40 protein-coding genes (2 of these 40 cut by a window edge) are annotated in these 57671 nt (G+C 55.0%); 33 read left to right on the forward strand and 7 right to left on the reverse strand.

Annotated features, from left to right (window positions below; genetic code table 11):
* The 9 genes from GSQ94_RS06850 to GSQ94_RS06890 form a co-directional block, all read left to right on the forward strand.
* A protein-coding gene (locus tag GSQ94_RS06850; RefSeq protein WP_158942822.1) for an oxidoreductase crosses the window boundary here: on the forward strand, positions 1–755 show its 3' portion. 334 nt of this gene lie to the left of the window's left edge; 755 of the gene's 1089 nt are visible here — the last part of the coding sequence; its start codon lies beyond the left edge, outside the window; the stop codon is at positions 753–755.
* Positions 756–1002: 247 nt separating this feature from the next.
* Entirely contained in the window at positions 1003–2298 is a 1296-nt protein-coding gene (locus GSQ94_RS06855) for an MFS transporter (RefSeq protein ID WP_158942824.1), read from the forward strand.
* 190 nt (positions 2299–2488) lie between these two features.
* Positions 2489–5509: a sensor histidine kinase gene (locus tag GSQ94_RS06860; protein ID WP_254063703.1), complete on the forward strand. Its 3021-nt coding sequence runs from the start codon at positions 2489–2491 to the stop codon at positions 5507–5509.
* Positions 5506–6129: a response regulator transcription factor gene (locus GSQ94_RS06865; protein WP_158942826.1), complete on the forward strand. Its 624-nt coding sequence runs from the start codon at positions 5506–5508 to the stop codon at positions 6127–6129. Before GSQ94_RS06860 ends, GSQ94_RS06865 begins: the two co-directional genes overlap by 4 nt.
* Positions 6130–6360: 231 nt before the next feature.
* The gene (locus tag GSQ94_RS06870; RefSeq protein WP_254063704.1) at positions 6361–9732 is read left to right on the forward strand and encodes a TonB-dependent receptor; all 3372 of its coding nucleotides are present in this window, start codon (positions 6361–6363) and stop codon (positions 9730–9732) included.
* A 139-nt stretch (positions 9733–9871) separates the two neighbouring features.
* A complete protein-coding gene (locus GSQ94_RS06875) occupies positions 9872–10654 on the forward strand; it encodes an RraA family protein (protein ID WP_254063705.1) in 783 nt (260 codons plus the stop codon).
* 62 nt (positions 10655–10716) lie between these two features.
* The gene (locus tag GSQ94_RS06880) at positions 10717–11190 is read left to right on the forward strand and encodes a RidA family protein (protein WP_158942830.1); all 474 of its coding nucleotides are present in this window, start codon (positions 10717–10719) and stop codon (positions 11188–11190) included.
* 66 nt (positions 11191–11256) lie between these two features.
* A complete protein-coding gene (locus GSQ94_RS06885) occupies positions 11257–12864 on the forward strand; it encodes a PLP-dependent transferase (RefSeq protein ID WP_158942832.1) in 1608 nt (535 codons plus the stop codon).
* A 106-nt stretch (positions 12865–12970) separates the two neighbouring features.
* Positions 12971–14323, forward strand: a complete 1353-nt coding sequence (locus GSQ94_RS06890) for an amidohydrolase/deacetylase family metallohydrolase (RefSeq protein WP_158942834.1) — start codon at positions 12971–12973, stop codon at positions 14321–14323.
* 38 nt (positions 14324–14361) lie between these two features.
* On the opposite strand, the gene GSQ94_RS06895 is transcribed toward GSQ94_RS06890, so the two are convergent.
* Positions 14362–14610, reverse strand: a complete 249-nt coding sequence (locus GSQ94_RS06895) for a hypothetical protein (RefSeq protein WP_158942836.1) — start codon at positions 14608–14610, stop codon at positions 14362–14364.
* 398 nt (positions 14611–15008) lie between these two features.
* On the opposite strand from GSQ94_RS06895, the gene GSQ94_RS06900 reads away from it, so the two are divergent.
* The 8 genes from GSQ94_RS06900 to GSQ94_RS06935 all read left to right on the forward strand — a co-directional run bounded on the left by GSQ94_RS06900 (position 15009) and on the right by GSQ94_RS06935 (position 30098).
* The gene (locus GSQ94_RS06900; RefSeq protein WP_158942838.1) at positions 15009–17801 is read left to right on the forward strand and encodes a malectin domain-containing carbohydrate-binding protein; all 2793 of its coding nucleotides are present in this window, start codon (positions 15009–15011) and stop codon (positions 17799–17801) included.
* A 417-nt stretch (positions 17802–18218) separates the two neighbouring features.
* On the forward strand, positions 18219–18701 hold the full coding sequence (locus GSQ94_RS06905) for a hypothetical protein (protein ID WP_158942840.1): 483 nt from the start codon (positions 18219–18221) through the stop codon (positions 18699–18701).
* A gap of 23 nt (positions 18702–18724) precedes the next feature.
* Positions 18725–23437 (forward strand): protein kinase, encoded by a 4713-nt coding sequence (locus GSQ94_RS06910; protein ID WP_254063757.1) that lies wholly within the window; start codon positions 18725–18727, stop codon positions 23435–23437.
* Between the two features lie 21 nt (positions 23438–23458).
* A complete protein-coding gene (locus tag GSQ94_RS06915; RefSeq protein WP_158942843.1) occupies positions 23459–25051 on the forward strand; it encodes a phage baseplate assembly protein V in 1593 nt (530 codons plus the stop codon).
* A gap of 233 nt (positions 25052–25284) precedes the next feature.
* Positions 25285–27780: a hypothetical protein gene (locus GSQ94_RS06920; protein WP_158942845.1), complete on the forward strand. Its 2496-nt coding sequence runs from the start codon at positions 25285–25287 to the stop codon at positions 27778–27780.
* Between the two features lie 52 nt (positions 27781–27832).
* The gene (locus GSQ94_RS06925; RefSeq protein ID WP_158942847.1) at positions 27833–28789 is read left to right on the forward strand and encodes a hypothetical protein; all 957 of its coding nucleotides are present in this window, start codon (positions 27833–27835) and stop codon (positions 28787–28789) included.
* Between the two features lie 56 nt (positions 28790–28845).
* Positions 28846–29586 (forward strand): hypothetical protein, encoded by a 741-nt coding sequence (locus GSQ94_RS06930; RefSeq protein WP_158942849.1) that lies wholly within the window; start codon positions 28846–28848, stop codon positions 29584–29586.
* Positions 29583–30098: a hypothetical protein gene (locus GSQ94_RS06935; protein ID WP_158942851.1), complete on the forward strand. Its 516-nt coding sequence runs from the start codon at positions 29583–29585 to the stop codon at positions 30096–30098. The genes GSQ94_RS06930 and GSQ94_RS06935 overlap by 4 nt, the downstream gene beginning before the upstream one ends.
* Before the next feature lie 510 nt (positions 30099–30608).
* Here GSQ94_RS06935 and GSQ94_RS06940 read toward each other — a convergent pair.
* The 4 genes from GSQ94_RS06940 to GSQ94_RS21790 form a co-directional block, all read right to left on the reverse strand.
* Positions 30609–31349 carry a metallophosphoesterase gene (locus GSQ94_RS06940; protein ID WP_158942852.1) on the reverse strand — a complete coding sequence of 247 codons (741 nt, stop codon included), beginning with the start codon at positions 31347–31349 and terminating at the stop codon, positions 30609–30611.
* A 15-nt stretch (positions 31350–31364) separates the two neighbouring features.
* Positions 31365–31886, reverse strand: coding sequence for a ubiquitin-conjugating enzyme E2 (locus tag GSQ94_RS06945; protein ID WP_158942854.1), 522 nt, complete (start codon positions 31884–31886; stop codon positions 31365–31367).
* Positions 31887–31895: 9 nt separating this feature from the next.
* Positions 31896–32156, reverse strand: a complete 261-nt coding sequence (locus GSQ94_RS06950; protein ID WP_158942856.1) for a hypothetical protein — start codon at positions 32154–32156, stop codon at positions 31896–31898.
* A 759-nt stretch (positions 32157–32915) separates the two neighbouring features.
* On the reverse strand, positions 32916–33800 hold the full coding sequence (locus GSQ94_RS21790; RefSeq protein ID WP_158942857.1) for a ThiF family adenylyltransferase: 885 nt from the start codon (positions 33798–33800) through the stop codon (positions 32916–32918).
* 150 nt (positions 33801–33950) lie between these two features.
* Here GSQ94_RS21790 and GSQ94_RS06960 point away from each other — a divergent pair, with 150 nt between their 5' ends.
* From GSQ94_RS06960 to GSQ94_RS07010, 11 genes are all read left to right on the forward strand, one after another.
* Positions 33951–34982: an FHA domain-containing protein gene (locus tag GSQ94_RS06960; protein WP_158942858.1), complete on the forward strand. Its 1032-nt coding sequence runs from the start codon at positions 33951–33953 to the stop codon at positions 34980–34982.
* Positions 34983–34987: 5 nt separating this feature from the next.
* On the forward strand, positions 34988–36433 hold the full coding sequence (locus GSQ94_RS06965; RefSeq protein WP_158942859.1) for a vWA domain-containing protein: 1446 nt from the start codon (positions 34988–34990) through the stop codon (positions 36431–36433).
* A gap of 25 nt (positions 36434–36458) precedes the next feature.
* Complete coding sequence (locus GSQ94_RS06970) at positions 36459–36959, forward strand: type VI secretion system contractile sheath small subunit (protein WP_158942860.1); 501 nt, start codon at positions 36459–36461, stop codon at positions 36957–36959.
* Positions 36959–38302, forward strand: coding sequence for a hypothetical protein (locus tag GSQ94_RS06975; RefSeq protein WP_158942861.1), 1344 nt, complete (start codon positions 36959–36961; stop codon positions 38300–38302). Before GSQ94_RS06970 ends, GSQ94_RS06975 begins: the two co-directional genes overlap by 1 nt.
* A 139-nt stretch (positions 38303–38441) precedes the next feature.
* On the forward strand, positions 38442–38900 hold the full coding sequence (locus tag GSQ94_RS06980; protein WP_158942862.1) for a hypothetical protein: 459 nt from the start codon (positions 38442–38444) through the stop codon (positions 38898–38900).
* 115 nt (positions 38901–39015) lie between these two features.
* Positions 39016–39459: a hypothetical protein gene (locus GSQ94_RS06985; protein ID WP_158942863.1), complete on the forward strand. Its 444-nt coding sequence runs from the start codon at positions 39016–39018 to the stop codon at positions 39457–39459.
* Positions 39456–41174, forward strand: coding sequence for a hypothetical protein (locus tag GSQ94_RS06990; RefSeq protein ID WP_158942864.1), 1719 nt, complete (start codon positions 39456–39458; stop codon positions 41172–41174). Before GSQ94_RS06985 ends, GSQ94_RS06990 begins: the two co-directional genes overlap by 4 nt.
* A 53-nt stretch (positions 41175–41227) precedes the next feature.
* Positions 41228–42112: a type VI secretion system baseplate subunit TssG gene (locus tag GSQ94_RS06995; RefSeq protein ID WP_158942865.1), complete on the forward strand. Its 885-nt coding sequence runs from the start codon at positions 41228–41230 to the stop codon at positions 42110–42112.
* A gap of 44 nt (positions 42113–42156) precedes the next feature.
* Positions 42157–43851: a type VI secretion system baseplate subunit TssK gene (tssK, locus tag GSQ94_RS07000; protein WP_158942866.1), complete on the forward strand. Its 1695-nt coding sequence runs from the start codon at positions 42157–42159 to the stop codon at positions 43849–43851.
* Positions 43852–44420: 569 nt separating this feature from the next.
* On the forward strand, positions 44421–46499 hold the full coding sequence (locus GSQ94_RS21695; RefSeq protein ID WP_305794714.1) for an ATP-dependent Clp protease ATP-binding subunit: 2079 nt from the start codon (positions 44421–44423) through the stop codon (positions 46497–46499).
* Positions 46468–48639: a family 16 glycoside hydrolase gene (locus GSQ94_RS07010; protein ID WP_254063707.1), complete on the forward strand. Its 2172-nt coding sequence runs from the start codon at positions 46468–46470 to the stop codon at positions 48637–48639. The genes GSQ94_RS21695 and GSQ94_RS07010 overlap by 32 nt, the downstream gene beginning before the upstream one ends.
* A gap of 43 nt (positions 48640–48682) precedes the next feature.
* On the opposite strand, the gene GSQ94_RS07015 is transcribed toward GSQ94_RS07010, so the two are convergent.
* Positions 48683–49183 (reverse strand): helix-turn-helix transcriptional regulator, encoded by a 501-nt coding sequence (locus GSQ94_RS07015; RefSeq protein ID WP_158942869.1) that lies wholly within the window; start codon positions 49181–49183, stop codon positions 48683–48685.
* Between the two features lie 1347 nt (positions 49184–50530).
* Between GSQ94_RS07015 and GSQ94_RS07020 the strand changes: the two genes are divergently transcribed.
* Together GSQ94_RS07020 and GSQ94_RS07025 are read left to right on the forward strand one after the other, a co-directional pair.
* Positions 50531–51385 (forward strand): type IV toxin-antitoxin system AbiEi family antitoxin, encoded by an 855-nt coding sequence (locus GSQ94_RS07020; RefSeq protein ID WP_158942870.1) that lies wholly within the window; start codon positions 50531–50533, stop codon positions 51383–51385.
* Entirely contained in the window at positions 51375–52313 is a 939-nt protein-coding gene (locus tag GSQ94_RS07025) for a nucleotidyl transferase AbiEii/AbiGii toxin family protein (RefSeq protein ID WP_158942871.1), read from the forward strand. The genes GSQ94_RS07020 and GSQ94_RS07025 overlap by 11 nt, the downstream gene beginning before the upstream one ends.
* Before the next feature lie 77 nt (positions 52314–52390).
* Here the strand turns inward: GSQ94_RS07025 and GSQ94_RS07030 are convergent, their stop codons facing one another.
* Complete coding sequence (locus tag GSQ94_RS07030) at positions 52391–52573, reverse strand: hypothetical protein (RefSeq protein WP_158942872.1); 183 nt, start codon at positions 52571–52573, stop codon at positions 52391–52393.
* A gap of 278 nt (positions 52574–52851) precedes the next feature.
* Here GSQ94_RS07030 and GSQ94_RS07035 point away from each other — a divergent pair, with 278 nt between their 5' ends.
* The 3 genes in view from GSQ94_RS07035 to GSQ94_RS07045 are tightly spaced (at most 1 nt apart) and all read left to right on the forward strand, a layout consistent with a single transcriptional unit that may run on beyond the window.
* Positions 52852–54111, forward strand: coding sequence for a TolC family protein (locus tag GSQ94_RS07035; protein ID WP_158942873.1), 1260 nt, complete (start codon positions 52852–52854; stop codon positions 54109–54111).
* Positions 54108–55694 (forward strand): efflux RND transporter periplasmic adaptor subunit, encoded by a 1587-nt coding sequence (locus tag GSQ94_RS07040; RefSeq protein WP_158942874.1) that lies wholly within the window; start codon positions 54108–54110, stop codon positions 55692–55694. Before GSQ94_RS07035 ends, GSQ94_RS07040 begins: the two co-directional genes overlap by 4 nt.
* Position 55695: 1 nt before the next feature.
* Positions 55696–57671 carry the 5' portion of an efflux RND transporter permease subunit gene (locus GSQ94_RS07045; protein WP_158942875.1) on the forward strand. 1180 nt of this gene lie beyond the right edge of the window, so 1976 of the gene's 3156 nt are visible here — the first part of the coding sequence; its start codon is at positions 55696–55698; its stop codon lies beyond the right edge, outside the window.

The following is a 57671-nucleotide window of genomic DNA, read 5'->3' on the forward strand; positions in this document are numbered from 1 at the left end:
TTGCGAAGGAGCACGGCAGGATGCTCTCAGTCTTTCACAACCGCCGATGGGAGAGTGAGGTGCAGGCCACGCGCGAAGTACTCTGGTCAGGCGTGCTGGGGGTGGTCTCGCACTACGAGTGTCACATGGATCGTTATCGGCCTCACGTTCGGCAGCGATGGCGAGAGGATGAAGGACCAGGTGCAGGTCTATGGTTCGACCTGGGGCCTCATCTTCTTGATCAGGCGATGTATCTCTTTGGTCTGCCGCAGTCGATCAGCGCGAGTATGGCAACTCTGCGCAAGGGCGGAAAGACCGATGACTGGGCTCATGTTCAGCTGAACTATGAGAGCATGCGGGTCATCCTTCATGCGTCGTTACTGGTCTCAGGAGGTGGCCCGCGGTCCATCGTTCATGGAACCCGGGCAAGTTGGGCGAAGTATGGCGCCGATGTTCAGGAGACGCAGTTGAAGGAAGGCATGACGCCCGGCGGTCCTGGCTTCGGCTATGATCCGGACCCAGGAGTCCTGTACGACGGCGAAACGGGCGAGCGCACGGAGATTCCGGTGCCGGTGGGAAACCAGCAGATGTACTACGCGCAGGTCAGGGACACGATATTGGGAGACCAGCAGTCTTCGATTCCGACCATCGATGCAATCGCAGTGATGGCAGCGCTGGAGACAACCTTCGATTCGGCGCAACAGGGGAGAGTGCTGCCGCTGCCGATGACCTCAAGCGAGGTTGCGCAGTGGCGTCGAGCCCATCCTGCTCTTTAGGTCATTCACGCAGAGGTTGGGCAACTGCTCGTGCCAAACTGGATTTGATTAAATCTGCCGCCGGTTTCATCCTCGCAACTCTGCAATTTATATCGCCGCTCACCCTCTGAACACCCCCGCAAACCATGTAGGTCATAAGTCCTAACGGCGAACGCTCAAAACATTGTTCAATAGGAGGTCAAGCATCTTGTCATAGTGAACTGCAAAGAGATCTGTCCCGGAACGTATCGCGGCAGGAGGAACACCGATGTATCTCGAGCGCTACACCCGAGTCAGATTTCTACTGGCCTTTTGGCTCTTCGTTCTCAGTGGCGTCGCATTTCTCGATCGCACAAACATCTCGATCGCCGGGATACAGATCAGTAGAGAGTATGGACTTGGGAATCAGCGTCTGGGTTGGATCTTCAGCGCGTTTCTCATTGGCTACGCGGGTTTTCAGCTTCCAGCTGGTTGGCTTGCGGCTCGCTTTGGCCCTCGCCGGGTTCTTACCCTCGGAGTTTTATGGTGGGGGATTGCGACAGCATTGACGGCGGTTCTGCCGTCAGGGATATCGCATGCCGTGGTTCTTTTGATCGCAATCCGCTTTGCACTCGGCGCGGGTGAAGCAGTGATCTATCCAGCGGCAAATCAATTCGTTGCCCGATGGGTTCCGGTTCACGAGCGAGGCTTCATCAACGGACTTATCTTTGCTGGTGTGGGCGCCGGCAGCGGCCTGACTCCGCCGCTACTGACGTGGCTCATCACCCATCACGGATGGCGTGCAGCCTTCTGGTTCAGTGCAATCGTGGGGTTGATCGCTGGATCGATCTGGTGGTACTACTCACGCGACACTCCGGAAGAGCACGCCGATGTCGGTCCCTTGGAGTTGAGCGAGATTCACGCCGGAATCAACGGAACCGTACAGGAGCAACGAGCCCTCAGCTCCGAGACAGTGGAGATCTCGTGGCGCGCAATCCTGCATCGCCGCGATCTTCCAGCACTGATGGTCGGCTACTTCAGCTTTGGCTATGTCGCCTGGATCTTCTTCAGCTGGTTCTTTCTTTACATGGCGCAGGTGCGGGGATTTGATCTGAAGTCCAGTGCTCGCTATTCGATGCTTCCATTCCTATCGATGACGATTTGTTGTTTGGCGGGTGGTGCAATCAGCGACAAACTGACGAATCTGTATGGGCTTCGTGTTGGTCGCGGTGTGCTGGCGGCAGTAGCTCTCTTTGCAACGGCCTGTTTTCTGGTGGTTGGATCGATGGTTCATAGCCCTCAGCTTGCAGGGGTTATCCTCGCAGGCGGGGCGGGAGCGCTCTACCTGTCACAGAGTTCGTTCTGGTCTGTTTCCATCGACATCGCAGGACGCAGCTCTGGCGTGTTTTCTAGCATAGTGAACATGGGAGGCCAAGTTGGAGGAGCCGTAACAGCGTCGCTCACCCCATGGATAGCGCAGCGGTTTGGCTGGACGACCTCTTTTGCCGTTGCTGCCATCCTGGCAGTCATTGGGGGGCTCTGCTGGCTGACGGTGCACCCAGAGCGCCCACTCGAAGCCAGCTAGTCGGCGTAGAACGGATTCTCTTGCAACATGGAGAAATATGTGTTCGCCTTGAAGAATCTAGACATTGATCAGGCGATTACATCCCGTTGGAGTGCAGCGTAATTCTTGCTCTGCCTCGGCAGCGTTGTCTCCATCCTCTGTAGCTGTGACTTCGTATGCCAGCGGGTTTCGTCGCGGCAGAAAACTGATTTTGCAGATTCTTCTTTGCCTCGCGGTATTCGCGAACGCTGCTTTGGCATCAGCTCCGTTCCGGCTCTCCGAGTATCAGAAGCAAGATTGGCAGATTGAAGACGGGCTGCCGGACAATAACGTTCGAATGATCGCGCAGCGGCCGGATGGTCTATTGTTGCTAGCGACTGGGTCAGGGCTCTCCACCTTTGACGGACAGCACTTTCACAATCTTCCAATCGTGGTTGGCGGCGTGGTTGATAACGAGGCCATCAATGCAGTGCTTCCAGAGGGCAATGACGATCTCTGGATCGGGACTGATGGCAGCGGGATACTGCACCGCACCGCATCCGGAACCGTTGCGATCAGCGAGCTCGCTGGCTTTCGCAACGAGCGCATCCGAACATTTCATCGGGACGCGCAAGGGGTACTGTGGATCGCGACTCAGAATGGGGTTGAGCGATATTTCAATAATCACCTCGAGGCGGTCTCAGGCGCTGGAATGATCTCGGGCGATATCACAACGCCCTTTGCCGAGGATGGTCACGGAGGCATGTTTTTCATTACCTCTTCAGGACTCTTCCATTGGCACGGCGGTACGGTGAAGCGATATCCCGTCACCACATCTGCCTCTGATACTGAGGTCGCAGTCTATCGCGATGCGGCACAGCACCTCTGGGTGGGGACGATGACCCATCTGGTGCAACTTGTTCCGCGCAAGTGTGCTTCATGCGACGCTGCTGAGTTCGATCCCGTCATACGTGCAACTCTTACGAGTCCAATCACAGACCTGCTCGGCGATGCTGCAGGAGATCTCTGGATGGGCACACGACACGATGGTGTGTGGCGATTCTCCGTTGATGGGCTCTCGCACTGGAACTCGCACAATGGACTACCTGACGATGCCATTCGAACGCTGTTTCTAGATGACGAGCAGAACCTTTGGGTAGGAATGCTCTCAGGAGGGCTGAGCCGTTGGCACAAAGGAGCGCTGGCGCCCTTCGGCGAACCCGAAGGTTTTCATGCATCCTACGCGGCCAGCGTTTTTTCCGACAGCCGAGGCGATCTGTGGCTGGGTTCATGGGGAAATGGACTGTTTCGTCGTCATAACGGACAGATCATTCCCGCAAATCCTCCAGGCATGCCAATCAGCGCTGCAATCCGTGCACTTGCCGAAGATAGAAAAGGACAAATCTGGATAGGGACATGGTTCAACGGTATCTACAGCTACGATGGCCACTCGTATCGTCATTACCTTCTAGGCAATGAGTCGCCAGGCAACGCTGTCAGCTCCATTCTTGCTGACAGCCATGGCGGTCTCTGGGTAGGCACCTATACCGGCGTGTTGTACTTTCCGCAAGGGCGGCCAGATCAACAAAAGCGCCAACAGTTTGTCGAGACAAAACTCATCACCTGCTTGATCGAGGATCGCGACGGCTCAGTTCTCGTGGGGACCAGCAACGGCCTCTATCGTGTACTCGACGGCACAGTATCGGAAGTTTCTGGCCTGCCCCATCCCTATGTGCTCTCGCTGGTGCTGGATAGCGGAGGATATCTCTGGGCAGGCACAAAGGCTGGCGGTATCGTCGCTATTCGGCAGGATCGCGCGATTGCCTTACCCCCCAGCGCCAACGCGCCATCCCTGCCGGTAAACACAGCAACAGAGGATCAGGACGGCCATCTGTGGCTCGGCACCTATCGAGGAATTGTCCGCCTCACGGTAGCTGAGCTGCATGCCACTATCGACGGCCGACAGCATCAGCTATCGGTCGTGACCCTGGGAAAGGCCGACGGAATGCGTTCGTCAGAGTGTGCCGGATCCTCAAAGCCTTCTTCCACACTGCAACCTGACGGAACCTTGTGGTTCGCAACGACGAAGAGCTTTGTGCATACGACAAATATTGCTGAAAAGCTCGGTGCGATAAGTCCGGCCGCAACCATCACAGGTTGGACACTATCAAATGACCCCGACGCCGCTGACTCTACTGCGAGAGCGGGCGATTCGCGGATCGAACTCGAAGCCGGCCAGCCAGACATTCTGTTTTTCTTCAATGCAAAGATGCTCTCAAATCCGTCACATGTAGAGTACCGATATCGGCTGTCAGGGTACGACGCAGAATGGACCAATACCGGCGCTCATGCTGCCCGCTATCGCCGCTTGCCACCAGGTTCATACCGATTTGAGGTGCAAGCCCGGGCTGGCGGAGAGGATTGGACCTCTGCGGTAAGTAGTATCGAAATAAAACAGAGACCGTACCTCTATCAAACGTGGTACTTTGCAGCCGGTCTGTCTCTCGCCGCCCTGGTTCTAGTGACACAATTGTTTCGCCGCAGGTTGCAGTTGATGAAGGGGAGGATGGGCATCGTGCTGGAAGAGAGGAACCGCATCTCGCGCGAGTGCCACGACACGCTGATGGCTGGGTTTGCTGCAATCTCATGGCAGTTGGAGGCGACCGCAAAGTTGTTTCGCGACAGCGATTCGAGTTCCACACCCGCTGCGCAGTCGTGCGAACTGGCCCGAAACATGGTGTCGCACTGCCAGGCGGAGGCGAGAAGAATTATCTGGGACTTGCGCGATGCAGATGAGGTCACCAATTTGCTGTCGCGAGCGTTTGGCCGCGTCCTCGAAGCAAATCCATTCGGGGAGACCATCAAGACCACTTTTGAAGTGGAGGGGGAGGAACAACCGCTTACTCCTGGCTGTGTTCATCATCTTGTATGTATCGGCCAGGAGGCGGTATCAAATGCAATTCGTCACGCAAATCCGTCCCGAATTCTTATTCTCTTGAAGTACGAAGCGGACTCACTAAGTCTGTCTATCTACGACGATGGTCGCGGTTTCCAGAACTCGGAGGCAAACGGTTCGCACCGTGGCCATTTTGGGATCCCAGTGATGGAAGAACGAGCTCGAAAGATCGGAGGAACCTTCCGATTGCAGACCTCAGCAGAGGCCGGCACAGAGGTCACAGTGAAAGTGTCCTTCAGTGCAGCTCGCCAGCCGCTAAGGCAGGAACAGCACGTTATAAGGTGGATAGGAATATGAAGCAGATCCGTGTGTTACTGATCGAAGATCATTTTCTCGCGCGTATGGCATTACACTCAGTGCTCGCCGGACACTCGCAGATCCAAGTCATAGGTGAGGCGAGTGACGGGGAGACGGGCGTTGAGCTGTACCGTAGCCTGCGTCCGGATGTAGTAGTGCTCGATCTACGGCTGCCACGACTGAGCGGCTTTGAGGTGATCGATCAGATTCGGAAGGAGTTTGCGTCCGCCCGAATTGTGGTGCTGTCGAACTATCAGGGGAGCGAAGATATATACCGCGCGGTCCGAAGTGGCGCAATGGCCTATCTCAACAAAGACGCAAGCGGAGAGCAGCTTTTCAACGCAATTCAGAATGTAGACCGAGGATTGAGATATCTTCCTCATCTTGCACTTGATCGTCTCGCGGAGCGTACGCCTGTTCTCGAACTCACCCCTCGCGAGCGTGAAGTGTTGGCGGGTATTACACGTGGACTGAGTAACCGGGAGATTGCAGAAGATCTCCACATTGCTGAGAAGACGGTGCGAATCCACGTCAGCTCATTGCTCGATAAAATGGGCGCCCGTGACCGGACTCAAGCGACGATCTACGCCTTTCAGCGTGGACTTGTCCACTTGAATTAGCTGGGGCTAGGGCATTTGTCCTAGCTAAAGACATGGCAACAGCCTAATGACAACCAGATGACTCCGTAATCAAATCCCTGTTAATCCTCAGCCTGGATTTGAGCCGTTTCCCCTGTCATGAGCGGGGCGCGGGATGCCGTAATTGCTCAGTGGGCCATTGCGGATGAAGTGATCAACTAACGGACATCTTTCGGAGGTCGTGCTGTGAACAAAGTTCTTCTATGGATTTGTTTGATATGTCTTGTTGACATATCGGGGGCATCAGCGCAGATCGCTAACAACACTGCACTGGTCGGGACGATCGTCGATGCAAGCGGAAGCTCTGTCGCCGGCGCACAGGTCACGGCCGTTGAAGAGGCAACCAAGGTCAAGTACGCGGCCACAACCAACGCTGAGGGCTACTACTCAATTACCTTCATCAAAAGCGGCGTATACGATCTCTCCGTCGAGAAGGGGGGATTCAAGAAGGAGCAGACAGTCGGTGTGCCTGTATCGGTTGACCTCGCTGTGCGCACAGACTTCAACTTGCACGTTGGATCTACTTCAGAGACCGTTACCATCACCGCCACGACCGCTCCGCTCTCTACGGACGACGCGAACCTTGGAGAGACATTTGCGACCAAACAGGTCGAGGATCTTCCCGTCCAGGGGCACAACGCGCTTGAGGTAGCCGCACTCGCTTCGAACGTGACGATCGGTTCGAAGACCAGCTACAGCGGAAACCCGCCCGGTGTCGATTTTATCGGGGCAGGTCAGCGTGAGACTCAAAACGATCTGACTCTCGATGGCGTCTCCATCATGAACAACCTTGGAAACGTCACACCTGCACGGCCCGGGACCGACATGATCTCAGAGGTGCAGATGCAGAGTGGTAACTATCCTGCACAGTACGGTGCCTATCTCGGCGTGCACATTAACCTGGTAAGCAAAGTCGGCACGAATGACTTTCATGGCGTCGTCTACGACTACATCAAGAATACGGCGTTAGACGCGCACAACTTTCTTGACTCTCCCACTCAGCCGAAGGCACCTTTGAACTACAACCAGTATGGATTCACACTTGGCGGCCCCGTCTGGATTCCAAAGCTCTACAACGGACGCAATAAGACTTTCTTTTTCGGCTCCTACGAGAAGCTTAATCAAAAAGCACAGAGCGCGGGCACCTCGACTGTAATGACGGCGGCGCAGGAGGCCGGAGACTTCTCGGCATTAGGCACTCTAAATTCTGATGGCACTTGTACGGGGATCTGTCTCAAAGATCCGTATAACAACAATGCTTACTACAAGAACAATCAAATTCCAATCAGTGAACTGTCGACTCCAGCTGCGTTGATTGCCAAAAAGTATGAGGCGTATATTCCGCTCCCGAATGCAGCAGGCATCAACAACAACCTGAACAATGCCTACTTCCCGAATAACCTGTTTATCGCGCAGACGCTGGAGCGTGTCGATGAAAATATCGGAGAGAAGGTGCGGATCTTCGTGCGCTATCACTGGCAGAACCTGACTTACGCCAATGGAAACCAGGTGCCGGTGGCCGGTGGATATGGGCCTGGGAATAGTCGAAACCTCGCTGTCGGCTATTCGCACGTCATTACCCCTCGACTCGTCAATGACTTTCACTTCGGTATCAACAAATTTCTCACAGACTCTCTCAACTACTGGTACGTGAATCACCTTCAGAGTGCAGGTACCGATCTTGGGATTCCTGGCTTCAACTTTGACACCCTAACGGGAAATCTTGGAGTTCCCAACGTTCAGCTAAGTAGTGCAAGCGGCATGAACATTGGCAACAATGGAACGAACTGGTTTCAGGACGATCGCACGCTCGATGGCTATGATCAGGTGAGCTACACTCGCGGCAGGCACAGCATCATGGCCGGTGTTGAGTTGCGCAAACTGACTCTTGGACGCGCAGCTACAAACGAATCCCTCGGCCTGTTCACGTTCAATGGCACTCTGACGGGCGACAGCCGCGCAGACTTTGCGCTGGGTCTGGCTGCAAGTGATCAGACGCCTGTAAATACCATCAAGGGTTCTGTCGCCGAGTGGCGTGACGGATTCTTTGTTCTCGATAACTGGCAAGCGACCTCCAAGTTGACCATCAACTATGGCCTGCGTTATGACTTGCCGACCGTCCCTTATAGTTTGAACGGCTATGCCCGGCTGTTGAACGCCAACGAGACCGCGTTGATTCCAGCCTCCACGGCACTCACCCCAAACACCTTCGTTCCAAATCCTGGATTTAAGCTTGCGAGCGCGACACACGACAACTGGGGCCCGCGTCTTGGAATCGCCTATCGGGCGACCGACAAGACGGTCATAAGGGGAGGGGCAGGGTTTTACTACAATGCCAATCAACTTAACAGCTTTACGTTGCTCAGCGGCAACTATCCACTGGGCGCCTTCGTCGGATACAGCACAACTGCCGCCAATCTTCTATCCTTCACAAATCCAACTCCTGGGGCGGGGAATGCTTCCCCGGTTGCCGGTACTCCCGGTACCTTTCAGAGTGCGGTTCAATACGACCCAAATAACAAGACACAACGCAGCTACCAGTGGAATGTGAGCGTAGGCCAGGAGTTGTGGAATGGAGCTGCCTTCGAGCTTCAGTATCTCGGCTCTCATTCGCTGCATCTGGATATCAGCGACTATACAAACCTTCCCTCGAACCCGATGGGCTCAAGCGTTGCGTCCTATGCCGCCAAGCCGACCCTCAATTCTCTGCGTCCAAACCCGCTCTTTGGATCGATCCGCGACCTGAATAATATCGCGTACTCTCACTACAACGGGCTGACGACCATCCTCCGGCAGAGACTCTTTCACGGAATTTCAGGGCAGGCAAGTTACACATGGTCTCACGATCTTGATATCGGTTCGGACTCGAACGGAGGCGGTACAGCCTCGCAACCATTCAATATCCGAGCCGACTACGGCAATGCCAACTGGGATATCCGCCATCGATTTGTCGGGGTATTGACCTATGATCTACCAGCCTTCAAAGGCAGCAACCGATGGGTTCAGGGAACTCTTGGAGGGTGGCAGTTGAACGACATCGTCAATCTGCAGACAGGCATGCCCTTCAACGTTGTACTCGGCTACAACAGCGCGGGCTTCGATCAAGGTACGACGAGGCCGAGTTTCGTCCATCAGGCTAGTGCTCACTGCAGTTTGCACAACTACATCACAGGAAATAAAACTTCGTGCATCGATACAACAGCCTACACACTTCCGGTAGCCCCGCAAACGCTGGGTGCCTCCGGAACTCCGGTTGCTTACAACTACGCCTTCGGAAATACCTCGAGAAATACTCTTCACGGACCCGGCTTCTCGTATGACAATCTGTCACTCTTCAAAGACTTTGGAATTCGGGAGCGTATGAAGATTCAGTTTCGTGCAGAGGCTATCAACGTGTTCAATCATCCTAGTGCAGCAAATCCAAACTCTTCGAACGGAGGCGGAAATCCAACTCTCAACGCGGCATCTCAGTCGAGTACTGCGGTGAGCTCCAGCGGATTTGGTCAGGTTATCGGCGTCCAGACTCTTCCTGGCGAATTGAGTGGAGCTCGTTCGCTGCAACTCGCAGGCAAGTTCATCTTTTAGGAGCTTGTTCCATTCAACAGCAGCCGGTATATCCACCGGCTGCTGCTCTTCTCACTTTGAAGGGAGTTTTAGACTTGGAAATAATGGATCACGCTTATCTTTCGAGGACCTATTATTTCGAAGAGGAGAACTATTGATCATGACCTCAAAGGCTGTTAGCCGGATTCGCCCGACCGTTGGCGTTGTCGTTGCAATCGTTCTTTGTTGTGCAATGCTTACATTGGCGCAGAAAGTGAGCGCCAATACACCAACAACGGCAACGGAGTATTCCTCAGATCCGGCAGCCATGATCGAGGCGTATCGTCACGTTGAAGCCGCTTCTGTCTCGGATGCGATCGAACAAATTCTGCATGAAAAGCGGTATATGTCGCATCGTATGCAGTCGGTGTTTCCAACCAAGTTCGCCGGGACCGCTCTCACCGTCAAGCTGGTCAAGCAGGAAAACCACGATCCCGCGGCGTTGAATGGGATGCTTCAAGCCATCGACTCAGGTCAACCGGGCTCTGTTTATGTCATGCAGGTGGAAGATGGAGCCGACGTCGCCGGCATGGGTGGCCTTATGGGTACGGCGATGTTTGCCAGGGGGTTCGCGGGTGCGGTCATCGATGGTGGAGTTCGCGATCTGCCTCAGCTCAAGCGCATCGGCTTTCCAGTCTATTCGACAGGACCGGTACCCTCTACTTCGGTGAGCCACTATCGCTTCGCCGGAGCGAATATTCCCGTCGTCTGCGATGGGGTTGCAGTTGCTGCCAACGATATTATTGTCGCCGACCAGGATGGAGTGGTGGTGGTGCCGAGTGAACACGCTGCTGAAATTCTTGTTCTTGCGCAAAAACTGGATAACAGCGAACACTCCATGTATCCCTTTATTGAAAAGTTTCATTCCATCACAGAGGCTGTCCGGCAGTTTGGCAGGATCTGATCGCACCCTAACGCCTCAACATTACGCAATGTTTTCAATCCGCTAAACGAAGGGAATCAGTCATGGAAAATCAGTCCAGAAGAGGTCTTCTCAAGACTGCCGCGAAGGCGGCCGCCGTAGCAACTGGAGGCGCAGCGCTGGCAGGAACGGCGATGGCTCAGGCAACCGGCAAGCCCGAGAAAAAGTCTTATCCACCCAAACCAGCCTCAGACCCGGTTCCTCTGTTCTCGAGTGCTGTCTCCTATGGCAACCTTCTCTTTCTAGCGGGAGTCGGTGCCCACTTTCAAGGGACGATTGAAGAGCACACGAAACATGTTCTCGATGAGCTCGAGAAGAATCTGATTGCAGCGGGCTCTTCCATGGAGAAAGTTCTCAAGGTCAATGTGTACTTAAACGACATCAACGACTGGGCAAAGATGAATACCGTCTACGCCGGCCGCTGGGGGAAGATTCCCCCTGTACGCACTACGGTCGCTCCAGCTGGGGGCATCCCAGGAAATTCACTCGTAGAGATAGATCTCATCGCCTACATCTGAACGCCGGCCGGCCCGTCGACGCACCTCCACCTGCACGATTCACTTAAGAAAAGGAAATGAGCTCTAATGTCTCTCTTTCGCACTGCACGATGGTCACGACGGGAAGTTCTCAAACAGTCAGGCATGCTCTCTGCTTTTAGCGCTGTGACTTCGATCTCACCCCTGGCTGCGTCGGCGCAGCAAAAAAGGTCTGCTTCACGGTCGATCGCCCACGAAGGTACGGAGACTGATAATCTCTTTACCCGAATTGGCGTTCGCCCCATCGTGAACGGTCGCGGCACCTTTACTATCATCAGCGGCTCCCGGTCTTTGCCTCAAGTGAAACAGGCGATGTACGACGCATCGTTTTATTTCGTCAACCTCGACGAGCTTATGGATGCCGTCGGAAAAGAGCTCGGGACGCTGACGGGGGCAGAGTGGGGAGTTGCTACGACCGGCTGTGAGGCCGCAATCGCGCTCGCTACCGTCGCATGTATCGCAGGAACCAATCCGGAAAAATCTCAGGCACTCCCTTACATTAAGGCCCGGGACCAGGTCATCATTCCAAAGCACTCTCGAAATCCCTACGACTTCGGCGTGCGCATGACGGGAGCAGAGATCGTCGAAGTCGACTCCGAAGAAGAACTGCGCAGCAAAATATCAGAGCGTACCGCAATGATCTACATTCTCTCCGGACCAGAGGCTGAGAAAGGCCCCTTGAGTATTCCCAATATCTGTTCGATCGCTAAGGAGAAAGCTATCCCGGTCTTCGTGGATGCTGCCGCCGAAGAGCCGCTCGTTCCTAACATTCACATTCAGCATGGAGCTTCGCTGGTCGGATACTCGGGCGGCAAGTGCATGCGCGGGCCGCAATCTTCCGGAATGCTGATCGGACAGAAAGATCTCTGTCGTGCCGCTTATTTCCAGGCAGCGCCTCATCATAACTATGGTCGTGCATTCAAATGCAGTAAGGAAGAGATTATGGGCCTGCTGGCTGCGGTGCGCCAGTGGTACAAACGCGACCACTCCGCAGAGCAGCAGGAGTGGCTCTCCTGGCTCCAACATATCGAGAGCCGGGTGAAAGAACTGCCCTCGGTCAAGACTGAGTACCTGCAGCCGGAAGATCTCTCCAACCGCTCGCCGCGCCTCCGAATACACTGGGATGCAAACGCCTTGAAGATCACGGGTACCGAACTTGTCGCGCGTCTTGATGCAGGCACGCCACGAATTCTTGTCGATAGTGGCAACGGCACTCGTCCTGCTCACATGGAGAGTTCCATCACCATCATGCCGTACATGATGGATCAAGGCGAAGAGCGGATCATCGCGAACGCCATCTACGAGGGCCTCACTAAACCTGGTCACTATGAAGATCCTGTCATTCCAGCCGGTGCCCCCGCGCCTGTAAATGGAAGATGGGATGTTGAGATTAACTATTCGCGCGGAGTCGGAGAGCAGCACTTCATTCTGGAGCAGAGCGGTGGCGATCTCACAGGTCAACAACACGGCGAGCTCTACAAAGCTGAACTGAAAGGCACGATTCACGCCAACCAGCTCGAACTACACAGCAATATGGCTGTTAGCGGAAACACAATTCCTTGGACCTTCAGCGGCTCAGTTGAGGGCAACACCATCGTCGGAACCGTCAACATGGGCGAGTATGGAGACGCAAGCTGGAAGGCCACGCGCGTCTGATCCAGACTGCTCCTGTCACTGATGATCCGTAGTATTCACACCGCCTAGACTAGCTAACTTCACGCATTCAAACTTTTCCGCGTCGTCACACACCGATTGAGGGGTCATGAGTCTGTATTCCTGGAAACACGGTATAGCGCTTTCCTGTTTGGTAATTTTCCTGACAACAATCCCCAGCCGCTTATGGGCTCAGAATACTTTGCCGGCATACGATCTGCTTCTGAGTAACGGCCACGTGCTCGATGATAAAAATCACATCGACGCCATCATGGATGTGGCTATCAAAGATGGCCACGTTGCAAAGGTCGCCGCTCACATTCCTTCAACGGATGCCCTGAAGACCATCGATGTTAAAGGGTTGTATGTTACTCCCGGACTTATCGATCTTCATGTTCATGTCTACGCTGGAACAGGCGAACGTAACTCTTATGCCGGTGATAATAGTGTCCCGCCAGATGGCTTCACTTTCCGAGTCGGCGTAACGACTGTAGTTGACGCGGGATGTTCCGGCTGGCGTAACTTCGAAGACTTCAAAGACCGCATCATCGATCGTTCGAAGACCAGGGTCTTTGCGATGCTCAACATCGTAGGCGCAGGCATGCGCGGAGGAAAGTACGAGCAGAACACCGCGGACATGGATGGCGTTGCAACTGCCGGGATGGCGCTCAAGTATCCCAACACAATCGTTGGGATCAAGACGGCACACTTTGAAGGTCCCGAGTGGATCCCGGTCGAGCAGGCCGTGATCGCTGGGACCCGTGCAAACATTCCCGTCATGGTCGACTTCGGCACCGATCGTCCAACCCGGCCGATCTACGATCTAATGACACAGAAGCTTCGACCTGGCGATATATACACTCACATGTACTCGGGTCTCCGTCACGAGCAGGACCCTGTCACTCTCGGCCCAAGCAAAGCTCTCGTAGAGGGTCGCAAGCGCGGAATCTACTTTGACGTGGGCCAGGGAGGCGGCAGCTTTAAATGGTCGCTCGCAGTTCCAATGATCAAGGATGGATTTATCCCTGATTCCATCTCGACTGATCTTCACATCACCAGCATGAACGCGGCTATGAAAGACGAGTTGAACGTCGCCGATAAGATCATGGCCGCGGGCGTGCCGCTCAAGGAAATTGTTGCAGAGATGACCTCTCATCCTGCCCGGGAGATACGTCACGAAGAGCTTGGAAATCTCTCTGAAGGATCGATTGCGGACGTCGCAGTGCTTCGCCTGGAAAAGGGCAAGTTTGGGTTTACCGACATGGTGAACTCGCGCCTGGATGGCAATCAGAAGCTCATCTGCGAACTCACCATTAAAGACGGAAAGATCGTTTACGACCTAAACGGAATCAGTGCCAACCTGTGGACAGCCAAGCTCGACCCCAACGAAAAAGAAGCCTATCGATGGAGCACCTTCGCTCCTCGCCCCCACGCTGGAGCAGGTACAGATACTGAACACTAAATATTTTGATGGTCGGATAGCTTTTCTGCATGTTCTGCCTAGAGGCATCCACGACGGTCACGTTTTGAGTCCCCCCATGGATTGCGCATGACGATGCTCTGCGTCGTTCCGGACTCGATTGCCACGGTGGTCAACAGTCCACTTTCTATCTGCACATGAGCTTTGCTATTGCCGTGGATGTAGACCGTTCCAGAGACGTTCCAGTTGCTGGACGGCCATCCTGGGGCGATACGGAGCAGACCGTCATAATCCTGAACTAAGGCCTCTTGCAGGGCGTTAGCGACCATAGCATTGAACTCATCATAGAAGAGGCATTGGTTCTCCCAGCCACTACATCTCCGAGGCCGGACGGAAAGCTTTGGAAGCTGGATAGACGCTGCTGGCGTCACAATCTGTTTGTAAAGTGTTTGAAGCTCATAATGCGATTGAGCGTCCACAGCTTGAGTCGTATGGATAATCAGGGACGATTCTCGACTTTGTAGTGCTATCTCATCGCCACTTACCCTCATGTAATGCAAAACCTTTATAAGTTACCTTCTAATGACTTAAGTTACGTATTCATAAACTTAAGTGAAGTAGCTTTACTCGACTCTGCGTAATATCTAAAACATCACAAGCCAGCTCATCAGGACGCGAAAGTACAGATGCCCCTAAAGGCTGGCAAACCAAGGACCTGGAGAAATTAATGAACACGATGAGTGACGCGGATGTCTCAACACTTGCGCTTCAGCGACGACGTTTAATGCTCGCTTTTTCTGTTGCCGCCACCCTCGGAACCATTGGCCTTCCGCACGCGATGGTCGCACAACAATTCCCAACCACGACCTTCTTGCCGATGCCTGCACCCGCCGTACTTCGAATGCATGCCGGCGGCGCTGCAAGTGGTCTCTGGGCTGCTGAAACAGGACTGAATGGATCTGGCTCGTCCCCGGTCTCAACGGGCAATGCCATCACCACGACTCTTGATCCATTTCCAGCGCCACAGACGATTTACCAAACCGCACGCAGCGGCGTATTTACATACACAATCTCTTCTCTGACCCCGGGTGCAACCTATCCGGTCAAGCTCCATTTTGCGGAGATTCAGGATACGGCCGCAGGACAGCGCGAATTCAATGTCGCTTTGAATGGGGTTCAGGTGCTCTCCAATTTCGACATCTTCGCAGCAGCAGGCGGTGAATTTATGGCGGTCGAGCGCGCATTCACAACCACGGCCTCGAGCGGCGGAACGATCGCCATACAATTCGGAAGTGGAGCCGCAGGATCGCCTTTGGTGAGCGGCGTTGAGATACTGCCTCCATTGAGCTCCGGTACCACGTTGAATACGGGAGTCTATACGGTTATTTCGAAGGCAACGAGCCTCAGCCTGGATAACAACGACTCAGTGATCTCCGGGACGAACGTGATCCAGTACACCGGAAGCGTTGGCAACACTGGCCAGCAATGGCAGATCAACAAGCTTCCGGATGGAACCTATGACTTGGTGAATCTCTCCGGCGGCCTCGCACTGGACTCCAATAACGTCACGACTCCCGGTGCAGCCGCCGCTGAACTCACTTCTGCCCCGGCTGTTCCGACACTCAACCAGCACTGGCGAATTACACCTCAGACCGGTGGTGGATACACCGTCTCAGGTGCTGCTAATGGGCTCTATCTTGACAGCGGCTCAAGTGCGAGCAACGGTGCGCTCATCACGCAGAACAGCATCTCCCAAGTCACCTCTCAAATTTGGACAATCGCTCCGGTGCAGATCGGTGCCTCCACTCCCTTTGTAACGTACGAAGGCGAATGGGGAACCTTGCAGAACGGTGCCACGGTTACCTCCCAGCTCGTTCCACAGGCTACTCAATTTGTCACCGAAGCGATCGAAGCTTCAGGGCGCGCCTATGCTCACCTGGCAGGTGCTTCTTCCTCGGTACAGTGGCAGAACCAGACCGGCAAAGCAATCACTGCGGTCAACATTCGTTACTCCATTCCGGATGCTTCGACCGGCGGTGGTATCGATGCAACATTGAATCTGTACGTCAATGGTCAGTTGCGGCAGGCCGTACCGATGAACTCTCATCAGACGTGGACCTATGAAACAGCTTCGGACTACTTCGGCGCGATAGAAACACCAGCCGCAGGCGAATCTGCCTTCATGTACTGGGATGAAGTACACGTCTTTATCTCGGGCGCCGCGGTCCAGCCGGGAGACAGCATCGCACTTGAAGTCGATACACAGAAGAACACAGCCGCATATTACGACATTGACAGCATCGATCTGGAGGCCCCTCCGGCGCCTTTGTCGCAGCCGGCAAATTCCGTCTCTATCACCGACTACGGAGCCGTGGCGAATGACAGCACTCATGACTACAGCTCGCAGATCCAGAACGCAATCAACTATGCAAGCGCTAATGGACAGATTGTTTGGATCCCGCAGGGTACGTTCCACATTGTCAACCAATTGCTCGTCAACAATGTGATCATGCAGGGTGCGGGCGCCTGGTACTCCGTTCTCTACTGGGATACCTTGGACTATCCTGACCTGCCCGGCGCGAGTGTACCCAGTACCGATCAAATTACGGGCGAGAGTTCAACGCTTGAAAACTTCGCCATGGACAGCAACTCCAATCGGGAGGTGCACAAATATGGCGTAAACCTGCACGGAGCAAACTGGAAGATCGATAGCCTCTGGGTGCAGCACGCCGGTCCAAGCCTCTGGCTCCAGGGCACGGGGGGCCTTGTGCAGAACATGCGCATCAACAATTCCTTCGCTGACGGGATCAATCTCAATAATGGCAATGGTGATGCAGCACAGGGGACGAACGTCGGCAATAACCTGACAGCGCGTAACAACTTCGTGCGTGGCACTGGGGATGACGGAGTTGCGATTAATTCCGTCGCAGTCGGTGGCACGGGTGCTTCCTTTGTTCAGATGCAAAACCCGACGGTCATTCAGAACACCTCGGTTGCACCGTGGTGGGCGAATTGCTTCGGCGTATATGGAGCAGCAAATATCTACTTCGCGAACAACTTTGGCTCTGGCGGGTCACGCCAGAACGGCATCGACGGCGGCCCCTTCTATTCCATCGGTCAGCCATTCCAAAGTGGCAAGATCCAAGGTAATATCCTGTTTCAGTCTGGAGGCAGACACGGCAGCATTACACCGAACCCAGCTATCACCGGGGGAGCTGGCGGCAACTGGGGCTGGAACAAAACGCTGGTTACCAATCAGATCATTCGCGGCAATAGCATTGTGAACGCGACCTTTGACGGGCTTCAGGTTGTCGCAATGGAGAACGGTCAGATCGACAACAATACAATCAACTCACCAGGCATGAATGGAATCAACATCCAGTCAGGTGCTCAGGGTAATGCGGTTTTCAACAATAACCAGGTCTGGAACGTCCAGAGCGGCTATTCCCCGTTCATCGATTCGGCTTCGTCAACGTTCAACGCCACGGGAAGCGGCAACACCAACTTCACGCCACAATAGAAGTTGTAGATTTGCAGAAATTGGGCGTCCCTTCGGGACGCCCCAATTCATATCAGGTGAGCACGTATGTGTTGCTTTCACTATCTCGGTCATATCCTTTTCATGCCAAATGTCGTACCTATAGTTTGAGGTACATATAATCTGCTCCTAGCCGCGCTTGAGTCTACGGAGAGTGCTGCTAGACGTGGCGAGTTGACGGAAGCGCAGGTTCTGCTGAAGCAGATGGTGCTCGACTCTGTCACGTTACCGAATACACGACGGAGCTACGCCCTGACGCTGGATGAGCTGTTCACGTCTCTGCTGATCGGTCGTTGACCCTTGGATTGCGACAGAAGTGGAAAGCCTCGATGGATGCGTTGGCACCCTCGACTATCATTCTGAAATCGGCCGCCGATGGTTTCCTTCCAGCAGGAAAGTGTGGAATTGCTTCTCGATAGAGTCGAGCGGCAGGGTCGGCTTCCGTCCAGGTCGCGTGGCGAAGCCGTCCAGGTAGTACAAGAACATCTCGTTCACCGTGCGTCATCGATGGCTATCGTTAGCCAAAGTTTTCCGACAGATCCATCATCTCCGCAACAGTTTGATGTCGAGTTGAGCGTCATCGACCTGCCAAATGGCATTGGGCTTCAAAGCCTCGCGCCTATGCGCCAGATCGAATTGAGTAGTTCTGGACCAATAGTCGATAGTTTGGATAAGAGTAGCGAGCCGCATGCGGGTAGTGTTGGTGCTGACGGCAACCCCGTGATTCTTTTCTCCGCAGAAGAAGTTTTGCGAAAGCCCTTTGTCCTGTCAACGAGCAACACCCATTCGAACAACTTGCAAAAAAGATTTGCATCTGTCCTTGACATCCGCTCTTGTCTTTTACAAGCATGGCAAAGAAAACAAAGAGCCGTTATGAGTTGAAGGAAAAGCTGGGCGAAGGTGGCATGGGCGTAGTGTGGAGAGCGTATGATTCTGCCCTCAACATTGATGTTGCGCTCAAGATGCTGCTGGATGTTCACGATGCTGCGGCTCTTGAGCTGTTCTACGAAGAATGCCGGAAGCAATCAGCGCTTGCACACCCAAATATAGTAGAGATCCGTGATACCGGGAGCTTTGACGGGGACGGAGTCCGCAGTCCTTACCTCGTCATGCCGCTGTTGCACGGCAGAACTCTCTCTGCACTTATCCGGTCTTCAACCCAGCCATTGTCGAACGACCGGTGCATGGATATTATTGCGCAGGCTGGTCGAGGTCTGCAGGCGGCGCATGATGCCGGTCTTCTGCATCGTGATATCAAGCCTAGTAATCTGTTCGTGCTCGAAGACGATTCCGTCAAGCTTCTTGATTTCGGAGTCGCACTGCAAATGGATGTAAGTCGCACGGTCGGCCGCAAGGGGACATTGCTTTATATGTCCCCTGAGCAGCTTGCCATGAGGTCGCTTACGCGCTCCTCTGATGTATTCTCACTCGCCGTGGTTTGCTATGAGATGCTCACCCGTAAACAGCCCTTCATGGCGGCCTCTGAGGAAGGTGTTGTCGAAGCGATTCGAAAACACCATCCTCCTCTTGCCTCATCCCTCAACAGCAATGTAAGTGTCACGTTGAGCCAGGTGCTGTGCGTTGCGCTGGCGAAAGATCCTGCGCATCGTTTTTCCAGCGTGAAAGAGTTCAATGACGCTCTGCGGCGGGCACACTACGACCCCCTCTTCATGGTATTTGATCCGACGAAATTCAAGCCCCGGCTCGAGAAGGCCACTGCTGCTTATGAAGCTGGGAATTTCGAATTCGCACAGGAGTTGCTTGGAGAGTTACAGTCGGAGGGCTTTCTGACTGAAGAGTTCACCGCCCTCGCAGAGAAGGTGCAGAGCGCGACGAAGAAGCGTGATATCGAGCGACTGCTCGCTAGCGCCCGCGCCCGCGTGCAGGATGGCGAAGACAGGTTGGCGTTACAGCGGGTCAGCGAGGCTCTGGACCTAGATCCGCGACAGGAAGATGCCCTTGTCTTGCGGCATGATATCGAGGCGCGACGGGCTGAGGCAGATGTCGTGGACTGGTTGCGCATCGGTCATCAGCATCTGGAGAAGCTTTCGTTCGTCCATGCCCGTGAGGTCGCGCAGCGCATCCTCGAGGCGCATCCAGAGGAGGATCGCGCACTTCGTTTTATTTCGCTCGTGGAACGACGCGAATCCGAAGTGCAGCGCATCCTCGAGCAGAAGAAGGAAGCCTACGCAGAGGCGCTCGATGCAGAAAAGCATAACGAGATTACTGCCGCGCTCAGCAAGATGAAGATGGTGTTAGCGCTTGAGCAGCAGGCCCCGGACGGCAACAAGCCTAAGCAACTCGCTGTCTTCCAGAGTTTCTATAACAAGCTGCTCTCTGAGCATGAAGCTATTGCTGCAAGCTATACCGAAGCAACGCAGTCAATGGAGCGCGGCGACTACGCGATCACTGCAGAACTCTGCGACCGCTTTCTCGAGCGGTTCCCGCAACACACCCTGTTTAAGGCGCTCAAGTTCGATGTCGACCAGCGCCGACGGCGTTCCATTTCGGCCAGACTCATTAAAATAGAAGAGGCAGTTGAGAACGAGCCAGATCTGGACAGGCGTGTGGCGATGCTTGAAGAGGTTGTGCGTGAGTCGCCAACCGTGCTCGAGTTCAGCCGGTTGCTCGAGGCAACGCAACAGAAGAGCTCGCTGGTAAATGGGATTGTAAGCCGAGCACGTGAACTCGAGGCTCGCCAACTCCATGGGGAAGCACTGGTGCAGTGGGAGACGCTGCAGACAATCTACCCCGAATTTCCGGGCCTTTCTATTGAAGTAGAGAACCAGAGACTTCGATGGCATCTGAGTGAGCGCCTGACGCGTAAGAACCAGTTGTTAAGCGAGATCAGAGAAGCACCGGAAAACTGCGAATTTGATAATGGACTGCGCTTACTGGCCACTGCTATGGAAGAGTTCCCGCAGGACGTTGAGTTTGTTGAACTACATGCGTACTTACAGCAGAAGCAGGAATTGGCTGCGCATTTAGAAAATCTGCTTCAAGATGGCAGACGCAGCCTGGATGATGGAGACGTGTTGTCCGGTCTTGAGAAGCTGCGTACCGCCTACAATTCCGGTACGAAGACAAGGCGAGCTAAGACCGAGCTGATAGAAGGATTACTACGTGCGGCCAGAGCGAGCCAGGGTGATGAGCGCCAGGCAAGAGCTTACCTCTTGGAGATTCTGAACCTCGACCCGGGTAATCATGCGGCTAAGGGGATGTTGCAGTTTCTGGAGGATCAGTCGGAGTATCGCAGTGTGGATGAAGTACTCTCGCGGGCGTTACAGCTACGCAACGGCAACAATCTGAGGGGCTCTATCGGCTTACTTGAGAGTGCGTTGCGAGAATATCCTTGTAATACGCGCCTCCGCAAGGTCCTGAATGAGATGGATGCCGGCCCCGTGGAGATACGCACACGGGCTCTCGAGGCGGTCCGCAGAAAACGTCTGGAAGAAGATAGCCTGGTAAGCGCTCCTTCGATCCAAGAGCATGCGGCCTCCATCGAGCGCACTGCCGATCGTTATAAAGAAGACGAAGAGTTTCAAGTCGAATCGCGCATATTGAGGGCGCGATTACAAACTATTGCAACTACGGCGCCCGAGAACTCGGCTCCTTCCCGCGAGCAGCACTCCGTAGCCGTGCAACTTCCTAAAAAAGCAAACCGACGAAGCTCCACTCTTATCACCGGCTGCATTGCTGCAATGCTGCTTGCAGGAGTTGTACTGATCTGGCATAAGTCGCATAAAAGGGCACTGCCGGCTCAGCTTGCATCCGCCACTGTAAACCTCCGTACCGTGCCTGTGGGCGCGTCGATCTTCCTCGATGGTAAGGAACTTGGCAAAGCGTCCCCGCTTCTTGGCGTGCAATTGCCAGAAGGTAAAACCACCTTACAAGCGCAACTGCCCGGCTATGAGAGCGTGGAGCAGGTTGTGGATGTAGCCGCTGGTAAACAGAACGACTTCACATTGGCACTCGTTCCTGTCGCACAGCAATTACAAATTATCGGTGCCGGTCGACTGCGCATCGACGGCGGCAGGGGGGAGAGGGTACGCTCAGGTCAGATTACGGCCACGCTAAGCCCTGGTCCTCATACACTCTTGTGGAAGGGAGCAACCGGGTCTGTAACGGCTCTCCACGTTCAAGTAGAAGATGGGAAGCCTGCCTCGCTCTCCGCTCCTCTTGCCGCAGGCACAAGCGGTCCTGTGCTTGTAGTAAGTGTCGCTGGCGGGCAGGGTGCAATTTATACGAACCCCGGAGCGCCGGTCCAACTCGATGGCACCGCGAAAGGCATAGCGCGTCGAGAGGCAATGGCGTTCGATCTCCCAAGCGGGTTTCATGTGGCCACATCCGGGAGAGAACCGGACACCTTGGACGCGAAGTTCCAGACCGGCCCAGGTCGCCTGCTTCTCGTCGTATTTGACAAGCTCACCCGTTTCGGGTCGCTGACAGTACTCTCTAATATGGACGGAGCCGACTTGAAGCTTTTGCATGGCGCAACCATTGTGCGAGAAGGCAAGACAGAGCAGGGGCGATTCGACATACCCGATCTTCCTGCCGGCACTTACACACTCAAGGCCAGCATGTCCGGTGCAGATACTATCGCGCCGCAAAGCATAATCATCAAAAACGGTGACTCAGTAAGCGCCACGCTGCTGTTCAATAAGAACGCTATCACACATGCGCTCTGCATACACACAGTGCCTGATGTAGAGGTGTTGATGGATGGCCATACAGTGGGCAGAGCAGGATCGGACGGCACCCTGACGCTACCCGCTGTGGCAATCGGCACGCACCATCTTGAGGCTCGACACGGTGGAAAAGCTTCTGTGCAGGATGTAACGCTCTCCGAAGCGGATGGTGTTTTGAAGGAAGTTTCGCTGAAGCTGGATGATGAACCGGGCGCCGTCACCCTGCAGCTTGCTCCTGCGGAAACGGTAGTCACGGCTTTTAACCCGGATGGAAAGCAAGTTCCGCTCCCCTCTGCTGCTGTTGGAGGCGCGATCCTTAACCTCCCTGAAGGTAGATACCGCTTCGTAGCCACGGCTGATGGATATACGGATCGCACCGAAACTGTAGACGTGATTGCCGGGAAGAGCGCAACCGTAAATCTTACGCTTACACCTGTCGCTTTCATGGAAGCTGCTCCGACCATTGAAGGCTGGGATAAGGGCGAATGGAATTTAGATGCGAAGGCACACACGCTTACCCACAACGGGGGCGACATAGGTTTTTACTCCGTGCAACCGGAACGTGGCCGCTATACGTTTGGGGGCAGTCTCGGTCGCGGATTCTTGCTGAACAGGCCCCGGGTGGAATGGGTGGTCAACTATCGCGGGCCGGATGATTACCTGCTCTTCTCGCTGGATCACACCGGTCTGGAACTATTCTCGGTCGTAAAGGGAAAGAAGATCTCGCATGGAACGAAGATCGAGCTTAGCGTGCGTGGCCCGTACAAGATCATGGTTAACGTGGAGCCGCAGCGCATCAAGGTTTCGCTGCTCGAAAGCGGCGCATGGAAACTACTGCACGACTGGACAGATCTTCCGGCAGACGATAACCAAGGCAAGTTTGGTTTCAAGGGAGCAGTCACTCTCAGTAACTTCAACTTCAGCAAGTAGTGTTCAATAGAAGGAAATTACATGGCAGATATCGCACTTAGCATTCAGATAGACGGCGAAGAACTGGAGTCTGATTGGCTTGGCAGAAAGGGTATCGTTGGCCGTGTTGTCATCAAGAAGGCGCTGAACCAGCATTCTTGGTGCGAGATTGCACTCCGCCAAACCGCAGAGAATCGGCCTCTTATTGAAAAATGGATCGGGTGTGGGATCTCACTGCGGTCCACAGCCGGTACAAAGCTGTTTACAGGTTTTGTGCTTGATGTGCGCCTGAAGTATGAGAGTTCTGGAAGCTTTCAGGTCTTGATCAAATCAGTAGATGAAAGTTATAAGTTGGACCTCGCCCCCAGGCATTGCTATTACGGAGCCGTGTCGCTGAGCGAGGTGGCACAACAGATCGGAGCTCGAGCGGCGGTGACGGTCACGGTCGCGCAAGGAGGTGACACTAAGGCACCCCTTGACCTCGTTCAGTGGGGCGAGACGGATTGGCATTTTCTCTGGAGACTCTGCGACGACTTAGGACTTTACGTCATCGCGGCAGATGATGGAATCCACATCGCGCAGGGCTTTACCCAGGATGGGCCAGAGCTACAGTGGCGAAGCGATCAGGATGCGGGCATCGTCGAGTTCAGCATAGGCGGCTCGATCGGCGTGCCATCCACTGATGGCAGCCACTACGATTTCTCGTTGTCTAAGAGTAAAGCATTCCAGCAGGTGAAGAAGGATGCAGCGTTGAGCGGCGCCGCTCCGAGCTTCACCAGTGCGGTCGCGCGGCAGTCCAAGGCTACTCTGCAGGCGGGTTATAAGATGTGGCGCAACCGCAGTAAAACACTCGATGATTACAGGGCTTCGCTCGAGCAGGAATCGGAGTGGTCGTTGGGCAGCGGACTGTCCTGCGAAGGAGTAAGTCGCTGCGAGTCGTTGGCTCCAGGACAGAGTGTGCAGATCAACGGTATCGATGGCGGCTCTGGTAAATACAACATTACGGAAGTTGTGCACACCTGGGAGCCGGTCGGTTATACAAATCATTTTTACTGCACGCCATGGATGGGCTGGCGTTCTAATCCACACCCCGCACGACCGCAGGTGACCGGAGTTTACTCCGCCCGTGTGATCAATATCGATGATCCACACGGACAAGGCCAGGTGCAGGTGCAGTACTACTGGCAGGAACAGGGCCAGACTACATGGATACGCCATTTAACCCCCTATGCGGGCGCGGATCGCGGGATCTTCTTTCGGCCTGAGGTAGGCGACGAAGTGATGGTAGCGTTTGAGGAAGGTGATCCGGAGAGGCCAGTTATTTTGGGTTCGGCATGGAACATGTCGGATGTTATCCCGAATGAAGACTTCTGGGGCGGCGAGACTCACAACAACGATGTCAAACGTATAGTCACCAAAAGCGGACATCGCATCTCGCTCGTCGACAAAGAGGGTGCTGAGTCTATCGCGATCGCTACACCCACTCACGCAAAGCTGGTACTGCACGAGAGGTTCGACGAAACAGGTCGGCCCGCGATCATCATGAATGTCGACCATGGTGACCTGATCTTCAACGCGCCTAATGGACGGATTCACTTTCACGCGAAGTACTGGTCGCGTGAGGTAGGAGAGTGAGAGGACTTATGCAGGTATTTGATGGAAGCATCAAGACGAAACGTCGCGTCGCGGATCCAAAGACCGACACACGCTCAAGTGCACTAGCAAGCATTGCGCTGTCTGCTATTGATACGCCCGGGGCCATGCTGTATCCAGGCTCAGATGTCTCAGTCGTACATGGTCACCAGAACCTGTACGTGAGTCAAGACCGCAGCGTGCGGGTAGCGATGAACCATGATACCCAAATTGGCATGAGCGAAAATCATCTCGTAACGTTGAATCGGAGCGTCACAGTAATGGGAAGTTACACGCGCTCCGTACTGGCGAGTTCTCTCATAGGAGTGGCAGGAAATTACACCAAGACAGTCGCGTCAAACTACAGCAAGTCTGTGGTGGGTGTCTCCTCAAACGAGATTGGAGGGGACTACTTCAAATCTGTCCGATCAAATTATTCCAAGTCTGTTCAGGGCAATTCTGAGAATGCCATAGCTGGCAATTACGGGAAACATGTCACGGGCAACTCCAACCATCAGATTGCCGGAAATTATGACAAGCAGGTCGCGGCGAACTACACGAAACAGGTGACAGGTATCTCCACGAATCACATTACTGGAAATTACGTGAAGGCGGTGCAGTCAAACTACGTTAAGAGTGTGGCAGGCAACTCCGACAATCTCATTGTTGGCAACTACGGCAAGCAGGTTACGGGTAACGCCAGCCACGCTATCACAGGGAACTACACTAAGCAGGTAGCATCAAATTACATCAAGGCCATTGCGGGTGTTTCCGCAAATCACATTCAGGGTGACTATCTGAAGATGGTGCGGTCGAACTATGTTAAGACCGTGACCGGTGATTCCGATAATGCAATCAGCGGGAACTATGCCAAGATCGTTACCGGAAATGCCAGCCACCACATCACGGCCAATTACTCCAAGCAAGTGATGTCGGACTATTCGAAGATGATCACGGGGGTTTCAACAAACAGCATCATCGGCGATTATCACAAAAATGTGCAATCGAATTATACGAAGACCATTATTGGGAATTCGTCAAATGGCATCACTGGCAACTACGGGAAACAGGTGACCGGGAACGCAATTCACCAGATTACGGGAAACTACAGTAAACACGTCGCTTCGAATTACACCAAGGCCGTTACGGGCATCTCGGCCAATACAATCGGCGGGGACTACCTCAAGACGGTGCAGTCGAACTACGTCAAGACCGTAGTAGGGAACTCGAACAATGCCATCACGGGAAACTACGCGAAGCAGGTGACGAGCAATTACACGAAAGCTATTACGGGCGTCTCGACAAATACTATTACCGGGGACTACCTGAAGACCGTCCTGTCGAACTACGTGAAGAGTATTACAGGAAATTCGGAGAATGCAATCACCGGAAACTATAGCAAACAGGTGACCGGGAATGCGAACCATGCAATTACCGGGAACTACACCAAAATGGTCGCCTCGAACTACACCAAGGCAATTATCGGTGTCTCGACAAACAACATTACCGGAGACTACTTGAAGACTGTCCAGTCGAACTACGTGAAGAGTATTACAGGAAATTCGGAGAATGCAATCACCGGAAACTATGGCAAACAGGTGACCGGGAATGCGAACCATGCGATCACCGGGAACTACACGAAGTTAGTCGCGTCGAATTACACCAAGGCAATTACCGGTATCTCGACGAACAACATTACCGGGGACTACCTGAAGACTATTCAGTCGAACTACGTGAAGAGTATTACTGGCAATTCGACTAATGCCATCAGTGGTAACTACGGCAAGCAGGTGACGGGCGACGCCAACCACGCAATTACCGGAAACTACACGAAAAAAGTACAGTCAAAATACACCAAACAGGTGAGTGGAGACGCAGAGAACATCATTACAGGCAGCTACAAAAAAGCAGTTGCGGCAAACTATGTAAAAGCAATTACCGGCAGCGCAGCGAATACGATCACGGGTTCCTATTCAAAGAGAGTGCAGGCAAGTTACGAGAAGCAGGTTACCGGGACGTATGGAAAGACAGTTTCGGGGGACTATCAGAAGACGCTGCTTGCGAATCATAATGAGTCGGTAGGCGGCGAGTCCGCTTCGACAGTAACAGGTCCCTCTACAAAGACCTACACCGGCGAGCAGATTCGCATCTATGAAGGTAATCTCACAACGACGGTCACCGGAAATCATACCAGCACCACAAACGGCAATACTATTAGTACACGGATTGGTCCTAAGGTCGTGACACAGGTAGGTGCCCATGCGCTTGTACACGCAGACATATCCACGCACACGTATCCAGAGTGGGTGACGATCTCAAATCAGAAGGTTACTATACAAGGTTTTAAAAGTGACACCAGTGGTCTGGCCAACAGCATTGCTGGCTTGAGCGTGGGTATAAGCCTCAACAATATTGCATTTGCCCTGACTAAGCAGGACTGCTATATCCGGAAGGATGACTTCGGGATATGGAAAGCAGATAACCTCGTTGTAAAAACTGTTACAGCTGCCAAGAAGACGACAGTAGCGGCAGTTGTTAATGACGTGGCCGTGACAAGTGTCGATACCGCGGCAACCACCGTTGCTGCTGCACCGGTAAGTACTGAGGTGCATGAAGAAGTGTTGGATGTTGTTGCATGCGAGACCCTTATTGGCTTAGCGATGGCAGAGAATTTGGTGTCGATTACCCATGCGGGTGTCATTAACGAGGGATTAGGGCATGCACTTCCGTAGGGGCGAGGTCGATATAGTGATCTCTTCGGATACTAGTTCAGAAGAGGATCGGATGAGTCTCCTGCCGCTTCGAAGGGCGGAGTCTTTGCAGACATTTAGTCTGTTCTGGTTGCCTGCTCGCTTCTCAACAATGCCTGACGGACAGAAAGAGTGGCTCATTGTCTTTTTCAAACACCTTGATCAAAAGATCGCTGAGGACTTAGAACTGGCAAAGCTACTATTCCTCCACGAGCAAACGTTACGTGGAAACAACGAGCTGAAGGAGCACTTCTACAAACGCCTCCATCGTTATGCTCCGGTTCCCGGTCCCAGTCGCTCACTTACTCAGCCCCCCAGGGCGAAAATGGGGCCGGGTGATATGAAGAAGTTTGCCAACAACAGGAAGAATCCAAGTATTGATCCCTATATGACTGAAGTTGCATTTCGGTTCCTTCACGATGGAGCAGCAGATTTTACAAAGGTCTTCATGGGATATGGCGGTATGACGATAGTCTATTGTGGAGACGCCAGCGAAGAGATGATGCCTCCGATGCAAGTGCCAGCGATGCCGAAAGTTGCTGTCCCTAAGTTCCTACAGAAGCATACTTTGCTCAAGACGATGATCGAGGACTTCGAACCTGCTAGGCCATCGGCGATGCCTGGCTTTCTTCGGAATCATCCCGCCATGCAGGTGCTTTCGACGGGGCTCGGAGTTGATTTGAACTCAGGTAATTCGTCGATCCATCTGGACACCTTTGGGAAGAAGAGCAAAGATGTCTTCGGCAAGGCGATCGAGGATTCTGCTGGGTTCGAGGGACTACCTTTTATCTTGCCTCGCCTCAGTTCTTCCGACTTTCTCGCTCAGGCTGAGGAGGAGGTGCGCACTTGGTTCGGGGTCTTCGATATCTATATTAGGGAGTGCCCCGAGGATGAAGGAATCGTCATTGCTTCAAAACATAACCTGAGGCAAATGTTCAAAGAAATCATCGCCTCCATGCGCGTAGATGGCTACCAGTATTGGGAAGGCTGATCACAGTAATGACAACCAACACATCGACGCCACTTCGGGATGACATGCGGTTCTATATGCCCGTGAAGCAGCTTATTCTGCTCGGAAAGCCGGGTGGTCTCGAATATTGGATTGTGCCTTGCCCTCTGGGCGCGCGTCCCGACTCCTACGATGCACTCCGTCAGTTCTTGGAATCATTAGTCGCCTACATGAGTCGCGAACTCGGCTGTTCCCATGAGAGCTTTATAGCCCTCAGCCGGAAAGCTGATCCAAGCGCCAAGTTCCTCTTTGCTGAGAATGCCCGACACTGGAATCCAGAAACAGGACTAGGCGTCTTACCGCATCAGCCGCCTCCACGCATGATTCGTGCAGCCGACGTGTCGGACCTGGACCCGGAGAACCTGCCCCAGGTAATGCACACGCTGTTTCGAGTAAAGAAGGCTGGCAACGTACGGCTGAATGCCATGACGACGATGCTCGGTACGGGCAGCGGCCTGCAGATCTTGTCGCGGCTCGATGGCACGAAGCTATTAAACGCCCTAAAAGATGAGCACCTCGAGTTAATAGAGGATCCGCTGTATCGCATCTTCCCGTGGTATGTTCCGCTGCTCGATAAGGCTGCGCTCGACGAGCCACTTATTCCGAGAACCATTGAAGTGACGCGTAGAATCACGTTGTATATTCGGGAAAGTCCGGAAGATGGGGGCGTGTTGATCATCTCCTCAGAACCGCTTACCGGGCTCGTGGAGCAGTTCGGCTGCAAGCAGCTCGACTATGGAAAAAATCCGCAATGGACGCTTGAAGGAATTCCTAGTTGACCACTCCTGTAACGCAGATCTTCGTAGCAAGTGAGCAAGTCAGCAGGCTAGTCGTCGTGGCTCCCCCCTACACCTTATTGGCCGGCGTCTTCCTAGCGTGTGGTTTGTGTTGCGGGCTCGTCGGCTTAGTACTGGTAGTCGTGGGTTGCCTCGGAGCAATCCAAAGATCTCCAACTGCGACTGTCTCCGTCGGAGCTCTGCCTGTCCTGCTCTGTTTCGGAATCGGTATACCTTTTGTGGTCGTGGCGGTGCTAACCGGCTCGGCTACTCGGGTGACCGTATCGCCCGACCTGCTGAAGGTGCAGCGCACCTTCCTTACGTTTCCCGTCAAAACTCGCTCCTATACTCTGGATCAGGTGCGCTTTGTTCAGGTCGGTATGGGAAACACCTGTCTCTCGCTCCAGGCCGTCATGAACGATGGACGGGGCGAGACGCTGATTGGCTGCACCGACCTTACGGGCTACAACGAAGTTGCGGACGCGATCAACAGGTTTCTTATCGCTCACCGCTGACCATTGCGTTATTGGAGATGATCTCCACGGCTTCCTTCAGAGAAACTAGTACCCAAACGATCACTCCCTGCAGTCCGATGCTCAGCCCCAACGCAACATTCATAGGCCATTGACCTATTCAGTGGAAGATCGTTTTACAGCCAAGACAGGCATCGGTCACTACTGGTGCAGACACAAACCTGTAAAAACAAGGTCGCAGAATCTTCTGCAAGAAGTTCTATAGCGTCAGGGTTGGTGTCGTTCGGCTGCATCGTATCCATCCTATTTTCTCGAGACTTCAGAGCTTGTCGTAATCTGCGTTATCGGGACATGGCGCTCCGCCGATAAGCGCCAACGCTTTGTCTATTGCGCTTCGCGCAGAAGCCAGCTCACTTTTACGTTTATGAGGACGAGTGAACACGCGTAAGCGTTTACCATGACCCGCCGATTGTTACCGCACAGGCTACGGTGAAGCTGCGGATGCAATCAATACATTCCTGTGCGCAAACCCAGCTCTCGAGAAGCAGTAAGTCACTCCCCGGACGCGAGACGGAACGCGAGTTCTTTGGGCAGTTCCGCGGCCAGAATCTTATCTTGGACTGTTCGTATGTCATACTCGACGCGATGAAACTCGGCCACATATGAGGATGAATCGAAGATGCAGTAGGCTGCGCGCGGATCTCCATCGCGTGGCTGGCCTACAGCACCCGGGTTGAGCAGGTATCGCCGGTTCCAGTTCACCGCGAGCGTCACAGGCAGAGCATCAAGACGGCGGATGTCGAAACCCCTTCGGCAGGGCTCTGCGACAAAACAACCTTGCACGTGTGTGTGTCCGAAGAAGGTCACCTGCTCTCGAGCGTGATGCATGCCCGTGGCCGCTTCGTGCTCGTGAAACATATAACGATCCTCATCGTCAGGTGCGCCATGCACCAGGTCCAGATTTTCTACCTGCACCGGGCCGCGCGGCAGGTTACGCAACCATTCTTTATTTTCGTCAGTAAGCGCACCGAGCGTCCAGTATGAGGAGTATTGTGCGGCTGTACCAAACGTTTCGCAGGAAGTGAGGCCGCAACAGGCCTTGTCGTGATTGCCACGCACCACTACGTCAGCATGTGTGCGCACCCATGTAGTTACTTCATTCGGGCTGGGACCGTAGCCAACCACATCGCCCAGGCACAGGATTGCCTGATAATCGTGTCTTTTAGCGTCTCCGAGAACGGCGACGAGGGCTTCCCAGTTGGCGTGAAGATCACTCAGTATCAAGAATCGCAAGGCAAATCTCGGCTTTCATTCTTCCGGCAAAGTAGGGGTAATCCGAAGCCGGCGTCCGGATCGTGGTGCAGGCAGCGCGGGACTGCAGCAAGCGGGAATGATCATTGAAGGAATATCAAGCTCATATACAACGTAAGCCCCTGGCTGCATGCAGTGCGCAGGATCCTGATTGACGCACCTGTGCGCCATGATGGAACGTGTGATCTGTACTGCATCAATAATCGTCAGGCCAGGACGGTATTCGTGCCATAAACAGGCGAACCCATTCTCTTGGTCGACATTCGGATGGAACACGGGCCTCATGAAGTAGGCGTCTAGCGGCAGTGTTGGATAATAGCGTGGAAACACGTAGCGAAGCACGTGCTCTGCTCTCACATGAGGCTCGCCTGTTTCACGTATCCACGCAGGCGAGTTTGCAAACGTAACGTGAAACTCGCCTGGCACTCTTTCTATAGCAACGAAGATGCCAGGATTGGCAGCGGCAAGCGTCTGCAATTGTTCCCATTCCCCCTCGATCCTCCGTTCGCGAAGGTTCATCGGCTCTCTTCAACCATTGAGAACAATCGTGGATACGCGCAGGATGTCATTCGCCCTGACGCCTTGCTGCGTAAGCGAGAGGCTAAAGTCGAGCGATACACCATTCCAGACGACCTGGGGTTGACCTTCGCCCTTGAGGTAATCCCCTCGCTCGCGCAACTCGAAGAGAATTTCATCTAATGTTGCATCCAGTGTTTCCTGTTCATCAATGTCGACGTTGAACTTCTGTTCAGCGCGTACTGTGTCGAACAGCATCTGGTACTTGGGCATGCCAACCTTCCTTCTATAAGAGCAGTTGATTTTGATAAAGCGTTCTATTGAGGTCATCGGCGTTGTTCTGTGGCGCGTCATCATGTCAGCCGTATGGTAGCTCGGGGATAGTCCATCGACAACGACTGCACTGGCCGTTCAAGTCATCCCAGCAGGAGCGGCAGTGGCTGTGGCCACATGCACGGCAGGCCCATTGCGATACGCGGCCATCGGCCAAGTGAAGACACAACAGACAGCGACCTCCTCTAACTTGAGGGCCGAGGCGCTCTTGCCACCATTCTCCCTCGATAGGCAGCAGGAGGATCTGATTTGTCTCGCAGAGTCTGCACCTGTCCTTTTCGAACTCCCAGCAGTTCTCACAGGAGAGCATGTGGCAGCGCGGGCATGAAAAGGAGAGCAGAAGGCGTACAGACTTCCGGCAGATCTGACAGCGGTCACTGCGCACAGCTGCAAACAATGCCGGGCTCCCTGCAGGAAGGATTGCCAACACCGGTGCAAGCCAAACGACGTGCGGCAGAGCAGTCTCGCTTCCGGCTAGTCCGGATCCGAGACCAAGCAGGCTGGCGAAACCTGCGACGAGCGGCGAAAGCCCGATGCTAATTACCTGAAGCGAAAGAATCCGCTCTCCCAGGTAAATGAGTGTTCCTGCAAGGAGTGCCCCGACAAAACATCCTTCCACATGCCAGCGGATAGCCACTAACTGTAATGCGGCAGCGAGCAACCCAAGAGATATAAGCAGAACGTGCTTCCGTAACTCTGTCATACCGCGCTCTCCGCAAAATCGTGTCGACTCTCCTTGATTAGCAGCGAACCGGCGCCGCAGGCGGGACAACTTCCCCAGCGCCTGACCCACCCCACCCTTCGCTGTGGAAAGAACTGCGCCCCGCACGCTATGCACGCAGCGCGTGTGCAGACAGGGAATAATTCTCCCGATAACTCATCGTGTAACGGGCATACATCACTGCGGGAGTGGCGTATCTTCTCCGCGATCTCCTGGCGGTCTAAGTCAAGATGTATAGAGAAAGCATCACATTTGCTAGTGCTGGTTGAGACCGCCACGTCTATCTGCAAAGAGGATACGAGAGAAGTCATCCTGGCCGCGCTCGTCCAACTGCTTCGCTCCTCCGTTTCCTCAGACCAGCAGGCGTGTACATCCGATTCCCAGGCGCTCAATAAAGAAGCTCTTCGTCGGCTGCTAAGCAGGCACGCGAAGCAGGCTGCAGATCTCTCATGGGGAAACCAGGAGACCCTTCCCAGCTGTGTACTGGTACCGCCTACTCCAGCGTCACAGACTGGCAACACGTAGTGGCCGGCTATAGCTGCAATCTCTGTGCGGGCCAGATCAGTATCCACGCAGCTGAAGAGAATGTCAGACTCCGCAAAGCGCACGGGATCCACATCTGCGATCTCGACCGACGCTCCTTCCCACCTCGTCGCGGGGAAGCGAGCACGAAGACAGGGGAGGGCCGTAATCACCTTTGGCATGCCAGGAACAGTATCGGACCACAGTTCAGACCGGCAGATGTTCTTCTCTTCAAGTAAGTCTGCGTCAGCGATAAAAACCTGTTCACATCCCAGCAGACCAAGCTTGATCGCAAGCTCGGAACCGAGTGCGCCGATTCCCACAAGCATGACTCTTCGCATCAACAGGGATACTCCATGAACAACGAGACAGGCTCAGTATACAAAGTGTGCATCCTGCATCTGCCCTCACGTGAAGCGGGTCGCCCGAATTAACCTGCGACATCGCCAGAGCTATAACTTTGCCCGCAGATTGGGTCAGTAATCAGAGAAATGGACACATCGTTTCCGCCGGAACCGGAAACAATCAATTCATGGCCGCATGCTGATACTGCTCTATCACAGCGCTTTCTGATGAATATCAATCAACTCCTATATTTCATGTCGCTGGCGGGTGGATTAGCTGGGCTGTTCGCGTGGGCGAGCCAAGGGCTGATAGTCATGTTGCTCCCTGCGGGGATAGCTCCCTGGGCGTCTGTGGTGACTGCGGCTGCCTTACTCGGCGGTTCCATCGGCGGGTTCATCGTCGTCTTCGATGAGAAATGGGCCGGCAACCGCGTGCAGATTCGCTGGGTAGCGATGGGCGCGCTGGTAGGTTTCTGTGCCGGCACTGTATCGGGTGCTTTGCATTTGCCGCTTCGTGCGGCTCTGCCAGCCGCGTTGCCGTTGGGCGTTGTGATGGGTTGGATGGTAAGTGGTGCATTGATCGGCGCAGGGCTCGGCGCACGCTGGCTAGCAGTGAATCGTGCACGCGTTGCGCACGGCATGATAGGCGGCATGTGCGGTGGCTTTCTGGGCGGAGTAACCTTTGCTACTTTGAGCCAATGGCTGCCTGATATTTCGCAGGCTCTGGCCTTCGTGCTTACAGGAGCCGGCATCAGTTTTGGTATTGCTTTCGCGCCCGTATTCCTTCGCAGTGCCGCGCTCAGGTTTATAAATAGTGGCGATGCGCGTGCCATCGGGAAACTGGGCAAGAAAGAATGGACGGTCCAGGATGGCGACAGTTATATCGTCGGTAGCCAGAGCGCGGACCTCTCCAAGTCACGTTACGGACGCGAGGTAGATATCTACCTGCCTGATGCCTCGGTAGCTCCGCGGCATGCCCGTATCTACAGCAAAGATGGGCGGTTCTTCATCACGCGACATCCGGATGTGATGTCCGAGGCCGGCCTTCGACGCTTTGTGCTCAAGGTTCAAAATCGATCTATTACCACGCCACGTGAACTGCAGGATCAGAGTCTTATTGTGCTTGGGCGCACCACGCTGATGTTCCTCGCGAAGCAGAAGCCGGAGCGATCACAGTGAAGAGAATGTGCCGGTCACTCGCACTTATAGCAGTCGCAGGTCTCTCGTCCCTCTTAGGGGCACAGGGTCCGGCTGTCTCGCTTGACTTTCTCGCCAAGCCAGCGCTGGTTGAATGCGAACCTGCGGGTGCAGAGCTCTGCTTCCGCTTGAACTTCGGTTTCCTTGACGCCGGTAACAAGTCCTCTGCTGTGCCGCTTCCTCCTGCGCGGGAACTTGTGCAGAGGATTGAAGTTCAGGCCGATGGTCAATCCATTTATCCCTTCTATGCAGCGCCAACTGCAGGCGGCGTGCAGGTCCCCGCGCGCCGACCGCAGACAGCCATACTGCTTCTTGATGTGAGTGGGAGCATGCTGACTAAGGATATCGACGGGCAGACGCGCTTCGACGCGGCAAGAAGTGCGGCGGCCGCTTATCTGCAAGGATTTTCGGATGGTAAAGATCACGTAGCGGTTATTCCCTTCGCCAGTCGCAACCTGGAGGAGACTATCGCATCGGCCCATTTTGTGAGCACGCGCGCCGAAGCGCAGGCGCAACTGGATGCGTTGCCACGCCCGGAGCCGAACAACAATACTGCATTGTATTCAGCAGTAGCAGCCGCTGTCGGCGCGCTGGCACAACAGCGGCATGGCGGCGACCAGGCCCGTCTGATCGTACTTACCGACGGCACAAACGATGTGCATCCTCAAATTGGCGACGACACCGGTTTATTGACAGGGGTTGATGGCTTGAATGCGGCTGCGATTGCGGTAGAAAAATCTGGTGTCGATGTGCTTCCCATCGGGCTCGGGGACGAGCATTCTATCGACGAGGTGTCGATGGCCAGACTTGGCACGCAGCCGCCGTTGATCACCTTCGACATTAACTCGCTGCGCAAAGCTTTTCAACTGCCGCAGGCAGAGCAAGTAGGCGGAGTTACTGTCATGGTCAAGGCCCCGCGGTCGCTCGCTTCCCGTACCTTGCTTGCGGGTCGAGTGATTCGCTTTCGCATAAAGATGACGCTGGCGGACGAAGTGATACTGGTCGAGAACCGGCCTGCTCTCTGGATCGCTCCTCCAGTTGCTACGCCATCGTTCGACGGCGAGTCGACCGAGACTGAACAACGGGCGTATCTCGCGAGCGTCCATATAGGCGAAGATTCTGCGTGGCTCATTGCGCGACCCATTTTGGTCTTCTTAGGATTTGCCGCGCTACTGGCAGTCCTTTGGTTTGGTCTGCCGCGACTTATATGGCTGGATCGCTACGATCACCGCACGGCGAGGCCTTTGCGGCCAGAGTATTGGCCAGGATCAGAAATGACGTTGCAGCAGGAGAGCCCGCTCGCTTATCGAGCAGCGCCGCCAGGCTTTGAACCTGGCGGCCGTGGTGTACGTGCGCCGGTACGCGACCCCAGGGAGAACACCATTGTGCAACCGATGGCAGATTTTGAATCTACTAAGACACGCCTGAGCTGAGAACGAAACACGAGGAGATAGTTCTATGCCGATCATTGAAGTGAAGCGCCAGAATGTACGCCCGGCTGTTCGAAAGGTGCCAACAAGCACTTGTGCTGTCACCATGCCGATGACACGCGAGCGCGTGAACCGGGAAGTGCATAGCGAAACTGAAGAGCCAACGATGGTGGAATCACTTCAGGATGCGTTTACGAAGTTCAAGCCGCAGATCAAATTCAGTGGAAGGACTGAAGCGGATGGCATTCAATTCGAAGCGGACTTGCGCTTCGACAGCATCAAGGATTTCGAGCCGTCGAACATCATGACCCGCCAGGAAGTCCGCGCGGAAGATGGTTCGGTCACCTATCTGCGCAATGATCTGGCAGACCTGAAGAACAACATTGATCTGATGTACCGGCTCAAGGATCGCTGGAAGCTACCCGCTGTTCGTCGGGCATGGGGCAGCGAAGAGGAGCGCAAGCAGATTATCGCCGCATTGGGGCAGCTGCGCAGTGAACTCGAAAAGGTTGTAGAGGGGGACAAGTAATGGAAACGCTTACAAGAACCACCAGCGAAATTCTGGGTGAGTCACCGGCGCGCGACGTCATGCTCGAGATATTCGCAGACCTGCATCCCGGGCTTATCGATGAGAGCCGCTCGATGGAGTCCATTTTTTCCCCGAAGAGCGCGAATGAGTTTCTTCTTCAGATTTCTGACATTACCGCTATGTTGAGCGAGCAGGACAGCTTCGAGGAGACGCTGAAGAAGCTGCAGGCGCAGATCGATCGGGCAGAGGGCATGCGCGATGAATTGCTCGAGCAAGTCTTTGAACAGGTGCGACCGATCGAAAGAAGTTATCGCGAGCTCCAAATCTTCTTTGAAAACACCAAGGTATATGACGGCAAGCAGAGAAAGCCTATTGAACTGTTTGTCTGGAATGCGGACCCGCGCGAAATCAAGGGTGTATTCAGCATGACGATTGCGGCAGTCGAAAACTTCTGTAAGAAGCGCAATGACAATTTCAACTTCCGGGATGATATCTGCAACCTGGTCATACCGGGCATGATCAGTCAGACAGTACGCGAACGCCTCGAGAACATCGCGAATCAATGGGGCATACTGCTAATCACGGATATTGATGACGAGAAGTCTTTTCAGAATGTAGAACGCAACTTCCGGCCCGGCGGCAAGTACGAGTTTCTCAAGCGTCCAGAGGATCGTGCCGCTGCTGACGTAGTAGTGATGGGATATCTGCAGTTGAGACCCAAGTACTGGTTTGAGCGCACCCTTGACGGCGGAGACGATCTGTATGGTCCCCCCTCGCTTGCATTTGCCGGCGCAGTGGCGCGTACTGACGACAGTGCGGGCATGGCGCAGGGTCCCGTTGGTTCACGCTTCGGGCAGATTACAGGGTCTGAAAGGTCACGCATTGAACCGCTGATCAGCGAGATGGAACACATCAGCATGGAACGGCAGCTGATCCCGATTATCCGCGATGCAGATAACAAGCTGTGCTTCTTCGGCTGCAGAACTCTTGCCGACGATCCTTACGGCGTGTACAAGTTCTTTACTTCTTATCGCATCATCCGCTACATCGAGCGCTGCTGCAGGCATCATCTTTTGCAGGTTGCCGGTCAAGTGCTCACACGCGACTTTATCGATGAAGCTATCGAACGCCCGATTGCACGGATGCTGCAGGAGCAGGTGGATGCGGGTACACTCATTGATTTCAAACTGGAGATCGATCGCGATGCCTCTAAGCGAATGCAGGGTATCTGTGATCTCAAGTTAGAGATTGTTCCTACGGGACCAGGTGAGACATTCCGTCTCAAGATTGACACACCTGATTTCACTCCCGAGGGGGCAAAGCAGGAGAAGGAGATCGGGTAATGTGCACGCAGGAGAGATCCGGAAATCTGACATGTGGCTCGATCGCATTCTCAGGTTCATCAGGCGCTCGCTGCAAAGGCGTACGAGCATTCAACTAAACGCACCACAGCGAAAGGAAATAAAAAGGAGAGCGGTTCATATGTCTAGTCCACTACGCAGCACGATCACGATCAACGGTAATAAGTTTGATGCTCTGGCGAGCAGCGTACGCTTTGCAACATTAAAGGATCGCGCGGGTATGCCTGAGATGGGTACGCTTTCAACCGCGATCAAGGTCTACGCCGACTTTCACGATGATGTAAATATTTCGAACGGCATACTCCAGCAGCTCTTTACGCTTGCGAACGTGGTGACACGCGACAAAATCGTCGATATGAAGATTGAGTACTGGAAGGACGACGCCAAGAAGGACGCCCTTTGCAGCTATAAGTTCAAGGGTTGGATCAGCCGCTTTGAAACCGGCAATCCACTCCCCGCTTCGGCTCCGGATGGGAGTGTCGATTCGAGCCAGTATTCGACCGTGAACCATCTGCTGACGCTTGAACTTGAGCCGGCAATGAACCAGCAGAACTTCAAAGAGATCACCATGGGTAATTAATCTTTTCCGGACAAGCCCGGTGTCCAAACCAGTGCGCCGGGCGTGTCGCTTTCTGTTCGTAAAGGCCCATTGTCGTGTCAGTGGAATCGTTCTTCGCAGGTAAGGAGCATTATCCTTGATTACAAAGCCATCTCCAGATCATCTCTACAGCCTGCCGATTGCATTCCCTTTACGCCTGCAACAGGCACAATTGCAGAAGACAGATGCGCGAGAGTCATACCTTACGCTGCTCTGGATCATGGCGCGAACGCCATGTGGTTCCTGGCCTGGAGATCAACACTTCGGTTTCCGGGAGTTCTTTCACGATGTTCTCAAGGACGGACTGTCGGAAGAGCAGCGAACCCGCTTGATCGACACCACTGTGAAGAATATTAATACCGTTATGGTGGGGCTCGACCTGAGGGATTACTGTGTCGATTCGCTTGCCCTTGAAGGGCCGCCGAAAGAGTTGCAAGGCTTCGAGCGTGCTCGCTGGCTGAATCAGAGCATGGAAGCTTATGGCGTGACGCTCACGGTGCGTGAAAGAAGCAGCGACCGCGCATACGGATACAGCCTATGAACTCGAGCGCTGCTGAAATCGATCTGAAACTCCGGGATGACTTTCGCCGCTATCTACGTGAGTACGGGATCGAGTCCACGCTGATAGATCCTGTACTCGCAGTCTTGTTCCGGACTCTCTCCTCGCAGATTCACGCGATGTCCTCTGATACTGACAAGCTCAGGACCGCGCTGCTGCACGAGCTTCTCGAAGGGCTTGGATTCGATCGCCCCTACGCGCATCCTGCACAGGCTATCGTCCGCTACGCGTGCCTCGGCGAGCCTGCGTACATTGCAGCCGCCACGGAGCTTACCGGGGAGCCCGACAACGGCGGTCGTATGAGCTTTACAACGGACTACGGAATCTCTATTTCTTCCGCACGGGTTGCTGCCGTGTTTGTGTATGAGAGCGAGCAAGGGAACGGGCAACGTGGACCCCGGAGGCAGGGTTCTCTGCGACTGCTCAGCGGCATGCACCTCCCCGAAGAAACCTTACGCGCCGAGCCGACCTATGACGCAGTCTCTGTAGATCTGGGAGTTTATCCGGCCATCTATATAGCGCTTGAGAATCTCGGCCCTGCTTATCTTTCCGGACATGGCATCTTTCTGCAGACCAGCTTCGAAGCTACGCTGCTGAATGCGCAGCTGGAGCGTGACAACTGGTGTCTGGCCTCGAACGAAGGCAGGTTCGGCGCATGTGGTGTGCTCCGACCTTCCGCATCGCATGGCGGCCAGCAGAGCCTCAGGTGGTTGCAGGAAGCGGCCGATTTGATCACCGAGAAGGATTCGGAAGTTGAACGCCCCAGACTGGCTGGCGGCTTCTGGCGCGGCAAATGTTTTGTTCTCCCAAGTGTTCCTGCCGATCGCCGATTTCTATGTGAGTCTCCAGTAGGACTCGAGAAACCATTGCGCTCCATTTTTGAGCGGCCCGCACTTTTTATAAGGCCGCGCGCGTGGTTGCGTATACAGCTTGATGCGCGCGTCGAACCCCTTCACGCCGCACTCACCGCTGTGCACCTGCACGCGCAGAGCGCTTCCAATGTAGGGTGTTTGAACCAGACAGTTCGATTTGCGGAACACGGTACCACGATCCCGGTCAGCGTTGAGACAGGCGGTCATTCTCTTCTCGTTGCTCCCCTTGCGATTACAGGGGAGAGTGGGATTTCCTATCTTCCAGAGTTTCATCCGTCCTTTACGCCTGGGCAAGGGCGCTATCGTTTGAACCAAGGTTACCTGACGCTTCTCCCCGGCAAGATGGCGAATGGCAGCGATGAAACAGTCGCTAATGTGCGCCTGTGGATGACCGCAGGCAGGGCTGGAAACCAGATGAGTGCCACCCGTCTGCACAGCTTCGCGAAGGGAGCCCCAGCAAGGAATGTGACGGTTGAAAATATCACGACTGCAGCCGGTGGCTCAAATGGAGAGAGTGCAGATGCCGCCCAGCAGCGCTTCTCCGAGGCGCTCCTTTCTCGCCAGCGTCTTATTACACGCGCCGATCTTGAACTCGCGCTACGCTCTTTTGATCGCCGCATCACGGGCGTAGGTGTAGCGCCGACACTAGCTCGTGGTCCGCGCGGCCAGTTGCGCCGATTGCACCAGATTACCGTCACTGCATTGCGTGAACGCTTCGCCGATCCTGAAGAAGAGAAACGCATCCTGATCGTTGATCTGGAGAGCTATCTCGCTGACCGGGTGCCGTTGGACGTCGATGTACGGGTGGAGGTCGCATGGTCGTGAGCGAGGCGTCACCTACCCTGCAGACGATGAGCGAATCTGCTAAGGCACCCCTTATGCCGAACTTTGCGCAAAGCACCAGCACTTTCACGCACACTGTTGATTCGGCGATGCGCGTGCTTGATGCATTCGGCGTCTCGGAATCGCGCGTTACACTGCGAATGGCGGGTCTTGGACGGCCGAGTCTCGAGATTGTGAGTCAATCGCCACCGCCCGGCTCGCCGCTCATCTCGTCGGTGAGGATCGTTTTATTCATCGCCGGCTTTGGCTTCTTCTCCGCGTTGCCCCTGCCCATGCGTGAGTCGGGCGGTGAGGCCGAGATGGGCACACGCGAGATCTGCCAAGTCTTTGACGATCCCTTGCAGAAGGCGGCACAGTGGTTCCGTGCAGGTGCTCCTCTCTTCGCGATCGGGCCGGATAAGCCTGCAGCATGCCGCCGCTGGCTCTCGCTCTTTGGAATTGATCCAACATTGTGGCCCGAGGAACTGCTCTATCCCCTCGCGCTGCTTGCGCCAACGCTGGTCCGTTTTGCTGGGAGGCAAATCGGTGTAAAGCTCGCCTTTCTCATGCTCTTCGGTCTGCCTGTTTACGAAATATGCAACACCAGCAATTACAGATCCTTGCCAGCCAACCAGTGTTCGCTCTTTGGTGCGCAGGCGAGTCGGCTTGGTACCGATCTGCTGTTAGGCGATCGTCAAGCGGATGCGGATGCGATCACGGTCCGACTAGGGCCAGTCACACTTGTAACTTACGAGTCTTTTCAGACCCCTGACGGCAGGCGACTTTTAGAACTGGCAACCGATCTTTGCCTGAGTGCCTATCAACAACACCAGATTGGCTGGCTCGTCGAGAATGAGTCTGAAGTGCCTCGCCTTGGTGTCGCTGCCAGTAACAGCCGTATCGGTCTCAATTTTCACCTGGGCAGAGGAGCTTCAGTATGAACCCGCAAGATGTTCGACATAATGCAGTTAATTGGGAATTCGGGATGCTAGTCACTCCTGAACACTTCCTTCGGCAGGAGCGCTTCTACGATGCGACGATGCTGTGGATGCTGCGCTATGCACAGCATGATTTCGGGTTGATCGGCGGTGGCCCGCGGCTGTCGGAAAGTGAGTTCGGCGCGGTACGCCACGATCCGATAGTCACCCTCTTTGAAGATGAGCACACGCTTAGCATCACCATCACTCAATGCCGCGGGCTGACACAGGGTGGCACTCCAGTAGAGATCTCCCCCGACTTACCCCTCCACCGCAACTTCAAGAAGGCCGAATTGGAAGGTCTGCAGGAGGCGCGCATCTACGTGATAGCCGCGCCGCACCACTACACGGTGCTCGATGGTTCAGTGGATAAGCATAACCCTCAGATGCAGACAGAGCGTGTCCGCACCTGTCAGCTTAGCCTGCGGCCGTATGGAGAAGAGGCACAGCAGGCGATTGCAGTAGCCAAGCTGCGCCGGTCCCAGCGGGGCATCGCCTTCGAACTGGATCCTGCATTTATCCCGCCCTGTACCAATCTCACGGCCTTCAGCGAGCTGTCGGTGGCATGGCGTCGGATCGTCGAGCAACTCTCGTATCTGTCAGCACGCTTCGTTGAACTGCATCGCGCCATGCAGGAGTACATTGAACTCGCCCGCGAGCGTGGGATCGATGGTGCCATCGATCTAGACACGCTAGAGTTTGTCAAACGAGTCATCCCCGCGCTCGAGTCCTGCTTGTACGACTGCCTGAATCCTGTGCAGGTCCCGGCGCATTTCTTTGGTAGTATTCGCAAGTTTTTACAGGGGGCGGCTGTAAGTCTCGATCTGAATCCGCCGGTGCAGCAGTACTTTGATGCGCTGAAGAACGCGGGCGAGACGGAGTTTGTGCCGTTGGTCGAACAGCAGAAGCAGTTACTGAAAAGCTCGCGTCGCTGGAGAACTGAAGATGACCTCGGCGAAGAGGTACTCTTTATACAAAATTCGCTTCGCAGCCTGCAGACCCTTGAGCGCGCGCTGGAGGGCAAGTACATTGATTTTCGTGTTAGTTGCACGTTAGACACCATGAACTTTATCTTCGACCGCGGTGGGAGCGCCCTATACAAGCTCGCAGCGAAGCCGTCGCGCCTGCAGGGATTCGGCGACCAGATGACGTTCTACTTCGCCAACGTACGCCTTGAAGGTCGGGAGAAATACCGAATCATTCTCACCGCAGAGATGGAGCATGAGTATGCTGCGGACCTTCAAGTGCCCGTCGAGGTTCGTATCAATGAGGGCAGCGGCGCGCGACGGCCGCCGCTTCACGGGGTTGCACAGGCGCACTTCGGCGGACAGAGAAATGTGGAGTTCGACTTCGACGCGCCGGACATCGCGACGGTGACGGATCTGCGTGTTACCGTACCTGCACACTTCAGCGTGCGCATGGTACTGCTGTTCATTCGGCATCGCTTTTACGCGCAGGACATGCAGCATGGAAGCGAATCGCACGATCCGGAACGTAGACCGGCGCAGGCATCCGCTGCAGAGGAAATAGTCGAACCCGTGTCGACCGCGAAGGAGTCGGGTCAGCCAGCGTTCCGTCCTCCACTCCAGCCACAGGTCACGGGGCAACGCGGTTCATGGTCCTCGCGGCCGGACCACTCGACCCCGGAACCGAAGCAGGCGGATGAGCCTGTTGCTCCACCACGTAGAAGGCGTCTGGAATAAAGGATCGAAGATACATGGCCATGCAACTCGACAAACTTTCACCGGATCTGGAAACCTCGATCGATCATGCTCGTCTGCTCGCAGAGGAGCGCAAGCAAGCGAGCATCTCGCCCGAGCATCTTCTCTTCGTGCTGCTCGACGGAGAGACAGCAGAGGCAGCATACCTGACCCGTACTGGTGCTGCGCTCAGCCCATTGCTTTCCATGTTGGTGGAGCGCATAAACCGGTTGCCGCGTACCGGATTCGAAACAGGTCGTAGACCTATTGCATCGAAGACGCTGCGGGAGCTCATCGAACATTCGTTTACTGAGATGGAAGCACGCGGAGCGGAGACAGCAGAGCCGCTCGACTTCATGCAAGCTCTTGTTGCTCGCGGCGAGCGAGACTTGGTCGCCGGGCTGCGCATAGCGGGCATTACGCGTGAGACACTCGCCTCTTCGCAGGGGAGGGTTGAGGCAACACGCGGAGCTTTAGCCGACTGCGTATTAGACAGCTCCGCAAGCGCAACTGCAGCAAAGCCAACTCCTGCTGGCAAGGTGCTGGCGCAGTATTCCCGGGATCTGACAGCGATGGCCCGCGCCGGCGAGTTAATGCCGGTGGTGGGTCGTGATGAGGAGATTCGCCGCGTGGTGCAGACGCTGCTCCGCAAGACCAAGAGTAATCCGGTATGCGTGGGCGATCCTGGCACCGGTAAGACTTCGATCGCCGAGGGTCTGGCATTACGCATTGCGGCAGGCGATGTTCCTGAGTCACTCAAAGCCTGTAGCGTTCTAGCGCTTGATCTGGCTGCGCTGATTGCGGGGTCCAAGTACCGGGGCGAGTTTGAGGAACGGCTCAAGGCTGTGATCGACGAGTGCCGCAGACGCCGCGGCGAAATCATTCTCTTTCTTGATGAACTGCACACCCTGGTTGGTGCGGGTGGGAATGAAGGGGGCATGGACGCCGCGAATATACTGAAGCCCGCCCTGGCACGCGGTGAGTTGCGCTGCATCGGTGCCACGACGTTCGATGAATACCGCGAACGCATTGAGAAAGATGGGGCGCTGGCCAGACGGTTCGACATTGTGGTCGTGAAGGAGCCGACAGATGAAGCCATGCTCGTCATCCTGCGCGGTGTCCGGCCGCGCTATGAGGCGTATCACGGCGTTCGAATAGCAGATGAAGCGCTGCACGCGGCGGTAAAGCTCTCAAGGCGGTACATGCCTTCACGATTCCTGCCCGATAAAGCGATCGACATTATCGATGAAGCATCGGCAAGAATCCGTATGCAGAAAGAATCGAAACCGAAGCAGCTCGATAAACTGGAACGAAGCCTTGTGGACAGAGCGTTGCTGCTTGAGAGCACACCACCCGCTGCGAAGCAGCGTCCGGCTTTAGCCGAAGAGGTTGCCGGTCTGCAAATGCAGGTCGCAGAACTAAACGCTACGTGGGCCTCACAGAGCCAAGCTTCTATACAGTTGCAGGCCACCCGGAAAGCGATCGACGAACAGACCGCAAGGCTGGCAGCTGCGCAGGGGGAAGGCGATATGGCGCGTGCTGCGGAGATTCGTTATGGCGTGCTGCAGCATCTTGAGACACAGCGTCTTGATCTGGAGCAGCAATTAGCCGAGGCCGCGCGCAACCATCCTTTGATCTCTGAGGAAGTGCTTGCTGAGCATATTGCTGAAGTCATCGCGGATCGGGTGGGCATACCGATTCATCGCCTCATGGAAAGCGAACGTGAGCGCCTCATGCAATTAGAGGAGCGACTCTCAAGGCGCATCTTCGGTCAGCCCGAGGCGGTCCTCGCAGTAGCGGATGCAGTGCGTCGTATGCGCGCCGATCTACAGTCCAAGCGAAAGCCAAGCTCGTTTCTGTTTGTTGGACCGACCGGGACTGGCAAGACGGAGCTTGTCAAAGTACTCGCTGATGCTCTCTTCGATGACGAGACGGCGTTGATTCGCATTGACATGGGCGAGTACAAAGAGCGTGGCTCGGTAAGCGGGCTAATTGGTTCCCGCGCCGGGCTTATTGGCTCCGACGAAGGTGGCTATCTTACCGAGCGCGTGCGTCGCAGCCCATACTCCATCGTGCTCTTTGATGAAGTAGAGAAGGCACATCCCGAAGTGTTGGACCTGCTACTCAGCGTACTCGATGAAGGACGATTAACCGATGCGAAGGGCCGGTTGTGTGACTTCTCGAATTCGATCATTATCTTCACTTCCAATCTCGGAGCACGTGAAGCGATGGCAGCTAGCGAAGATGCAGCAACACGTCGGACGGTAATTCTCGAGATGGTGCGCTCCGCGCTGCGGCCTGAGTTTCACAACCGGATCTCGCAGGTAGTCCCGTTTGATGCGCTTAATGAGGCTGAGTTGAACCGTATCGTAGGTGAATCCTTCGAGAGGCTTGGCAAGAAGCTTGCCGAAGATCGCGAGATCGAACTGACTGTGAGCGATGAAGCGCTGCAGTATGTGTCCATTCTCTCGTTCGATCCCGAATATGGCGCCAGACCTGTAGAACGCACCATGCAGCAGGTCGTTGTCTCTCCGCTCGCGGCAGCTTTAATCGCAGGAGATATTGAACAGGGACAGAAGCTGCTTATCCATTACACAGAAGAAGCAGGGCTCACGTTTGATGTCTCCCAAGTCGTTCTCGCAAGTCTGTAAACGTTCATTGTGTGCTGCCGTGTCTCTCTCGTTGGCGGCAGCTTCCCTGTCATTTGCATTCGGGGGGCCTTCTACTTCGAGCAATGCAAGTGAGGGATGGATCCAACTTTTTGACGGGAGCTCTCGTTTCGGCTGGACGCAAGAGGGAGGCAACTGGCAAATCGCAAATGGGGCGCTTATCTCAGATGCTGTACTGGATTCGCGCCTGCGCATGGATGCTGCTTTTTCTGATTTCGATCTCAAAATGGAAGCACGGGTGGTCGGAGGCCCGGCAACCCTGCTGCTACGAGCGGATCCACAAAGCGAGCCGTCCCAGCCCGGCTACGGCCTGTCACTCGCCGACGGCACACTTGATGGCGTGAATGGCGCCGGGGCAAGAGGCTCTGGTGCGAACCTAGCTGCCGGGGTGTGGCACACTTACGAGGTGCGCGCTGACGGAGCCCATCTCATCGCCAGCGTCGACGGAAATGTAACGGCTGACTGGACAAACAAGAAAAACCGCGTAGGCTACTTCGAACTTGACGCTCCGCATGGAACCCGTCTTGAGTTGCGCTCCGCTACGCTTAAGCCGCTTGACCTCCACCGTGTGTACAACGGCAGCAATCTTGATGGCTGGCGTGCGGTCGCGCGCCCTGCCCCGGAAAGCAAGCCCAAACTCAAGCTTCCGATCCCGGGCCTATCAAGTAAGCCAAATCCTCCAAAGAGCGTGCTCTGGTCGGGAGAGAACTCCATCTCCGGAGCAGGGGGTGAGGGGCAGCTCGAATCTACGCAGACCTATGACGACTTCATCCTGCAGTTCGCCGCGAAGTCCTCACCTGGCAGTAAGGAAGAGCAGGCGGCAAGTGGTTTTTTCTTTCGAGGGGCAGCAGGGAAGACAGATTCCGGCTATATGGTCAGCACGGAAATGGCTAAAGGGAACGAGCCACAAGACGCAAAGCATTTCGGACTGGGCAGCCTGGTGCAGCTCGATAAGGCACGGCCTGTCGCGGTTGCAGACGGACAGTATTTCAATGGAACAATCGATGTCCGCAATCATCGTCTCTGTATCTGGATTAACGGTAAGTTAGTCACGGATTATTACGACTCGCGACCAGATGGCGTCTACCAGTCTGCGGCAGGTACATTCGGGTTCCGCATATTGAATGAACACGCCACGCTGAATGTGCGTGAAGTCGAGGCACTCGCTCTGCCCAAGGGGCCCGAGCCACCGCCGCCACTCACTCCAGTCCCTGCGCCCACTGCAGCGGCAACTACTGCAGCAACTTCCGCCATCGCACCAGTCCCCCCGATGGGGCCTCCTGCCATGCCCGGGCAATCGCCTGAGGAGAAGGCTCGAGAGATTCAGGTGCGGACGTTGACGACAGAGGCGCTCAATACGTCAAGCCCTGAAGATTCGATTCGGATCAATAAACAGATTCTTGTCCTCGACCCTGCAGACATGCCCGCGCAGGAGCGCCTGGACAAGGCGCAAGCGGAGGTTGATACTTCAAACGCGCTCAAAGAGCACGGGATTGAATTGCGCCACGCTTCTGCAGCCAAGCTCGAGGAGAATGCGACCCGTCGCGATGCGCTGCTTCTCGAGACACAGGATGCGTTGCTACGTGGCAATACCAGCCGGGCACGAGACAAGCTCAACGATGCGCAGAGGCTGGGGGCTCGAGGGCAAGAGGTCGATCACCTGCAATCGATCATCGAGACTCGGACCCGGAATCGCATCATGCTCTGGGTCGGGCTGGGTGGAATCAGCGGTCTCTCAGTCATCTTCGCCGGTATCTTCTTCTGGCGGCGAAGACGGCAAGTGATCGTTGCCTACCTTGTAGCGCTCGACGGACCGGAGAAGGGCAAACGCTATCTGTTGAATCAGGAAATTACGCACCTCGGCGGTGTTGCCATGGATGGCAGCAAGAAGAACGAGGTAATCGTGCGCGACCCGGATCGACTTGTCTCACGCTTTCATTGTGAGGTGCATAAGCGTCGGAACGCGTGTTATGTCATTGACTTGGATAGTGCGAATGGAACGTTTCTGAAAAACCAGCGTCTCGCGCCTGGGGTTGCAGCGCGGTTGCGAGATGGCGACCGCCTAAGCCTGGCGCGTGCTGCTGCGTTCAAGTTACAGTTCGAACGAAGCAGCACGCGCTGAGGAAGGACTCGCCCGGTTGATGTGCGAGTCCTGTAATCTCCTTTCAGTGACGGGATCGGTATTCGCGCGGAGATACGCCGACGATTCGCCGGAAGATCCTGGAAAAATGCTGGTGCGTCCTGAAGCCGGACGAGAGCGCGACATCAAGAAGAGAGCGATTGGATCCGCCAAGCAGAGATTTTGCATGCGTGATACGTGACTCGAGCACAAAATAATGCGGGGTTCTGCCTGTTGACTTGCGGAAAAGGCTGCAGAAATGCGAGACGCTCAGGCCTACGCACTCAGCCAGATCCTTGAGGGTAATTGCACTGGTCAGGTTTGAAGACACGAAATCATTGACACGCTTCATCTGGTACGGTGTCATCCCACCTTTGTAGACCTGAACCCGGCGCCGCGCGATTCCCTCATAACTTACAACGATGGCAGCCAATGCTTGTTCGATAGCATCGGTGAACAGCGGACCACTCGGATAACCACAGAGCCGCTCATTTTCGAGCGCATACAGCAATGACGAGAGCCTGCTATCTTTCGCTGCGTCACTCACTGGCACGGATTCTTCTACCGGATGTCCACCCTCAGCGACTGCGTCAATTACTGAGTCCGCCAGTTCCACGCTGAGTGTGGAGGCAGAGGAGGACCACCTGAATCTCTGTTGGCTGTCACGCTTCTCGATAGTAACTGTTCCTTGTTTCCGAACGATGCACTGAGACTTGCCACACTCAAGCTCGCATTCCACCGTGCTGGTCTCTAATGAGAGAGTCATAACCTGGTGGGGGATCACGATGGTCTGCCACGATGTAGAAGGGAAGCTGTGACGCTCAATCAGCAGTGTGGGGGAAGGTGAAACTAAGCCCTCAGGGATTATGTCGTAAAGAGGCTTACTCTCTCCATCGCGCACCGCCATGATACGGACAGATGCTTCGGCTTGTGGGTAATGCGAGAGGTGAGTGCCCTGGCTCCCCTCGTTGGTTGTGTTACCAAAGTTACCAAGTCTTGAAGGGCTAGATTTAAATGTCAGCTGCGTAGATCCGGTCATGTTTATGCCGTCTTTAATGTTCGCCTAGTGTGATTCATACACAGTGAAAGGACCTCCAGCGGTAAATAAAAGGCCCCAAGACAGATAAATCTGCAAACGAAAAGGCGCAGGTACACAGTCATTCTTCCAATACCGCGAGATTACAGGGGTTAGACCCATATGAGATCAACAAAGGGTGAATGGTTGGTAACCATTTAACTCCTCGACACTCAAGGTGGAAAGGTTACCTGCGGGGGGTGATGTAAAAGTGGCGCAAGCACGCCAACTCCAGAACGACGCGGGATATTTACACCCGCGCTGTGTCACAACAGAAACGAGATGCCAATGCATAGGTCGTCTAGATGATGCTGCCGGAGAGCCAGAAAACGCCTCAGCACTTTTAGCACCTATCGTGACAGAGTCCGGCACAGAGGGCTGACAGTTAAACTATTGATATGGATGGGGGGTGTTTGGTGGACCTGATCGGGATCGAACCGATGACCTCTTCCATGCCATGGAACTGCCGATAAGCTAAGTTATTGACGGATAATCAGTTATAAACCGGAAAAACCGGCAAAACCGGCCTTCTGGGCAGTCTTTGACACCAATTTGACACCAAATCTCCGGGCCGTTGAGCTGGGTCGTGGCGGGCCAGCTCAACACTGTTTCGACCACCTCGGCAATTGGGCAACGACCTGTTGCGCAATTACCGAGGGACGGGAGAGGAGGGCATGATGTCCTCCTGTAGACCTCCATTTCCAGGTAGGGCGCCTTCGATCAAGGTTTGCAATATAGCCTTTATGTGCGTTCAAGGCGCACAATGATGGGATTTTATGAACTTGACATTGGGTTTATGTTTGTATGAATATGTGCGTCATGGACGCACATAGATCATCCCGGCTAAACCGCATGCTCCAAAGCCTCCCGGAGGGCTTCTTGACGGATAGTGCCTGGCTCCAAGCCCAGGGGATCTCTCGTTCATCGATAAGAGACTATGTGGACCGGGGTTGGCTCGAAAGAATAGGTTCCCGCGTCTACCGGCGGCCAAGCCAACTCACCAAGGCCTCGCTGCGGTGGGATGTTGTCGTGCTCTCCCTCCAGCAGGTCTTGCACAAGCCACTTCACGTAGGCGGTCGGACGGCAGTCGAGCTGTCTGGCTATGCTCATTACGTTGAAGCCGGCGAAACTCCGCGAGTTTACTTGTACGGGTCGGGCCTCCCATCCTGGATTGCCAAGCTGCCGATATCCGCTCAGTTTGAAGCCCGCTCATCGGGACTGTTTGCAAACTCCAATACCGGCGTTGAAGGGCGGCGTTACGATCTGCGTTCTGGTGAAGCATCAGGATCGATAAAGGATGCGGAATCCATGAGCCCCTGGGAATGGTCGTTGACCATGTCCGCTCCCGAACGAGCGATCCTGGAGATGATGGATGAACTCCCGCACCACGAAAGCTTTCATCAAGTCGATGTCGTCATGGAAGGTTTGGCCAATCTTCGTCCTCAGCTGCTGGCGAAGCTCCTGCGGGAATGCAAGAGTGTGAAGGTAAAGCGGCTCTTCCTCTGGTACGCGGACAGGCATGGACATGCCTGGTTCAAACATCTGGATCAGTCTTCCGTCGATCTCGGGAAAGGAAAGCGACAATTGGTTCCCCAAGGCCATTTCGACTCGCGCTATCAGATCACGCTACCAACAGAACTTTTCACTGGTGGAGGTAGTAGCAATGCCCAGTGAAGTTTTCGAGTCTCAGGTAGCCCTTCTCGTCCGTGTATTGCCACATGTGGCGACCGAGACTTGCTTTGCTCTCAAGGGCGGAACAGCAATCAATCTTTTCGTTCGAGATCTGCCCCGCCTCTCAGTGGACATTGACCTGGTTTATCTGCCGATTGAGGATCGAGACACCTCGCTTATCGGGATACGATCTGCGCTGGGTCGTATTGCCCATAAGATTCGCAAAGCGATCCCTGATAGCGTCGTCACCGACAGCGCCAACGCGGACGGAACCCTCATCCTTGTTCGTCAGAGAAGCGCCCAGATCAAGATCGAAGTCACTCCGGTTCTTCGGGGTACAGTCCATCCTGTCGAGTTGAAAACTGTCCGTCCCATCGTGGAGGAACGATTCGGCTTTGCCGAAATCCAGGTCGTTTCGTTTGCCGATCTTTATGCGGGGAAATTGGTTGCCGCTCTCGACCGCCAGCATCCTCGGGACCTATTCGACGTCCAATACCTGCTTGCGAACGAAGGGATCGACCAAACCCTCTTCCAAACATTCCTTATCTACATTCTCAGCCACAATCGTCCAGCGCACGAACTCCTGCAACCCCACTTGAAGGACATACGGCAAGCCTTCGACAGAGAGTTTGTCGGCATGACGGTTGACGAAACCTCCTTGGACGCTCTCCTCTCAACCCGACAACACTTGATCGCTAAGATTCGCTCCCACCTAGATGAAACTTCGGAGCTCTTTCTGCGCTCATTTCATGCACTCAAACCGGACTGGGATCTCATCAGCTCACCGAACATTCGCAATCTCCCGGCGATCCGATGGAAGTTGATGAATCTGGAACGACTGCATACCGAGAACCCAGAGAAATATCAGGCATTACTTCAAAGTATCGATGCGACGCTGTCTGGCTCCGAACCTCGTACTGAAGCAAGATAACTTCCATCGGTAAGGGTCTAAATATCCATCTCTCCGGCAACACCCGTTGTGACGGCTCTGGGTGTTAGCGTATTCTTTTATGCAGTGAAGTCTTTCCGCCAGTTCGGAGCTGTCCTGCTGCTGTTCGTGTCCTTTGTGGCACCAGCGATGGCGTGCATGGCTCCTGACGCGGAGATGACGACGGAAGAGCGCGCCTGCTGCCGCATGATGAAGAACGATTGCGGGCAGATGGAGATGCCTGCTTCGCACGACTGCTGCAAGAAGACTCCGGGGACAGTACACGACAGTGCTCTGAGGTCGGATTCGGTATCCGTCCATCCACTGGTAGCCGTTCCAGTCTGGGTTTCGTCTCTTGATCTTTTCCCGCCTCAAGACATAACAAACGGTTGGTTTCAACGCCGGGAGCACTCTCCTCCAAAGCTTCTCCCTTCGATCATTTCTACTCTCAGAGTCTAGTTCGCTCCTCTCTCGCTGAAGATTCGAGTCGCGTACCTGTGCGCGCTCATGTCTGAACTGCAATCGAGACAGGAGTTTCCCTATGAAGGTGGCCATATATTGGACCGCCGCATTGGTGATGGTTACGACCATCCCTGCGTATTCGCAGGAGATGACCGGGATGCCAACACCACTTGCTACGTTGATTTCAGAAGCACAGTCGAGCAACACCCAAATCTCGGCCGCAGACCACGCCTGGAAGGCGGCGACACACGTCGCTCAACAGGTAACGACTCTTCCCGACCCACAATTCACGGTTCAGTCTTATAGCGTCGGCAGCCCCAAGCCCTTCGCGGGTTTCAGCAACAGTGACTTCGCGTACATCGGATTTGGGGCCTCGCAAGAACTTCCCTACGCCGGGAAGCTCCGCCTCAAGGGCGAAGTCGCCAGCCGCGAGGCCGATATGCAGCAGACGCAAGCAGACCTGCTGCGGTCGTCGGTTACGGATCAAGTCAAAGCCCTCTATCTGCGGCTTGCCTATCTTGATGCAACGCTCTCGATTCTCGGTCGGAACGATGCCGTTCTGAAACCGATGATTGAGACGGGCTTGTCCCGATACAGCCTCGGACAAGGCAGCCAGGCTGAGGTGCTGAAAGCGCAGATCGAGCATACGAAGATCCTGCGTGAAGTGACCATGCACCATCAGGAGATGGGGCAGCTTCAGGCAAGTCTTAAACAACTACTGCACCGGTCGCAGTCTTCCCCCGACATCATGCCGGAATCACTTTCCCTGACTCTGCTGCAGCGGACCGCCGAGGAATTGCAAAGCCTCGTTGTTGCTCATAACCCGGCTGTCTCGGTTGACACGGCTGGTGTCCACAAACAGGACGCCCAACTGAAGTCGGCGCAGCGCGAGGGCAAGCCGGACTTCAACGTCGGCTATATGTTTCAGCAGACGGGCGGTGGCTATCGCGATTACTACATGCTGACCGTCAGTATGCGGCTGCCTCGGCGCAAGCGGGTCGAAGCGGGTGTTGCGGAGGCCGCAGAGTCTCTGGAGCGGTCCAAGCAGGAGCTCGACTCGCAGGTGCAACAACAACTCGCAGAGGTGCAGAAGCAATACATCGCCGTGACGAACACTGCCGAGCTAATGGCGGAGTATCAGGACGGCCTTCTTCCCCAGGCGCGGGCCGCCTTTCAGGCCGAACAGACGACCTATCAGGCCGGCAAACAAGCCTTCGCGCCGGTGCTGTCCTCTCTGCTCGATGTCCTGACCTTTGAGCATGACTATCAACAGGCGCTGCTCGATCACGAGACAGCGCTCGCACGTCTTGAAACTCTGACGGGAGCGCAACTCCGATGAACACAACTATTGTCCGTACATCCCTATTCTGGCTTGCCTTGTTCGCGGTTGTGGCAGGTTTCTATATCTACCGCACCAGGTTAATCGTCCATCCACCATCCGCTCCGACAGGCGTTCAGCCGATTGCGTCGGGACCAATGGCAGATATGAGCAAAGGTGGGACAAAAGATGTCGCCATACCAGCCGCCAAGATGGAAGCGCCGCTGGTGCCCGTGCAACTGACCGATGAGCAGATGCACAGCATAGGCGTGAAAACCGGAACAGTTGAGTACAAGCAACTGAGCGATGAGATTCGAGCGACCGGAACTGTCGATGTGGACGAGCGGCTTCAGTCGTCCGTGCAGGTTCGCTTCTCCGGCTACATCCGCAAAGTGTTTGCGAACGCTACCTATCAATATGTCCGCAAGGGTGACCCACTCTTCACGATTTACAGCCCTGATCTGGTAGCGACGCAGGAAGAGTATCTACTCGCCCGTCGAAACCAGACGGCTCTCACGGGAAGCTCCATTGACGGAGTTGCTGCGGGAGCTTCATCGCTGACCACGGCGGCGGAGCAACGGCTACGCCAGTGGGACATACCCAACAGCGAGATAGCCAAACTCCAGGAAACAGGTAAAGCGGTGACGGAGCTATCCATCAACTCCCCTTCCTCCGGCTACATCATGGAGCGCATGGCCCTCCCCAATATGTATGTCGAGCCCGCGAAGAAGCTCTACACGTTGGCCGATCTCTCCCGCGTTTGGGTTAGCGCACAGGTCTTTCAGAATGACGTAGGCAGGCTGAAACGTGGCGATAGCTCGGCTATCACGGTCGATGCGTATCCGGGACGCACGTTTCAGGGCCGTATCGAGGAGATACTGCCTCAAGTTGATATGACGACCCGCACCGTCAAGGTGCGGCTGGCGGTCAACAATCCCGGCGTCACCCTCAAGCCGGGGATGTTCGTAAACGTCGATCTCAAATCGGCTCTGGGGCGGCAGCTAGTTGTCCCGGCCTCAGCGGTCTTCCAGACGGGTCTACGCCAGCTCGTCTTTGTCGATCATGGAAGTGGCAGCATCGAGCCGAAGGATGTCAGCCTCGGGGCGAGAGTTGGAGATGACTTTATCGTTCTGAAGGGCCTGTCGGCTCATCAACAGATTGTGACCTCGGCGAATTTCCTGCTCGACTCAGAGAGCCAGTTACAGGCTGCGGCCGGTTCGTATACTCCCCCTGCCCCTGGAGCGGGGCAACAAACCACGACCCCATCAGCAGCGCCTCAGTCTGCGGTCGCGGTTGACTTCTCCACTGATCCCAACCCGGCGCACAAAGGATCGAACGTCTTCCACGTCAAGCTAACCGGAGCGAACGGACAGCCTATTGTCGGAGTGCAAGTGTCCGTCACTTTCTTCATGGCGGCGATGCCGACGATGGGCATGGGAGCGATGAACACGACTACACAGCTCATGGAGAAGAGTCCCGGCGTCTACGACGGTACAGGCGTGCTTGAGTCCGGGGGAACGTGGCAGGTCACGGTGACAGTGAAACAGAACGGCCAGACCATCGGCACAAAGCAGCTGCGCGTCAATGCCGAAGGGGGGATGTGACATGCTCTCCAGAATCATTGATCTCTGCGCTCGAAATCGTTTCCTCGTATTCGCGGGTGTCCTGTTTCTGACGCTCGCCGGGATCTGGTCGCTGCGTCATGTCCCGGTCGATGCACTCCCCGATATCTCCGACGTCCAGGTGATCGTGCATACGAGCTGGATGGGCCAGCCACCGGACATCATCGAAGATCAGGTCACATATCCCATCGTGACAAGCCTTCTGGCTGCGCCGCATGTGAAGGCCGTTCGCGCTCAGACCATGTTCGGTGACTCGTATGTATATGTCGTCTTTGAGGACGGCACAGACTTGTATTGGGCGCGTTCTCGCGTCGTCGAATACCTGCAACAAATCGGCGGGCGTCTCCCCGCCGAAGTTCATCCGGCTATCGGCCCAGATGCAACAGGCGCGGGCTGGGTCTTTGAATATGCCCTGGTCGATAAGAGCGGCAAGCATAGCCTTGCCGATCTTCGTACCCTTCAGGACTGGCATCTGCGGTATGAGTTGGAGACAGTTCCCGGCGTCTCGGAAGTTGCGAGCATCGGTGGCTATGTGAAGCAGTATCAGATACGTCTAGACCCAAACAAGTTGCTGGCTTACAACATCCCTCTCTCGATGGTCATCGACCGGGTGAAGGCGAGCACCAACGAAGTCGGTGGCAGGGTGCTCGATCTGAGCGGAGCACAGTATATGATTCGCGGCCTCGGCTACCTGAAGTCCCTCAACGATCTTGAGTCGATTGCCGTGGGCAGCAAGAACGGAACTCCAGTTCTGCTTCGTGACCTTGGCAGTGTGGCCTTCGGCCCGGATATCCGCGAAGGCGTCGCCGAGTGGAATGGACAAGGAGAGACGGTCGGCGGCATCGTCGTCATGCGGCAAGGCATGAATGCATTAAAGGTGATCGAAGGCGTAAAGCAAAGGTTCCGCGAGATTGCGCCATCGCTGCCAGCCGGGGTACAGATTGTCGCGGGTTACGACCGTTCGGGCCTCATCAACGATTCGATAGCCACCCTCCAGCGAGACTTGGCGGAAGAGGCCATCATCGTCAGCCTAGTCATCGTCATCTTCCTATTCCACTTCCGCTCTGCTTTGATCGCCATTGTTGCCTTGCCTATCGCTGTCCTCGTCTCATTCATCCCCATCTATTTCCTCGGCGTGACCTCGAACATCATGTCGCTCGGTGGCATCGCTCTGGCAGTTGGCGTTCTTGTCGATGCTGCGATTGTGATGGTGGAGAACGGCTACCGGCATCTCTCCGAGAGACAGGAGTCTGACCCAACTCCGGTCTCAGAAACAGAACGGCGGGAGATCCTCATCAACTCTGCGAAGCAGGTTGGTCCCGCGCTCTTCTTCTCTCTGCTCATCATTGTTGTCTCGTTCTTGCCTGTCTTTCTCCTGGAAGCGCAGGAGGGCAGGATGTTCCGGCCTCTTGCCTGGACGAAGACGCTCGCGGTAGGTTCTTCCTCAATCATTGCCATCACACTTGTTCCGGTTCTGATGGTGATGCTCATCCGGGGACGGCTCAAACCGGAGAGCGCCAATCCGATCTCGCGCTTCACGCAAGCCATCTATCTGCCAATCCTGCGGTTCTGCCTAAAGTATCGCAAGCTGACCATTGCAATCAACCTGCTCTTTTTGGCCGCAACGCTGCCCGTTGCGTTCAAGCTGGGGAGCCAGTTCATGCCTCCGCTCTTTGAAGGCTCCGTGCTGTATATGCCTACCTCGCTTCCCGGCATCGCAATCGAGCAAGCGAAGTCGCTGCTGCAAAAGCAGGATGCGATTCTCCGTACCATTCCCGAAGTTGAGAGCGTCTTTGGCACAGTGGGCCGCTCGGACAGTGCCACGGACAACGCGCCGCTCGATATGTACGATACGACCCTCATGCTGAAGCCGCGAGAGCAATGGCGGCCTGGGATGACGTACACCAAGCTCATTCAAGAGATGGATGAGAAAGTGCAGTTTCCGGGGCTGGCGAATAC

It is taken from the genome of Granulicella sp. S190 (assembly GCF_009766095.1).
GTDB lineage: Bacteria > Acidobacteriota > Terriglobia > Terriglobales > Acidobacteriaceae > Edaphobacter.

Coding starts and splice junctions, on each gene's coding strand:
- GSQ94_RS06855 (WP_158942824.1), top strand. CDS start 1,003: ATGTATCTCGAGCGCTACACCCGAGTCAGATTTCTACTGGCCTTTTGG.
- GSQ94_RS06865 (WP_158942826.1), top strand. CDS start 5,506: ATGAAGCAGATCCGTGTGTTACTGATCGAAGATCATTTTCTCGCGCGT.
- GSQ94_RS06875 (WP_254063705.1), top strand. CDS start 9,872: ATGACCTCAAAGGCTGTTAGCCGGATTCGCCCGACCGTTGGCGTTGTC.
- GSQ94_RS06880 (WP_158942830.1), top strand. CDS start 10,717: ATGGAAAATCAGTCCAGAAGAGGTCTTCTCAAGACTGCCGCGAAGGCG.
- GSQ94_RS06885 (WP_158942832.1), top strand. CDS start 11,257: ATGTCTCTCTTTCGCACTGCACGATGGTCACGACGGGAAGTTCTCAAA.
- GSQ94_RS06890 (WP_158942834.1), top strand. CDS start 12,971: ATGAGTCTGTATTCCTGGAAACACGGTATAGCGCTTTCCTGTTTGGTA.
- GSQ94_RS06895 (WP_158942836.1), bottom strand. CDS start 14,610: ATGGTCGCTAACGCCCTGCAAGAGGCCTTAGTTCAGGATTATGACGGT.
- GSQ94_RS06900 (WP_158942838.1), top strand. CDS start 15,009: ATGAACACGATGAGTGACGCGGATGTCTCAACACTTGCGCTTCAGCGA.
- GSQ94_RS06910 (WP_254063757.1), top strand. CDS start 18,725: ATGGGCGTAGTGTGGAGAGCGTATGATTCTGCCCTCAACATTGATGTT.
- GSQ94_RS06915 (WP_158942843.1), top strand. CDS start 23,459: ATGGCAGATATCGCACTTAGCATTCAGATAGACGGCGAAGAACTGGAG.
- GSQ94_RS06920 (WP_158942845.1), top strand. CDS start 25,285: ATGAGCGAAAATCATCTCGTAACGTTGAATCGGAGCGTCACAGTAATG.
- GSQ94_RS06925 (WP_158942847.1), top strand. CDS start 27,833: ATGAGTCTCCTGCCGCTTCGAAGGGCGGAGTCTTTGCAGACATTTAGT.
- GSQ94_RS06930 (WP_158942849.1), top strand. CDS start 28,846: ATGCCCGTGAAGCAGCTTATTCTGCTCGGAAAGCCGGGTGGTCTCGAA.
- GSQ94_RS06945 (WP_158942854.1), bottom strand. CDS start 31,886: ATGAACCTTCGCGAACGGAGGATCGAGGGGGAATGGGAACAATTGCAG.
- GSQ94_RS06950 (WP_158942856.1), bottom strand. CDS start 32,156: ATGCCCAAGTACCAGATGCTGTTCGACACAGTACGCGCTGAACAGAAG.
- GSQ94_RS21790 (WP_158942857.1), bottom strand. CDS start 33,800: ATGCGAAGAGTCATGCTTGTGGGAATCGGCGCACTCGGTTCCGAGCTT.
- GSQ94_RS06960 (WP_158942858.1), top strand. CDS start 33,951: ATGGACACATCGTTTCCGCCGGAACCGGAAACAATCAATTCATGGCCG.
- GSQ94_RS06965 (WP_158942859.1), top strand. CDS start 34,988: ATGTGCCGGTCACTCGCACTTATAGCAGTCGCAGGTCTCTCGTCCCTC.
- GSQ94_RS06970 (WP_158942860.1), top strand. CDS start 36,459: ATGCCGATCATTGAAGTGAAGCGCCAGAATGTACGCCCGGCTGTTCGA.
- GSQ94_RS06975 (WP_158942861.1), top strand. CDS start 36,959: ATGGAAACGCTTACAAGAACCACCAGCGAAATTCTGGGTGAGTCACCG.
- GSQ94_RS06980 (WP_158942862.1), top strand. CDS start 38,442: ATGTCTAGTCCACTACGCAGCACGATCACGATCAACGGTAATAAGTTT.
- GSQ94_RS06990 (WP_158942864.1), top strand. CDS start 39,456: ATGAACTCGAGCGCTGCTGAAATCGATCTGAAACTCCGGGATGACTTT.
- GSQ94_RS06995 (WP_158942865.1), top strand. CDS start 41,228: ATGCCGAACTTTGCGCAAAGCACCAGCACTTTCACGCACACTGTTGAT.
- tssK (WP_158942866.1), top strand. CDS start 42,157: ATGCTAGTCACTCCTGAACACTTCCTTCGGCAGGAGCGCTTCTACGAT.
- GSQ94_RS21695 (WP_305794714.1), top strand. CDS start 44,421: ATGGCCCGCGCCGGCGAGTTAATGCCGGTGGTGGGTCGTGATGAGGAG.
- GSQ94_RS07010 (WP_254063707.1), top strand. CDS start 46,468: ATGTCTCCCAAGTCGTTCTCGCAAGTCTGTAAACGTTCATTGTGTGCT.
- GSQ94_RS07020 (WP_158942870.1), top strand. CDS start 50,531: ATGGACGCACATAGATCATCCCGGCTAAACCGCATGCTCCAAAGCCTC.
- GSQ94_RS07025 (WP_158942871.1), top strand. CDS start 51,375: ATGCCCAGTGAAGTTTTCGAGTCTCAGGTAGCCCTTCTCGTCCGTGTA.
- GSQ94_RS07035 (WP_158942873.1), top strand. CDS start 52,852: ATGAAGGTGGCCATATATTGGACCGCCGCATTGGTGATGGTTACGACC.
- GSQ94_RS07040 (WP_158942874.1), top strand. CDS start 54,108: ATGAACACAACTATTGTCCGTACATCCCTATTCTGGCTTGCCTTGTTC.